We start from the raw sequence: 57,671 nt of genomic DNA, 5'->3' as shown, positions 1-57,671 counted from the left end.
CATGCCGTCGATCATATTGGCTTTGCGGTCAGCTCATTGGAAGAAGCCATTCGCTTCTGGACAATCGGACTTGGGTTCACTCTTGAACGTCAGTCGGAAATGGGCGGGAAGTTCCTTCTGCAAGTCACCGGCACCGCCGATCCGAGCGTGCGAACGGCGATAGTCAAAGGTCCAGATGGCAGTCGAATCGAGTTGCTGGAATATTCGCAGGGCGACCGCCACGGCATCACCCCAGCTACGGCATCGGCGATTGGCTCAGCGCATTTGGCATTGAGAGTGCAAGACATGCACGCCGTACTTGGACGCATTGAGCAAGCGGGCTGGCAAGCAAGAGGTGAGCCCCAACCGATTCCCGCAGGACCGCGCAAAGGTACTCTGGTTGTGTATGTAACCGGGCCGGACCATATCACTTTGGAGTTGATGCAGGCCGATCCAGGCTGATGAGTAGCTTCTTGCTGACCGCCCCCATTTCCATGTCATGAGCGCTGCCGTTGCAGCGGACAACTCAGGCTTACAAGAACAAGATGCCTGGCGGACTGCGGAGCGGATTGATGCCACCAGCGAACGAGAGCGGTGGCAGGCGGTGCACGGGTGATAGCGCCTTGCAGGCCGCCGGGCGCGGGCAGCGCCAAGCACCGATCTGACGGCAAACAGGAGCCGGCTCGCGCGGCCATCGCATCGGCTGGCGTATGCTGCGCCGCCTTCCTCGCCGTTGCCGAGTCCGCATGAGTGTCGCCATCGTCTGGTTCCGTCGTGATCTGCGCCTGCAAGACAATCCGGCGCTGCGTGCTGCGTTGGACGCGGGCCATCGCCCGATCCCGCTGTATATCGATGCCCCGCACGAAGAGGGCGCCTGGGCGCCGGGGGCCGCCTCGCGGGCCTGGCGGCATCGCTCGCTGGCCGCCCTGGACGCCTCGCTGCGCGAACGCGGCAGCGCCCTGGTGATCCGCGCGGGCGATAGCGAACAGGTCTTGCAGCAGCTCATCGCCGAGACCGGCGCAGTCGCGGTGTATTGGAACCGCAAGTATGAGCCGGCCACCCAGCCGCGCGATGCGCGCATCAAACGCGCCCTGCGCGAACAGGGGTTGGAGGTGCTCAGCTGCAATGCCAGCCTGCTGTTCGAGCCCTGGGACCTGGCGACCCAGCAGGGTGGGCCGTACAAGGTGTTCACCCCGTTCTGGCGCAATGCGCTGACGCAGTTGCACCTGCCCGCGCCGGTGTCCGCGCCGACACAGCTGCCGCCGTTGCCGACAGGGCTGGCGACCGGTCCGCTCGACACGCTGGGCTTGCAGCCGGCATTGGCCTGGGACGCCGGGTTCTGGGGCCAGTGGCAGCCGGGCGAGGCGGGCGCGCACGAGGCGCTGGAGGTGTTCGTCGAGGGCGCCCTGGGCGGTTACCGCGAGGGTCGCGACCGCCCCGATCGCGTCGGTACCTCGCAGCTGTCGCCGTACCTGCATTTTGGCGAGATCGCGCCCTGGCGCATTGCGGCCACGCTGCAGTCGCAGCGCAGCGCCAGCAACGGAGCCGATGTCGATGCCTATATCCGCCAGCTGGGCTGGCGCGATTTCGCCTATCACCTGCTGCACCATTTCCCCGAGACGCCCCAGCACAATCTCAATCCGCGCTTCGATCAGTTCGATTGGGCCCAGGTCGAGCCGCAGGCGCTGGCAGCGTGGCAGCGCGGACGTACCGGCATCCCGATCATCGATGCAGGCATGCGTCAGCTCTGGCACACCGGCTGGATGCACAACCGTGTGCGCATGCTGGTGGCCAGCCTGTTGTGCAAGCATCTGCGCGTGCACTGGAGCGAAGGTGCGCGTTGGTTCTGGGACACGCTGGTCGACGCGGACCTGGCCAACAACACCTTGGGCTGGCAATGGGTGGCCGGGACCGGCGCCGATGCTGCGCCGTATTTCCGCGTGTTCAATCCGGTAACGCAGGCAGAGAAATTCGATCCGCAGGCGCGCTACATCACCCGCTGGGTTCCGGAGTTGGAGGGCTTGCCGCTCAAGCAACGCTTCGCGCCCTGGCAGTCGCCGCAGGCGCTGGCGCGGTGTGCGCCGCACTATCCGCGCGTTCCCATCGTGGATCTGGCGCAGGGCCGGGACGGCGCATTGGCCGCCTATGCCAAGACGCGCGGCTAAGCAGGCGCGGTATTGCTGAATGAAAGACCCGTCGCGAGCGCATGGCGCGGGGTTTCATCATGTGGCAGTCGCGTTGCGCTGTTTATCCTGCGCGACACGATTGAGCGCCGGATGGTCCGGCCGGAGGAAAACGCCATGTCCCCAGCAGCCAGCAAGAGCCTTGCCGTCGCGCTGGTCAGCGCAATTGCGCTGTCCGCCTGCGCTACCGGTGGGTCGTACGTTCAACGCGACCAATACGGTGACCAGACCCAACAGCAGAACCGTACCGGGCGCAACGCTCTGATCGGGACTGCGATTGGCGTGGCTGCCGGCCTGTTGACCGGCGACAGCGCTACCGAGCGCCGCCAGCACGCGATGATCGGCGCCGGTATCGGCGCGCTCAGTGGTGCGGCAGTGGGTCAGTACCAGGATCGCCAGGAGCGTGCGTTGCGCGAGCGCACCGCCAATACCGGCATCGACGTGCAGCGGCAGGGCGATAACATCACCTTGAACCTGCCGGACGGCATCACCTTCGACTTCGGTAAGTCTGCGCTCAAGCCGCAGTTCTATACCGCCCTCAACGGCGTCGCCTCGACCCTGCGCGAGTACAACCAGACGATGGTGGAAGTGGTCGGCCACACCGATAGCGTCGGCAGCGATGCGGTCAACCAGCGCCTGTCGGAAGAGCGCGCCGGCGCCGTGGCGCAATACCTTACCGCGCAAGGCGTGCAGCGCGAACGCATGGAGACAATGGGGGCAGGCAAGCGCTACCCGATCGCCGACAACGGCACCGAGGCAGGCCGCGCGCAGAATCGCCGCGTTGAGATCCGCCTGATTCCGTTGCGCGAGGATCGGACGACTAGCAGCACCGGCATGCGCTGATCTGCAACCACCGCACGCCGGCCGCCACGGCGGTCCGGCGTGCGGCGTGGCCTGTCGCTGCGCGAGAGCCGAGTCCCTACGACGGCGATGCGGCTGGTCTGCGGCCGGTGCCGACCACGGCTATCTCACGGCGGCGTTGCTGGCCGAGCGGCAATCGCCACGCTCACCGCCCGGCGTGTTGTTGGAGGTGCGACACGCGAGCGGATTGCGTAACGGCGATCCGCCAACGTTTAAGCTCAAGCTGTCGCGTGTTCCAGGATGCGTTTGCCTTCGGCACGCAGTTCCGCATCGGCTTCCACTTCCAGCTCCGCCTCCTGACCGGCTTTTTGCGCTGCCAGCCGTGCCGGGCACTGCGCCATCATGTAGTCGGCGTCGAAGTTCAATCGCGTCACCAGGAAATCGACAAAGGCGCGTACCTTGGGCGAGACCAGGCGTCCGCCGGCAAACACCGCGTTGAAATCCACTTCCGGCCCGGTCCAGCCGGCGAGGACGCGCCGCACCATGCCCGATTGCACAAACGGCTTGGCCATCACATCGCCGGTCAGCAACAAGCCTTCGCCGCACAGTACCGCGCCGTTGAGCGCTGCGGGGTCGTTGGCCACCATCAGTGGATTGACCGGGAATTCGCGCACTTCGCTGCCGTCGCTGAGCGACCAGAAGAAGCGATTGTTGTGCACGTTGCGGTTCTTGCGCAGCGCCAGCGTGCGGTGGAACTGCAGTTCATCCGGATGCAGCGGTTCGCCATAGCGTTCGATGTAAGACGGACTGGCGAACACCTGGGTGCGCAGGCTGCCCAGCTTGCGCGCAACCAGATTCGAATCGGGCAGGGTACCGACACGTAGCGCCAGATCGGCTTCGCCGCCGATCAAGTCGAGCTTCTCGTTACCCAGATGCATGTCCAACTGGATCTCCGGGTACTGCGCGTGGAACTCGCCCAGCAACGGTGCGATCCAGGTGATGCCCAGCGAATAGGGCACGGTGAAGCGCAACCAGCCACGCGGGCCGGATTGCAGTTGTCCGACTGCGCTTTCGGCTTCTTCCAGCTCGCGCGCGATCCGCTGGCAGTGTTCGTGATAGACCGAACCGGCTTCGGTCAGACCGATGCGCCGCGTCGTCCGGTGCAGCAGGCGCGCGCCGAGCCGTGTTTCCAGTTCCTGCACCTTGCGGCTGACGGTGGTCTTGGGCAAGCCAAGCGCATTGGCCGCGGCGATGAAGCTGCCTTGCTCGACCACCTTGACGAAGATCAGGGTGTCGTTGAGATCGTGGGTCATGGGAGTACCTTCCGGGGGCTGGAGGGATTGGACCGCTTGCGGGACGATTATTCCCCTAAATCCGGACTAATCAAGTGCGGCTTTGCGGCTTAACTTATGCGGCATCCCCTTGATGCAGGAGCGCCGCCATGTGGTTGCGCCGACTTTTTGGTTGTCCGATCAGCGATCGTAGCGCGCTCGAAAGTGCATTCGACCCGGTCGTTTCGCCTAATAATCAAACACATAGCCGTCCTCGGGGCGGCTACGCCGCGCCCCGCCGCTCCCAGATCGGCGGGGCGCCGACAAAACGGACTGGACTGTCCGCACGGCTGCTGCAGAGTGGCATTGTCCCGATCTTGGGAGGAAAAGTCCCATGAGCGGGATGGTCCAATCCGAGACGGTCGTCATCGGCGGCAGTGGTCGCGTTGGTGCCGGCGTGGTCGCTGCGTTACTGGAGGCGCAGCTGCCGGTGCTGGCCGTCGGTCGCGATGCGGCCAGGCTGGAAGCCTTGCGTACCCGGCATGGCGACTCGCCGCTGCTGGACACATTGCAGGCATCGGTCGCCGATGATGTTCGCGCGCAGGCGTTGGCCGCCGCGCTGGCTCAGCGCGCGCGCCCGCTGGGAGCGGTGGTCGCCAGCCTGGGGAGCCCACGCACCCCGGGGCGCGTGCTCGATCGGCCGGTCGCCGCCCTGCGTCGTCGCCTGGAGCGCGATCTGCTGCCGCACCTGGCCGCTGCTCGCCATCTGATGCCGTTGCTGGCCGAGGCCGATCGTGGCGGGCGCTACCTGCTGGTCGGCAACCCCTGCGCGCTGCGGGCATGGTCGGCATTGGGCGACGTGTCGGTCGCCGCTGCGGCCACCCGCATGCTTGCGCAGGTGCTGCACGAAGAAGCCAAGCCGCTGGGCGTGCGTCTGCACCTGCTGTCGGTCGAGCAGCCAGTGTGTACGACGAGCCAGGACGCCTGCCCGGAATGGATCCGCGCAGTGGACGTCGGTCGCGCCGCGGTGTCGCTGCTCACCGGGACTGGCCAGCCCGGACAAGCCATCGTGACCGTCAGCCGGCCTTCGGCCTCCGCACCTTCGGCCGGCCGTCTTGCCGGTCTGCAATTCCCCCTCACCACCCGAGAGATCTCCCCATGACGAACGCCACCCCGTTCCCTATTTCCTTGCGTACTGCCGTGGCCGGCGCCGTGCTGGCGATCGTGCTGGCCGGTTGCGGCAGTCAGGCTGCCGAAACCGCTGCGCCGCCGCCGCCCAGCGTCAGTGCCGCGCCGGTATTGCTGAAGCAGGTCAGCCAGTGGGACGAATTCAGCGGCCGCATCGAGCCGGTGGAAAGCGTCGAATTGCGCCCGCGCGTATCCGGCTACATCGACCAGGTCAATTACGATGAAGGTCAGGAAGTGAAGAAGGGCGATGTGCTCTTCAGCATCGACGACCGCAGCTATCGTGCCGAACTGGCACGCGCCAATGCCAGCCTGGCCCGTGCCCGCACCCAGGCGACCTTGGCCCGTAGCGAGGCGGCGCGCGCACGCAAGCTGTCCGAGCAACAGGCCATCTCCACCGAGGCCTGGGAGCAGCGTCGCGCGGCCGCCGAACAAGCCGATGCCGAGGTGTTGGCCGCCCAGGCGGCGGTGGACACCGCAAAGCTCAACCTGGACTGGACACGCGTGCGTGCGCCGATCGACGGCCGTGCCGGACGTGCGATGGTGACCGCCGGCAATCTGGTGAGCGCTGGCGACAGCGCCAGCGTGCTGACCACGCTGGTGTCGCTGGACAAGGTGTTCGTGTATTTCGATGCCGACGAGGCCACCTTCCTGCGCTATTCGCAGATGGCCCGCAACGGCGAACGTCCGGACGGGCGTAACGGTGAGTTGCCGGTGCGCATCGGTCTGGTCGGTGAGCAGGGATTCCCGCATGCCGGCCGGGTCGATTTCCTCGACAACCAGCTTGCGCGCAGCACCGGCACCATCCGCGTACGCGCGGTGCTGGATAACGCGCAGCGGCAGTTCACTCCCGGGCTCTACGCCCATGTGCAGTTGCTTGGTAGCGGCCAGTTCCAGGCCATGTTGATCGACGACAAAGCCGTGTTGACCGACCAGGACCGCAAGTACGTCTATGTCGTCGACAAGCTGGGCAAGGCGCAGCGTCGCGATGTGGAGCTTGGACGCACTGCCGAGGGCTTGCGCATCGTGCATAAGGGCCTTGAAGCCGGCGACCGCGTGGTGGTCGATGGCGTGCAGAAGATCTTCATGCCCGGTATGCCGGTCGATGCCAAGGCCGTGGCCATGGCGCGACCCGTCGACAAGCGCACCGCCGCGAACTGATCCATCGCCGCAGCGCTCTCCGTGACCGGTTCGCATTGGCGGACCGGCACGGGCGAGTGATGCCGCACCGCCACTGGCGGTACTTACACAGGACCATTCCCCATGGACTTTTCCCGTTTTTTCATCGACCGACCGATCTTCGCGGCGGTGCTGTCGATCATCATCTTCGCTGCCGGCCTGATCGCCATGCCGTTGTTGCCGATCAGCGAATATCCGGAAGTGGTACCGCCGAGCGTGCAGGTGCGCGCGGTGTACCCCGGCGCCAATCCCAAGGTCATCGCCGAAACCGTCGCCACGCCGCTGGAAGAAGCCATCAACGGCGTGGAAAACATGATGTACATGAAGTCTGTCGCCGGCTCCGATGGCGTGCTGGTGGTCACCGTGACCTTCAAGCCGGGCACCGATCCGGATCAGGCCCAGGTGCAGGTGCAGAACCGCGTCAGCCAGGCACAGGCGCGCCTGCCCGAGGACGTGCGCCGACAAGGTGTGACGACCCAGAAGCAGTCACCGACGCTGACGATGGTCGTGCACCTGACCTCGCCCAAGGGCAAGTACGACTCCTTGTACCTGAGCAACTACGCCACTTTGAAGGTCAAGGACGAGTTGTCGCGCCTGCCTGGCGTTGGCCAGATCCAGATCTTCGGTGCCGGCGACTACGCCATGCGGATCTGGCTGGATCCGGACAAGGTGGCTGCGCGCGGCTTGACCGCCAGCGACGTGGTGGCGGCGATCCGCGAGCAGAACGTGCAGGTGTCTGCCGGCCAACTGGGCGCCGAGCCGATGCCCAACGCCAGCGATTTTCTGCTGTCGATCAATGCGCAGGGCCGGCTGACCACCGAAGAGGAGTTCGGCAAGATCGTCATCCGCAGCGGCGGTGCCGGCGAGATCGTGCACCTGTCGGACGTGGCGCGGCTGGAACTGGGCGCGGGCAACTACACACTGCGCTCGCAGCTGGACAACCAGAACGCGGTCGGCATGGGCGTGTTCCAGGCGCCAGGCGCCAATGCGATCGAATTGTCGGACGCAGTGCGCGCCAAGATGGCGGAGCTGGAAAAGCAGTTCCCGCAGGACGTGGCCTGGTCGGCCGCGTATGACCCGACGGTGTTCGTGCGCGACTCGATCAGCGCGGTAGTGCACACCCTGCTGGAAGCGGTGCTGCTGGTGGTGTTGGTGGTGATCCTGTTCCTGCAGACCTGGCGTGCGTCGATCATCCCGTTGCTGGCGGTGCCGGTGTCGGTGGTGGGGACTTTCGCGGCGCTGTACCTGCTGGGCTTTTCGATCAATACGCTGAGCCTGTTCGGCCTGGTGTTGGCCATCGGCATCGTGGTCGACGACGCCATCGTGGTGGTGGAAAACGTCGAGCGCAATATCGAAGAAGGCCTGACTCCGCTCGCGGCGGCCCACCAGGCCATGCGCGAGGTGTCCGGGCCGATCATTGCGATTGCCCTGGTGCTGTGCGCGGTGTTCGTACCGATGGCATTTCTGTCGGGCGTGACCGGGCAGTTCTATAAGCAGTTCGCGGTGACCATCGCCATTTCCACGGTGATCTCGGCGATCAACTCACTGACGCTGTCGCCGGCGTTGGCGGCGATGCTGCTGAAGTCGCACGACGCGCCCAAGGACGGCCCGTCGCGTCTGATCGATCGTCTGTTCGGCTGGCTGTTCCGTCCGTTCAATCGCTTCTTCCATACCAGCTCGGACAAGTATCAGCGGGCGGTGTCGCGCACGCTGGGCAAGCGTGGTGTGGTGTTCGTGGTCTATCTGTTGCTGTTGGTCGGCACCGGCTTGATGTTCAAGGCGGTACCGGGCGGCTTCATCCCGACCCAGGACAAGCTCTACCTGATCGCCGGTACCAAGTTGCCGGAAGGTGCCTCGCTGGAGCGCACCAACGCGGTGATCCGGCAGATCACCCAGATTGCGCTGCAGACCGAGGGCGTCGATCATGCGATCGCCTTCCCGGGACTGAATCCGCTTCAGTTCACCAACACGCCCAATACCGGCACGGTGTTCCTGACTCTCAAGCCGTTCGGCGAACGTAAGCGCAGTGCGGCGGAGATCAACGCGGAAATCAACGCACGCATCGGGCAGATCCAGCAGGGCTTCGCGTTCGCGTTCATGCCGCCGCCGATCCTGGGTCTGGGGCAGGGCTCGGGCTATTCGTTGTACATCCAGGACCGTGCGGGCCTGGGCTATGGCCAGCTGCAGCAGGCGGTGACGGCGATGTCCGGGGCGATCTCGCAGACGCCGGGCATGCAGTTCCCGATCGGCACCTATCAGGCCAATGTGCCGCAGCTCGATGCCAAGGTCGATCGCGAGAAGGCCAAGGCGCAAGGCGTGCCGTTGACCAACCTGTTCGATACGCTGCAGACCTATCTGGGCTCGTCGTATGTCAACGACTTCAATCGCTTCGGTCGCACCTACCAAGTGATCGCCCAGGCCGATGGCCCGTTCCGCGACAGCGTGGAAGACATCGCCAACCTGCGGACCCGCAACGAGCGCGGCGAGATGGTGCCGATCGGCAGCATGATCACCCTGGGCCAGACCTATGGACCGGATCCGGTGATCCGCTACAACGGCTACCCGGCTGCCGATCTGATCGGCGAGGCCGATCCGCGCGTGCTGTCCTCCACCGAAGCAATGCAGACGCTGTCCGGCATGGCACCCAAGGTGTTGCCCAACGGCATGAACATCGAATGGACCGATCTCAGCTATCAGCAGTCCACGCAGGGCAATTCGGCGCTGATCGTGTTTCCGATGGCGGTGCTATTGGCCTTCCTGGTGCTGGCGGCGTTGTACGAGAGCTGGACGCTGCCATTGGCTGTGATCCTGATCGTGCCGATGACGCTGCTGTCGGCGCTGTTCGGAGTCTGGTTGACCGGTGGCGACAACAACGTATTCGTGCAGGTCGGCCTGGTGGTGTTGATGGGATTGGCCTGCAAGAACGCCATCCTGATCGTGGAGTTCGCCCGTGAGCTGGAAATGCATGGCCGCGGCATCGTCGAGGCAGCGCTGGAGGCTTGTCGCCTGCGTCTGCGCCCGATCGTGATGACCTCCATCGCCTTCATCGCCGGCACCGTGCCGTTGGTGCTGGGCCAGGGGGCTGGCGCCGAGGTGCGCTCGGTCACCGGCATTACGGTGTTCGCCGGCATGTTGGGCGTCACCCTGTTCGGCCTGTTCCTGACCCCTGTGTTCTACGTGGCGCTGCGCAAGTGGGTGACCCGTCGTGGGCCCGCTGCACAGGCGGCCGTTCCGCATGACGCCGTCAAGGCGTGATGCCATCCATCCCCCATCTTGAAGGACTGACACATGAGCACGACCAAAATCGCCCTGGTCACCGGCGCCACTCGCGGGATCGGCCTGGAGACCGTTCGACAACTGGCCGAGGCCGGCGTGCATACGCTGCTGGCCGGCCGCAGGCGCGACGATGCCATTGCCGCTGCGCTCAAACTGCAGGTCGAAGGCCTGCCGGTGGAAGCTATCCAGCTCGACGTCACCGATGACATCAGCATCGCCGCGGCGGTCGGTACGGTGGAACAGCGCCACGGCCACCTCGACATCCTGGTCAACAACGCCGGCATCATGATCGACGATGTCCAACGCAAGCCGTCCGAGCAGAGCATGGCGACCTGGGAGCGGACCTTCGACACCAACCTGTTTGCGGTGGTGGCGGTGACCAAGGCCTTGTTGCCGCTGCTGCGGCGTTCGCTGGCTGGGCGCATCGTCAATGTGTCGAGCATCCTCGGTTCGCTGACCCTGCACAGCCAGCCCGGTTCGCCGATTTACGACTTCAAACTGGCGGCCTACGACGCGTCCAAGAGCGCGCTCAATAGCTGGACCGTGCACTTGGCCCACGAACTGCGCGACACCGCCATCAAGGTCAATACCGTGCATCCGGGCTACGTGAAAACCGACATGAACAACGGCGTGGGCGAACTGGAGATCGCCGACGGCGCGCGCAGCAGTGTGCTGATGGCATTGCTGGATGCGCATGGCGCCAGCGGCAGCTTCACCCACCTGGGGGAGGTGCTGCCATGGTGAAGTCCATCCTTGCCGGCGCGCTGGCCGCGGTGGTGCTGAGTGGTTGCGCGGTCGGGCCGGACTACCGGCCCGAGCCGCCGGCGTCGGTGCAGTTGCAGGGCGCGCAGGATGCCGCCTTCAGCGCGGCGGCACCGATCGGCAACTGGTGGTCGCAGTTCGACGACCCGGTGCTGGAGCAGCTGGTGCGCGATGCCTTGTTCGCCAATCACGATCTGCGCATCGCCGTGGCGCGTGTCAAGCAGGCCCGCGCAGTGTTTGTCGAACGCCGGCTCGACCAGGCGCCGCATGTCACCGCGCAGGGCAGCTTCGATCGCCGCGAGCAGCAACAGGTGATCGCCGGCAACCAGCGTTTTCTGACCGAAACCACCACGCTGGGACTGGACGCGGCCTGGGAACTGGATCTGTTCGGTCGGCAGCGACGCGCCGCCGAAGCCGCGCGTGCCGACCTGGAGGCCGAGCAGGCGGGCCTGCAGGACGTACAGGTCACCGTCGCCGCCGAGGTGGCGCGCAACTATTTTCAATTGCGTGGTACCCAGAAGCAGGTGGAGGTGGCGCAGCGCACCCTGGTGAATCTGCGCGAGACGCAGCGGTTGACCCAAGCCCGCCTGGACTTGGGCGCCGGCAGCGAGCTGGACGTGCAGAGCAGCCTGGCGCGACTGAAGGCGATCGAGGCGGATATTCCGCAACTGGAAGCGGTGCAGGCGCAGTATCGTCATCGCCTGGCGGTGCTGCTCGGGCAGCCGCCCACGGCACTGGACGCGACGCTGGCGCCGCGCCCGATGCCACCGTTCGCGCGTGCATTGCCGCTGGGCGACACCGCCGGCTTGTTGCGGCAACGTCCGGACGTGCGCAGCGCCGAGCGCCGGCTGGCTGCGGCCACCGCCCAGGTCGGCGTTGCCACGGCCGATCTGTTTCCGCGCATCAGCGTGAGTGGCTTCGTCGGCTTTCTGTCCGGCGATGCGGCGCGGTTGACCAATAGCGGAAGCAAGGCCTGGTCGATCACCCCGTCGATCAGCTGGGCCGCGTTTGACTTCGGTAGCGTGCGGGCGCGCTTGCGCGCCAGCCAGGCCGAAGCCGAGGGCGCGCTGGCGCAGTACCAGCAGAGCGTGTTGCTGGCGCTGGAGGACACCGAAAACGCGTTGACCAGCTACGGCCGGCAACAGGCGCGGTTGGCGATCGTGGTCGAACAGGCCAGCGCCGCCCGGCGTGCCGAGGAGCTGGCGCAGATCCGTTATCGCGAAGGGTCGCAGGACTTTTTGACCCTGCTCGATGCCCAGCGCACTCAGCTGGCGGCCGACGATGCGCTGGCCCAGGCCGAGGCGGCCGTCAACGTGGGCGTGGTCGGGGTCTACAAGGCGCTGGGCGGTTGGAAGCAGGAGCCGACCACGGCCGAGACCCCGGTGGCGGTGGTGCAGCGCTGACCTCTGTGGTGGATCGACCGACCATCGCCTCGCGGCGGCAGGCCGAGCGCGCGGATCACTCGGCGATCCGCGCGCTGTCGCGGCCACCGTTCTTGGCCAGATAGAGGGCAGCGTCGGCACGCGAGAACCAATCCTGCCAGTGGGTTTCGCCAGCGTGGCGCGCGGCACCCAGCGAAACGGTGATGCGTCCGCCGGGGCCACGCAGGCTGTTGCGGATCACCTTGCGCAGGCGTTCGGTGGCCGCTTCCAGTTCAGGCGAAGAGCCGGCGCGCAGCAGCACGACGAATTCCTCGCCGCCAAAGCGGAAGACCTGGTGCGGGTCGCGGACCTCGAAGCGCAGGATGGTGGCCAAGTCGGCCAGCGCGGCATCGCCGGCGGCATGCCCGTAGAGGTCGTTGACCTCCTTGAAATGGTCCAGATCCAGGATGATCAGGCTGTTGAGCCGCTCGTGCGGATGCCGGTGGTCGATCTGCTGGGTGAGCGCGCGCTCAAGCATGCGCCGGTTCGGCAAGCCGGTGAGCGCGTCGAGCGAGGCCAGTTCCTCCAGATGCACACGGTCGTCCTGCAGCCGCAACGAGAACGCATAGCCCACCGCCAGCGTGACCAGGCTGACGACTACCGTGGAGATGCCCTGGCCGGGACTGACGGTCAGGAAGGGCAGAAACAACAACGCCGCCAGCAAGGGCAGGCTCAACAGCACGGCGCGCTGCGGATCGCACAACAAATAGTTGGTCGCCAATACCGGAAACAGCCACGGCAGGGCGCTGTCGCCGCCGGCCCAGCAAGCCAGCAGGCAGCCCGCCACGTTGATGGCCGCCAGCCAGAAACCGCCTCGGCCGGTCTGCTCGGCCCCGCGCATGCGCCAGCCGCGCCAGACTGCCAGCGCACCGAGCGGCGCGGCGAGCAGACAGGCGCGTTCGTCACCAATCACGGCCAGGTAAAGCGCATAGAGGCACAACAACAGCGCAGTGATCGGCCCCAACATCTTGACGATGCCAAGGCGGAAATCCCGCCGCAAATGGAGAATCACGATAGTGAGACACTCGAAGGATCGGAAGCAGTATCGGCCATTGGCCGTACAAGTTGAGCGAACGGCAGCATGGGCAACGCCCGCGACGCGCAGTCAGGTTGTCGGCTTCGCATGGACTTGACGGTGGCTGGCCCACGGTGGGGCAGGCCTCGGAGGACCCCAACCATGCCCACGCGCCAAGAACTCGATGCGCAGCTGGACGCCTTGCAGGAGGCATTGCCGCAGCTGGCCACCGATGAAGATGCCGATTTCGACTATCTGGATTTCCAGGCCCGCGCGGAGGCGCTGCTGCATTGCGCCACGTCGGCCGACCAGGAGCATGTCCGCGCCCGGGTCGACGGCATGCTGAACGCGGCCGGGTTGGTGCCCGGGGTTCCTCGGCAGCGCTGATGCCGTGACCTAAGAGCAGCTAAGGCGACGTCGTGCCGCCGATCGGCGCTGGCGACCGGAGCGGCACGTTGCGCCAGGATGTCCCGACAGCGCGGTTCGCAGCCTGGGAGGGCTGCCTGAAGCGCCCGCTTCACGTGTTCGCTTACCGCCGGTCCCAGCCTGAGAACACAAGCATTCACTCTGCGGCCACGACCCGGTTGCGCCCGGCCTGCTTGGCCCGGTAGAGCGCCTGGTCGGCGTGCCGCAGCAGCTCCGGGACGGTACCGGCCTGGGTCGGGAAGGTGGCGACGCCGAACGAGGCGGTGACCTTGGGTAACGATGCTCCATCGGCGGAGACCTGCAGCGCCTCGATGGACGCCCGCAGCTTCTCGGCCATCGTGCACGCGGTCTCCAGATCGGCCTCCGGCAGAATCACCGTCAGTTCCTCGCCGCCGTAGCGACAGCAGATATCCTCACCGCGTGTTTGTGCCAACAGCAGTTCGCCGATTGCGGCGAGCACGCGATCGCCACCGCCATGGCCGTGCAGGTCGTTGAAGCATTTGAAGTGATCCACATCCAGCATCAGCACCGACAGCGGCAGCTGGCGTCGCGTGCAGCGTGCCAGTTCGTGATTGAGCGCCTCCTCGAGGTAGCGGCGGTTGTACAGACCGGTGAGGGGGTCGCGGATCGACTGCTGGCGCAACGTCTCGCGCAGGCGCAGGTTATGCAAGGCCAGCGAGAGTTGCTCGGCGGCGGCTTCGGCGATCCTTATGACATCGGGGGCATGCGGATGTTCGCCGCGCAGGGTCAGCATGCCCAGCTGGATTCCCTGGGCCGAGAGCGGGATGCAGGCGGTGCTGCCGTGCGGCGGAAGATTGACGGTCGCGTGCTCGCAGAGCACCGAGCGACTGGCGTCGTCCACCACGTAGGTGCGATCGCGCCGTAGCGCCCAGCACTGTTCCGGGGTGATGCCATCGGTGCCGCCATCGGCCAGTTCCCCCCAGCTGACGACCTGCTCGGCCCGGTCGCGCGATGCCCGCAGCAGATACACCGCGCCGGAGGCACCAGGGATGAGCGGGGCAATGGTGCGTGCGGTGATTTTCAGCGCTTCCTCGGCATCGCGGCAGTTCTGCAGCAGCCCGGAATAGCGAGACAGCGCCTCCAGTCCGGCCGAGGTGCGTTCGAGGGTGGAGAACGAGTCGATCAGGCGGTCGTTGCTGCGGCTGGCCTCGCCCTCGGCACGCAGACGGCGCGCCAATTCGCGCGAGAGCAGCCGGTAGGCCAGTGCCATCACCAGCAGGCCGCTGATGATCCCGATCACCGTGATCCGCGCCACCCATTGCGCGCTGGTTTGGTTGGCCTGAGCCCGGGTCACCAGCATGCTGCGCTCCAGCGCGGTCATCGTCTGAACCTGGCGGCGTAGCGCCGTCGATGCCTTGAAGACGCCCTTGGCGATCGAGGTGCGTGCGCCGTCGATACCTGTGCTGCGGTAGCTGCCCAGCAAATCGTCCAGCTGGAGCCTGCGCTGTTCGATGAGCTGTTGTAGCGTCGCCACGTTGCGCTGTTGCAGCGGATTGTCCTGCACCAGCAGGTTCAGCCGGGTCAGCCGCTCGGGAAGACCGCCGATCGCGTCGGTGTAGACCCCCAGGAATGCCTCATCGTCGCTCAGCACGTAGCCGCGTGCGGACGACTCGGCCGACAACACCGTGGCCTGGATCTCGTCGATGCTGGCAATCACTTGCTGGGTATGGCTCACCCACGCGGCCGCGGACAGCGATCGCTGCGTCGCCGCGTAGCTGCCGACGCCGATCAGCACGAAGATCAGGCACCCCAGCAGCAGGGCGCTGGCCGCCTGGCGCTTGGCATTGGTACGCGGCATCGAGGTCTCCCAACTCACTGTTATGGTCGAGCTCGATGCAAGTGGCGTGCCTAGGATGGGCTCGCTACTGCGTCAGCCGTCGGTATTCTCACGACACGTCGCCGAGCAAGCGCCTGAGGTCATCTCCTCGGGGGTTATCAATTGATCGGTAAGACCAGCTTGGCAACGCCGCCCGGCCGGGGTTGGGTGGGTGGCTGGAGCATCCAGCAGGTCGGTCCGACTCGTGAGTGTGAGGTGGCGCGCGGTCATGTGGCGGTCGATTTCGGCGACCATCGAGCGGCGATCGCCGGCGCGCGGGCTGCCGGCATGCCGGTACTGGAAGCGATGCATGCCAAGACCTAGCGTCAGCGAGAGACCGAGGTCGAGATCGGGATCTCGCGGCTTGGCCGCTGGCCAAAGCCCAAGCGCATTGGAGGCTGGCGGCTGGTGTGCCTGTCGATCTCGCGCCCACCGCTGCCGATGCGGACTTGGCGCAGGATCATGTCCAGGCCGTCAATGGCACGCGATATGCTGCTTACCGGGCTAAGGCACCAGGAGTGCCATCCCCGAGGACGCCATGGAACACGCCACACTGCAGGCCTTCACCACCTTGCGCCAGGAAGCGACCGCCTTACGGGCCATGTTCGACCGCTTGCGCAGTGACTGCGATGTTGCCGCGTGGGCTAGCGGAGGCGCTCTATTGCCCAGGGCTGTTGCCGACCTTGATGGACCAGAAGCGTCACAACTTGACTCGAATGGGGGGTCTTAGACGTGAATGCCATGGAAAGGCCTAGGCCCCGACAGGGGCGGCTTGTATCACCTCCTGGTTGCATTTGCTTGGTTGGTTTGTTTGAGACCGAGTCCGGCGATCGGCCCCAATTAGATTGATGCTTGCCTCACAACGTTATTGATCTGATGCCGCGCTCACCAAGCTTGCTTGCGTTGGCTCGATGCCTAGTGAGTCGTCGTGAATCGCGTGTTCAATAGCTCGAATGAATCACCCCCATGGCCCGAACGAGCGGAGAAACGCTTGCTCAGGTAGCATCTGGGGATCGAGTCAAGATTGCGACTTCAGCCCACCTGTCCACGCATGTAGCATCTGACACTTAAGAAAGTGGCTCGAACATAAGTGACGGTGGTGATTGCCAGCTCTGGTTCGGTTGATGATAAGGGGCGTAACTACAAAAGCTCCGACTAAAATCCGTCCGTTACTCTTTGGGGTCTTTCGCCTAGCCGTTTCCCTGGCTCGATTCTTGGTGCCGTTTTACATTCGCATGTCGGCGTAATACGAAGTGGGCGCTACTGCTGGAGTGAATTTGTCGGTCGCGGACTCATGCGTAAGTGCGGATGTGCAGGTAATATCATCCCCGCGCTGTGCAACAGCCATCTCGCACATGGCTAGGTTATGAAGGGCGAATATAAAGAATGGCGCAGAAGAAATGGATGCCATGCCGGCTGCCGGCCGTCTTGCCTTGGCGTTCTTGAAGCTATGTCGATCCCGCTGAAAGAAATGGGGTATCGTTGACGGCGCGCGTCGCGATGGCGTCACGCAACATAGCACCAAGTGCGTGTCAAGAATTGCCCTCTATGCACAAAGGCGTTAGCGGAGATCCACGGTATGAACAGGAGTCCATTCTCGATCAGTGTTTTGGCCGCATCCGCTTAATTAAGTCGCAAGTGTGTCGCAGGTTTTGCGGCGTTAAGGTATCATGTATTCGGACTCTGGAACCTTTATCGCAATGTTTGCCTCGACTAAAGTAGCGATAAAATATGCCATTTTTGCATTAATCGCGACAGTTGCAAACATAGGTGCGCAGGACATGCTGGTCCGTGCATACGCTGGATCATTTGCAATTCCGGTATCTGTCATCATCGGGACCGGAGTCGGACTGGTTGTTAAATATCTTCTTGACAAGCGGTATATTTTCAGATTCATCGCTAAAAATACTGTTCACGATGCTCAGACGTTCGCGCTTTACGCGATCATGGGGGTGGTGACAACGGCCATCTTTTGGGGTATTGAATTTGGATTCCAGCAGGTATTTGGAACACGAGAAATGCGTTACCTGGGCGGGGTGATTGGCCTAGCGGTAGGCTATATCACCAAATATAATCTCGATAAGCGTTATGTTTTTAGAGAGGCCTCGCAGTGAGAGGGCGCCGAGAAGACGAGGATTGTGACCTCCTTCTCGCGTTAGGCTCTGGCAGAACTGGAAAATTCGGCTTCGGGTGGGTGAGTGAATTGGGCGGCAAACTTGGTCGGCGGGACGTCGCCGATCGAGAGTCTGCAAATTGAACCGTGTAACGGCCCTTTGAGAAGATGCGGCGTTGAGCCGGGAGGAGCTGTCGCATGAAGTTATCGAAAGAGCGCTTGGACGAGTGACCGCAGGTTTGTACGACGCTGGAGCAAATGGAGTCGTGCTGTATTCGCAGATGCTCCAGCACATGATCAACCGCTCGCTGGAAGCGGAGATGCCGGCGCATCTGGGACACGAACGGCATGGACGCAACGTGGCAGGCAACGTTCGCCATGGCGAGACCTGCGCGGCGGTGCAGAGCTAGATGGGCGAACTGGCGAACTGCAGGTGGAGACGCCGCGGGATGGTGAGGGCACCTTTGAGCCGCAACTGGTCCAGAAACGGCAAGTGCGCCTGGGCGGGACGGAGCCGAAGATCTTGGCCTTGTACGCCAAGGGCATGACCACCTGGGACATCGAGTCGGTACTGGTGGACTTGTACGGTCTGACGATCTCGCACACGTTAATCACGCGGGTGACCGATGCGGTGTTGGACCAAGCCCGCACTTGCCAGAGCCGGCCATTGGAAGCGATCTATCCGCTGATGTGTCTGGATGGGATCGTGGTGAAGGTGCAGCGGAACAAGCGGGTCTTCAACACATCGGCACATGTGGTGCTGGCAGTGAATTTGCCGCGGAGAAGAAGAAGTGTTGGGCCTTTCGCTGGCAGAGAGCCAAGCGTAAGCTCCCCCTATCCGCAGACGCCGCATAGGTAGATCTTTCTGGCATTGTTCCAAAGCCAGGAGGTTCCATTGGCTACAGCACGTGTCACGCATCAGGCAACAGCTTGAGCTACTGCGAAGCTGTCTTCTAACATACGAAAACGGGTGATTTCGTTGTCTTCAACGGTGAAGTCCAGGCAGAACTCGGACTCGATCAGCTTGCCGGTACGGATGACGCGTGACTTCAGTCTCCCGAGAGCGACAACGCGATTACCTTGCGCAAGAATGTCGTCGACGGTCAGCGACTCGGCTGCGGTCTGCTCCCTGAGTTGCGCATAGAATGACGCTGCACCGGCCTTGCCCACCTTGCGTCCGATCCAGGGAACAGTGCGGGTATCGCCCGCAACGAACCAATCGACCTGATCGCTGACCAGCTCTGCAATTTTCTCGGCAGATTCGCCGGTGCCGATGCGGTGTAAAAATTCTTGGACAATGGCGATGGAAGACGTAGACATGGGGTACCTGTTGATTGCAGGGCGCCTCAAGTTGCCTGCACCGATCTAAATTTTCGGTGGTGAAGCGATGAAGCATGACCTAACGAAATCGTGGCCGGAACCTCCATCGCGGTGTGGCCGATAGTTGTTTCGCAGATGGGTTTCAGTGCATGAGGCGCTGTGCCCGGGTTTGTTGTGCCAGGCCTTGGGCGTTGGTCTGCAAATGCAGATCAATGACGTTGCGATCGTAGCGTTTACTCCGATTGCCAGTCTGGCCATGGCGCCCGTGGGACGCTTAGACCCTTAGTAGTGATGGGTGCGAGTAGAGGTGATGACGTTCGTCCAGCCCACGTTCGGCGCGTTCATTCTTCAATCTATCGACAGCCCTGCGCCCGGCAGCAACTCAGCGCGAGGGGGCATTGGTGCCCTAGTAGTACCCCGACGTCGCATGGCTTGATACGTTCACCTACGCACTGCGTTGCACATGAAAAAGGCCGAGAACCCTGGTTTTACGGGGATTCCCGGCCTTCTGTGGACCTGCTCGGTCCGGTCATTGGTGGAGGTGGGCGGAATCGAACCGCCGTCCGGAAGCACTCCATCCCCAGCACTACATGCTTATCCCTCCGTTAGATCTCGTTCCCAGGCAGCACGGCGGGCAAAGCGCACCTGGAAACCAGCCTGCTTGATTTAACCGACGGCTGACAGGCAGCCACCATCGGCGGTTCCGTGATGATGACCCTACGTCGCGAGCACGGACACAAGCGATTTCGGGGCTTAGGCCTTAAGCGGCCAGTGCGTAGTTGTCGTCGTTGGCAACTAGAGTTTTGCGGCTGGATTAACGAGGAAAGCTGCCCCCTCGGCATGCGCCAAGCGACTTCGCGACCCCCGTCGAAACCAGTGCACCCCCGGGGAAAGCATCACACGCTGACCCAACCAGTGTAGGGATCAGCGCGGGCTGTCACAAGTGCTGAGACCTGCAGCGCTTACAGTGGCTTCAGTCCGGTACCGAACGCAACAGAATAATTCGATCACGAAGGAGCGTAGCGATGGCGACGAGCAAGCCCCCCCGTCCACGGCGAGGACGATCGGCACCGCCGGCGCGGCGGGTGGCCAAGGCGCGTCCGGCGGCGGCAAGCGCGCCCGCCACGGCTTCCGGCCAGGAATCATCCGGCGTGCTGGCGCGGGCGCAAGGCAGGGCGCGCACGGTGATCTACATCCATGGCATCGGCAACAAGCCGCCGGCGGATGTGCTGCGCTGCCAGTGGGACAAGGCCTTGTTTGGACGGCCGATGGGAGAGCGCACGCGGCTGGCCTACTGGGTCAATCGCGATCGCTATCCGGTCCCCGAGCCGGGGACCTGCGATGGGCAAGACATCGGGCCGGCGTTGGCGCCGGGGGTGCAACGTGCATTGAGCACGCTCGGCATGACCACCGGGGGGCAGGACCTGCGTCTGCTGGCCGATGCGCTGGCGCAGAACGCGCAGGAACGCGAGGATCTGCACCGGCTGCTTGATCAACTGCAGGCTGGCGCTGCGGTCGATGGCCTGCATGCGATGGGCCCGATCGATGCGATCAACCGCGTGCTGCTGCGCCTGGTGTCGGCCGCGTTCCTGCAGGACGCGCATGATTTTTTCTTCGTGCCTGAGCGCGCTGCGCTGATGCGCGAGAGCCTGGCACAGCGCATCAGCGCGGGAGGAGGTCCGTTCGTGGTGGTCGCCCACAGCCAGGGGTCGATGATCGCCTACGACGTCTTGCGGCAATTGTCTGCCGATGGCTGCGAGGTCAGCCTGTTCCTGACGCTGGGCTCGCCGCTGGGGCTGCCGCAGGTCCGCAGCATGTTCAAGCGCTGGACCGGTACCCGCAAGCTGCCGTTTCCGGCCTGCGTGCGGCGTTGGGTCAACGTCGCCGACACTGGCGACCCGGTCGCGCTGGATGCCGATCTCAGTGACGACATCGCCAATGCCAAGGGGCGCTTCGCCAATGTGGCGGCGGCACGGTTGAATGCCGATTGGCGCGACAACCCGCACTCTGCATCCGGTTACCTGTCGATCCCGCAGGTGCGGGCGGAGGTGCGACAAGCGGTGGGGGTGGGCTTCGATCAACCGGTGGCCGACGCCGTTCTGGTCAAGGATCTCAGCGAGCAGTTGGAAGCACACGATGCAGCCCATCGGCATGAGGTGCTGATCGAGCTGGATCGGCGTCTGCTCGGCAGCGATCCGGTCGCTGCGCGGGCATTGCTGCTGGCGCAGCTGCGCGAGATCGCTGGCCGCAGCACTGGCCTGAGTGGAGATGCATTGGACGCGGCGATCGAGCTGGAGGACAGCCTGCAACGCTTCATTTCGGCGCGGTTGACGCGTTTTGAGCTGGAGTCGCTGCAGGATCGTTATCGCAGTTCGGGCTTCCGCCGCGTCTGGCGCGATGCGGGCAAGCGCGCCTTGATCCATGTGTCCGGCACCGTCATGCATGTGGATGCGGCACGCATCGCCTACCGCGCACGCGGGCAGCAGATCGGCTGGGCGGTACTGGATACCGGCATCGCCGCTGACCATCCGCATTTCCATGTGCCGGGCGAACGTGACACGGTGGCGGCGCAATGGGATTGCACGCGGCGCGGTCCTGCAAAGAAGCTGACGCGCAAGGATGGGGAGGCATTTGCGCGGCTCGACCGACACGGCCACGGCACCCATATTGCCGGCATCATTGCCGGCCACTGCCAGGCCGCGATGCCCGACATTAGCGGGGCCCGCGGACCCCTGCTCGACTTTTCCGGGATGGCGCCGGAGACGCGTCTGTATGGCTTCAAGGTGCTTGATGATGACGGCAACGGTCGCGACTCATGGATGATCAAGGCGATCCAGCACGTCGCCGAGATCAACGAGCGCGCTGGCGAACTGGTAATCCATGGAGTCAATCTGAGCCTGGGGGGCTGTTTCGATCCGGAAAGCTACGGCTGCGGCTTCACGCCGCTGTGCAATGAACTGCGGCGCCTGTGGCGTCAGGGAGTGCTGGTGGTGATCGCCGCGGGCAATGAAGGCCTGGCGTGGTTGATGCGCAACGATGGCGATGCGTATCCGACCAACATGGATCTGTCGATCAGCGATCCCGGCAATCTGGAGGAGGCGATCGTGGTCGGCTCGGTGCACAAGAGCAGCCCGCATAGCTATGGCGTCTCGTACTTTTCATCGCGCGGGCCCACCGCCGATGGCCGCCACAAGCCGGATGTGGTCGCGCCGGGCGAAAAGATCCTGTCGGCATACTACGACTACGATCCGCGCGATCCAGCCAGTCTAATGGTGGAAATGAGCGGGACCAGCATGGCGGCTCCGCATGTGTCCGGAGTGCTGGCCGGGTTCCTGTCGATGCGGCGCGAGTTCATCGGCGCGCCGGATCGGGTCAAGCAGCTGTTGATGGAGACCTGCACCGATCTGCAGCGCGATCGCTACGTGCAGGGCAGGGGGGTACCCAACTTGATGCGCATGCTGGGAGCCACCTGATCGCTGCAGCGCATCGGCGACGATGCGCTGCAGTCCATCGATGATCGCGGTCGCATGGAGGCCGATTGCGTTTCTAATGACAGTGCGTAGCCCAGCGACGTCAGGCGTCGCGGTTGTGCCGACGCATGACCCGTTGTTTGTCGCGTTGCCAATCGCGGTCCTTGGCGGCCTCGCGCTTGTCGTGGGTCTTCTTGCCCTTGGCCAGCGCGATCTCCAGCTTGACCTTGTTGTTCTTCCAGTACAGCGCGGTGGGTACCAGCGTATAGCCGTCGCGTTCGACGCGGCCCAGCATCTTGTCGATCTCGCTTCGGTGCAGCAGCAGCTTGCGAGTGCGCCGCTCCTCGGCCACGACATGGCTGGAGGCCTGGATCAATGGGGTGATCTGGGCGCCGATCAGGAAGATTTCCCCCGAGCGGACGTAGGCATAGCCATCGATGATGTTGGCGCGGCCGGCGCGGATCGCCTTGACCTCCCAGCCCTGCAGCGCCAGGCCGGCCTCGTAGCGGTCCTCGAGCTGGTACTCGTGGCGCGCGCGCTTGTTCAGGGCGATGGTTTTCGTGGCCGTCGCGCCGTTTGCTTTATCCTTGACCGGTTTCTTGCTCATCCCGCTATTGTCGCCGATTCGGCGTCGCCACACGATCGTCCGTCTTTCACAGCCACAACGAATGCCTACCATCCGCCGCAGCGCCCTGGTCGAACACAGCGCGACCCGCATGTTCGATCTGGTCAATGATGTTGCCGCCTATCCGCGCCGCTTCAGCTGGTGCGATGCCGCCCAAGTGCTCGAACAGGAGCCTGAGCGCATCGTTGCACGGCTGGACCTGGGGTTGGGGTCGTTCCGCACTTGGTTTACCACCGAAAACGTGCTGTCGCGGCCGGACAGTATTGCCATGCACCTGCGCGATGGCCCGTTCCGCCGGCTGGAAGGGCGGTGGGAGTTCCAGGCGCTGGGCGAAAACGCCTGCAAGGTCAGCCTGACGCTGGAGTTCGAAACCAGCTCGCGCCTGCTTGGTCCTGCGCTGGCGCTGGGGTTCCAGGGGCTGGCCGACCGCATGGTCAACGACTTCGTGCGGGTGGCCGAGCGCGGAGAGGATTGATGCCACGGGTGGAGGTGGTGCTGGCCTGGCCGGATCGGTACACCTCGGTCCAGTTGGAGCTGGCGCAGGGCGCCACGGTGGGTGAGGCGATCGCCCGTTCTGGTCTGACGCAGCCACAACCGGCGGCACAGGCGGTTTTTGGCGTACTGGCCGCGCCGGAGCAGGTGTTGCACGAGGGCGACCGGGTCGAGTTGCTCAGGCCGTTATTGATCGATCCCAAGCAGGCACGGCGCCGCCGTGCCGGACAGCCTGGCGCGACCAGGCGCTAGGATCGTTCGCGCCGGAGCGGATGCGCCGACGTGGCGTGCGGCCATCGCGGCACCAGCCATCCGATGACGAATGTGCAGCGGCTTAGCGACCGCGCTGCTTCTTCTTGTCGCGTGCCAGATTGCGGCCGAACTGCTTGGGAGCCGACTTGGCGAGCTGCTCGTCCTGCGACGGAAAATAGTCGCCTTCCCAGCGCACCACTTGGTCATTTTCGAAGAACACGGTGAAGTTCTTGATTTCCGTACGCGCCAGGCGGTCCACCCGCTCGGTAGAGGTATAGTCCCAGCGCTGGGCGTGGAACGGATCGGGAATGGACGGTGTTCCCAGCAACGCATTGACCTGCTGCTTGCTCTGGCCTACTTGCAGTTGCTCTACGGCGCTCTGCTTGATCAGATTGCCTTGGTAGATCGGCTGCTTGTAGATGATGCCGCAGCCGGCAGTGGAAACGGCAACGGCGGCGACCAGCAGGAGATTGCGCATCGGTTAGTCAGTGCTGAGGGGAAATCACGCCGATGATACACTCCCGGCGGTCGCCGCGACCCGTCTCAGGCAGCTGGCGCTAAATCGCCTATGAACGGAGTACGAATGGAAACCCACGACCTGCGCAAAGTCGGGCTCAAGGTGACCCATCCGCGTATGCGGATCCTCGAGCTGCTCGAGCAGAAGAGCAACCAGCATCATCTCAGCGCCGAAGACATCTATCGCCAGTTGCTCGAACACGGTGACGAGATCGGCCTGGCCACGGTTTACCGCGTGCTGACCCAGTTCGAAGCCGCTGGCCTGGTGCTCAAGCACAACTTTGAAGGCGGCCAGGCCGTCTACGAGCTGGACCGTGGCGGCCACCATGACCATATGGTCGATGTGGATACCGGTCAGGTCATCGAGTTCGAGAGCGAGGAGATCGAAGCGCTGCAGCGCCAGATCGCCGCCAAGCACGGCTACGAACTAGAAGAGCATTCGCTGGTGTTGTACGTGCGCAAGAAGCGCAGCCGCTGAGTCCCCCGCGGACGGTGTCCGCCTTGGCGGCGGTGCTGCTGTCACGACGAGCCGACGCAGCCATCATGCGCTCGCGGACGGGTGCCCAGCACCAGCTGCTTGGCCGTCTTGTCCTTCCAGTCCAGCGTGTAGGTGGCGGTGCCGCCGATCTGCATGGCGCAGGCAGGTCTCGCTGGCAGGTCCCGCTCCGTCACGCCGCTGGCCTGCGCACACGGCGCCGGCGCTGCCTGATCTCCGGGCCCTGCGCGCTCCAGGCGCTAGGCGCTCTGCAACAGCTTGCGGGCGGCGGCGCGTGCCTCCTTGCTGACTTCCACTCCGCCCAGCATGCGTGCCAGCTCTTCCTGGCGTGCCTGCGGTCCCAGCAGTTCGACCGCGCTTTGGGTCATGCCGTCCACCGGCGCCTTGCTGACCCGGTAATGCGCATGGCCCTTGGCGGCGACCTGCGGTAGGTGGGTCACGCAGAGCACCTGGCGTTCCTCGCCGAGCGCGCGCAGTTTCTGCCCAACGATGTCGGCCACCGCGCCGCCGATTCCTGAATCCACTTCGTCGAACACCATGGTCGGTACGCTGTCCAGGCCAAGCGCGGCCACCTCGATGGCCAGCGAAATGCGCGATAGCTCGCCACCGGAGGCGACCTTGCGCAGCGCACGCGGCGGCTGGCCGGCGTTGGCGGCGACCAGAAACTCGACCCGCTCAGCGCCATTGGGATCCGGGCGGGCGCTTTCGTGCGGCTGCAGCTGGATCAGGAACTGCCCGCCGCCCATGCCCAGTTCGCCGATCAGCGCGGTGGTGGCGCTGGACAGCGCCTCGGCGGCGGCCTGGCGGCTGGCAGTGAGGGTGTCTGCCGCCTCGCGCCAGGCGGTCGCGGCGGTGGCGATGTGCTTGTCCAGCTGCTGTAGCCGCTCATCGGCGCCGCGCAGGCTATCGACCTCGGCGGCCAGGCGGTCGCGATGGCCGGCCAATTCGTCCGGCGCCACCCGGTGCTTGCGCGCCAGGTCGTGCAGGCGACCGAGCCGCCGTTCCATCGCCTCGAACTGGGCTGGATCGGCGTCCAGGTCGTCGCGGATGCGGTCCAGTACGGCCAAGGCTTCCTCGATCTGGATGGCGGCGCTGTCGAGCAAGGCATCCACCTCACCCAGGCGCGGTTCGTGCTCGGCCACCCGCGCCAGCAGGTGGCGACTGTCCTGCAACAGGCCTAGCGCGCTGGTGCCGTCCTCGCCGTTGAGTTGGTGCGCGCTGCCGTCGCAGGCGCCGATCAGCGCAGTGGCATGCGCCTGGCGGCGATGGCTGGCGTCGAGCGCGGCGATCGCCGTCGGGTCCAGGTCCTCGCGTTCCAGCTCGGCGAGCTGGTGTTCCAGAAAACCGATGCGGTCGGAAACATCGCCCTGGGCCGAGAGGGCGTCGCGCTCGTCCAGCAGCGCCTGCCAGCGCTGGCTGGCCTGGCGCACCTGCTCGCGCTCGGCCTGGTTGCGTGCGTAGGCGTCCAGCAGCGCCAGCTGGCTGTGGCGGGCCATCAGGGCCTGGTGCTCGTGCTGGCCGTGGATCTCCACCAGCCGCGCGGCCAGCTCGGCCAGTTGCGAGGAGGTGACCGGGCGGCCGTTGATCCAGGCGCGCGACCCGCCATCGGCGCGGATGATGCGTCGCAGCTGGCATTGCGCCTCGTCGTCCAGCTCGTTGTCGGCCAGCCAGGTCAGGCCGGGGTGACCGGCCGGCAGCTGAAATTCGGCCGACAGTTCGGCGCGCTCGGCGCCATGGCGGACCACGCCGCTATCGGCGCGCAGGCCCGACAGGAAGCCGAGCGCATCGACCATCAGTGACTTGCCGGCGCCGGTCTCGCCCGAGACGACGGTCATGCCGGGCCCGAATTCGAGCTCGGTGGCGCGGACGACGGCGAAATCCTTGATGGACAGGTGTCTGAGCATGGGCAGAAAGTGAATGCGTTTGGGGAAGCGTAGGGTGGAGGAGACCGGCCGGGAATCAGACGCTTGCCAACCCGGGGGCCAGACATTATCTATGGCCAGTCTCACCGGATGATCCCATGCGCGCGTCTCAGTCTCCCACGCTCGATCCCCGTGCGCGCCAGTTGCTGCGGACGCTGATCGCGCGCTACATCCGCGACGGCGAGCCGGTCGGGTCCAAGACGTTGGCCCAGCACGCTGGCCTGGACGTCAGTCCGGCCACCATCCGTAACATCCTGGCCGACCTGGAGGACATCGGTCTGCTCAGCTCTCCGCACACATCGGCCGGCCGGGTGCCGACCGCACATGGCTACCGGGTGTTCGTCGACAGCCTGGTGCAGATGCAGCCGCCCGGCGAGGAGGAGGTGCGCCGCCTGCGCGCCGAGCTGGCCAGCGGCAACGGCACCCAGTCATTGCTGGGGAGCGCCTCGCAGATGCTGTCGGCGATGAGCCACTTCGTCGGCGTGGTCAGCGCGCCGCGGCGCGCGCAGTTCGCCTTTCGCCATATCGACTTCGTCCCACTGGACGCGCGGCGGGTGCTGGCGATCCTGGTGTTCGCCGACAACGAAGTGCAGAACCGGGTGATCGAGCCGCGCCGCGTCTACGAGCCGGCCGAGCTGGAGCGGGTGGCCAACTACCTCAATAGCCAGTTTGCCGGGCGTCCGCTGGCGGAGATCCGCAGCGCCCTGCTGCGCGAGATGCGCCTGGCCAAGGATGCAATGGAGCAGCTGCTGGCGCATAGCGTGGACCTGGCCAGCGAGGCGCTGGTGCCGGTGGAGCCCGAGGACATGGTCGTGGCGGGGCAGACCCGCCTGATGGGGGTGCAGGACCTCTCGGACCTGGACCGCCTGCGCGAGCTGTTCGAGGCCTTCGCCAGCAAGCGCGAGATCCTGCAGTTGCTCGAACGTACGATCCAGGCGCCTGGGGTGCGCATCTTCATTGGCGAGGAGACCGGCATGGTGTCGCTGGAGGATGTCTCGCTGGTCACCGCCCCGTACGCGGCCAATGGGCAGGTACTGGGGGTACTGGGAGTGATCGGTCCCAAGCGAATGGCCTACGAGCGGGTGATCCCGTTGGTGCAGACCGCCGCCCAGGTGCTGGGTGCGGCGATGGAGCCGCCTGGCGGGCGATAAGCTGGCTCGATCCGTGCGATCGACTGCTTGAAACCGGCAGCGACGCCCACATACGGGTGGACGTTGGGGCGGGCGTTCCGCTTGCCCGGGAACTGCACATGAACCAAGACCACCCCGAATTCGACTCCGAAGACCTGTCCCAGAACCCGCCCGAGACCGATCCGCTGAAGGCCGAGATCGAGGCGTTGCGCAGCGAGATCGCCCTGGTCAAGGCCGACGCCCTGCGCGAGCGCGCCGACCTGGAAAACCAGCGCAAGCGGATCGCGCGCGATGTGGAGAATGCGCGCAAGTTCGCCAACGAAAAGTTGCTGGGCGAGCTGCTGCCGGTGTTCGACAGTCTGGATGCGGGTCTGACGGCGGCCGGCAGCGAGCCGAGCCCGCTGCGCGATGGTCTGGATCTGACCTACAAGCAGTTGCTGAAGGTGGCTGCCGACAATGGCCTGACCTTGCTGGACCCGGTCGGCCAGCCGTTCAATCCCGACCAGCACCAGGCGATCAGCCAGGCCGAAGCCGCGGACGTGGCCCCGGGCCACGTGGTGCAGGTCTTCCAGAAGGGCTATCTGCTCAATGACCGCCTGCTGCGTCCGGCCTTGGTGGTGGTCGCCAAGCACGATTGAGGGCTCGCCGGCGGCTGAACATGCCGGCGCAGCCACGGAACACAGATTCGCATGGGCGGCTTGAACGCGCCCGCAGCATCCCCACATTTCAGCCAGACCCGGCGCAGCCGGACACAGCTAAAGACTCAGCAGGAGCATCTCCATGGGCAAGATCATTGGTATTGACCTCGGCACCACGAACTCGTGCGTGGCGATCATGGACGGCGGCAAGGCCCGCGTCATCGAAAATTCCGAGGGCGACCGCACCACGCCTTCGATCGTCGCCTACACCAAGGACGGCGAAGTGCTGGTGGGCGCCTCGGCCAAGCGCCAGGCCGTCACCAACCCGAAGAACACCTTCTACGCGGTGAAGCGCCTGATCGGCCGTAAGTTCACCGATGGCGAGGTGCAGAAGGATATCTCCCACGTGCCGTACGGCATCCTGGCGCACGACAACGGCGACGCCTGGGTGCAGACCAGCGACAGCAAGAAGATGGCGCCGCAGGAAATCTCCGCGCGCGTGCTGGAAAAGATGAAGAAGACCGCCGAGGACTTCCTGGGCGAGAAGGTCACCGAGGCGGTGATCACCGTGCCGGCGTACTTCAACGACAGCCAGCGCCAGGCCACAAAGGACGCTGGCCGAATCGCCGGTCTGGACGTCAAGCGCATCATCAACGAGCCGACCGCCGCAGCGCTGGCCTATGGCCTGGACAAGAACGGCGGCGACCGCAAGATTGCCGTGTACGACCTCGGCGGCGGTACCTTCGACGTCTCGATCATCGAGATCGCCGAAGTGGACGGCGAGAAGCAGTTCGAGGTGCTGGCCACCAACGGTGACACCTTCCTGGGCGGCGAAGACTTCGACAACCGCGTCATCGAGTATTTGGTCGACGAGTTCAACAAGGATCAGGGCATCGACCTGCGCAAGGATCCGCTGGCGCTGCAGCGCCTGAAGGACGCCGCAGAGCGCGCCAAGATCGAGCTGTCGTCTTCGCAGCAGACCGAAGTGAACCTGCCGTACGTCACTGCTGATGCGTCCGGTCCGAAGCATCTGAACATCAAGCTGACCCGGGCCAAGCTCGAGGCGCTGGTGGAAGACTTGGTCAAGAAGTCGATCGAGCCGTGCCGCACCGCGCTCAATGACGCCGGCCTGCGTGCCAGCGACATCAACGAGGTGATCCTGGTCGGCGGCCAGACCCGCATGCCGAAGGTGCAGCAGGCGGTGGCCGAGTTCTTCGGCAAGGATCCGCGCAAGGACGTCAATCCCGACGAGGCAGTGGCGCTGGGTGCGGCGATCCAGGGCGGCGTGCTGGCTGGCGACGTCAAGGACGTGCTGCTGCTGGACGTGACCCCGCTGTCGCTGGGTATCGAAACCATGGGCGGCGTGTTCACCAAGATCATCGAGAAGAACACCACGATCCCGACCAAGGCCTCGCAGACCTTCTCCACTGCCGAGGACAACCAGTCGGCCGTGACGGTGCACGTGTTGCAGGGTGAGCGCGAGCAGGCCCGCTTCAACAAGTCGCTGGCCAAGTTCGACCTGTCCGGCATCGAGCCGGCGCCGCGCGGCATGCCGCAGGTGGAGGTGTCCTTCGACATCGACGCCAACGGCATCCTGCACGTCTCGGCCAAGGACAAGAAGACCAACAAGGAACAGAAGGTCGAGATCAAGGCCGGTTCGGGTCTGTCGGACGAAGAGATCCAGCGGATGGTCGCCGACGCGGAAGCCAACCGCGAGGAAGACAAGAAGTTCCAGGAGCTGGTGCAGGCGCGCAACCAGGCTGATGGCCTGATCCATGCGACCCGCAGCGCGATCACCGAGCATGGCAGCAAGGTCGGTGGCGATGTGATCGGCAAGGTCGAAGCGGCGCTGTCCGACTTGGAGACCGCGATGAAGGGCGATGACAAGGCCCAGATCGAGGCACGCACCAAGACGCTGGAAGAAGCTGGTCAGTCGCTGTACGCAGCGGCAGCCGCCGCCGAGCAGGGCGGTGCGGCCGACGCCAGCGGCAGCGCGCAGGCCTCCAAGGCAGCCGACGATGTGGTCGACGCCGAGTTCACCGAGGTCAAGGACGACAAGAAGTAAGTAGAACCGGGACCCGGGACCCGGGACTCTCGGGACCCGGCAAAGCGACTTGCCGGGTCCCGATGTTGTCTCGCCCCACATTCCCGCAAACGTGTCTGGAGCGACCACCTTGAATTCCCTTTCCGCCATGCCGGGTCCCGAGTCCCGAGTCCCGAGTCCCGATCGATGAGCAAACGCGATTACTACGAAGTCCTGGGCGTGGCCCGTGGCGCCAGCGATGAAGAGCTGAAGAAGGCTTACCGCCGCTGTGCCATGAAGTACCACCCGGACCGCAACCCAGGTGATGCCGCGGCCGAAGCGTCGTTCAAGGAATGCAAGGAAGCTTACGAGGTGCTGTCGGACGGCAACAAACGCCGCGCCTACGATGCACACGGCCATGCCGCCTTCGAACACGGCATGGGCGGCGGCGGTCCCGGTGGCCCCGACATGGGGGACATCTTCGGCGACATTTTCGGAAATATCTTCGGCGGCGGCGCCGCCGGTCCGCGCGCGGCGCGGCGTGGCGCCGACGTCGGCTACGTGTTGGAACTGGATCTGGAAGAAGCCGTCGCCGGCATCGAGCGGCGCATCGAGATCCCCACCCTGGTCGAATGCGGTCCCTGCAACGGCAGCGGATCGGAAGACGGCAAGGTGGACGTCTGTGGCACCTGCCATGGTCGCGGCCAGGTGCGCATCCAGCGCGGCATCTTCGCCATGCAGCAGAGCTGCCCGCATTGCGACGGTCGCGGCACGCTGATCAAGAATCCCTGCAAGACCTGCCACGGTGCTGGTCGGGTGGAAGAGGACAAGGTCCTGTCGATCAAGGTACCCGCAGGCGTGGATACCGGCGACCGCATCCGCCTGGCGGGCGAGGGCGAGGCTGGGCCGGCGGGCACGCCTCCGGGCGACTTGTATGTGGAAGTGCGGGTGCGCGAGCACGCGATCTTCCAGCGCGACGGCGACGACCTACACTGCGAAGTGCCGATTCGCATCTCGCAGGCGGCGCTCGGCGATACCGTGCGGGTTGCCACCCTGGGCGGCGAAGCGGAGATCCGCATCCCGGCCGAGACCCAGACCGGCAAGCTGTTCCGTTTGCGCGGCAAGGGCGTGCGTTCGGTACGCAGCCGCAGCGAAGGGGATTTGTATTGCCGCGTGGTGGTGGAAACGCCCGTGAATCTCACCGCCGAACAGCGCGAACTGCTTCAGCAGTTCGAGGCCACGTTCACCGGCGAAGATGCGCGCAAGCATTCGCCCAAGTCAGCGACCTTCATCGACGGCGTCAAGGGTTTCTGGGATCGCATGACCTCCTGAGGGAGGGTTAGGTGGCGATGCCGTCGCGGCGTCGCCACGCAGCGGAGAGCAACGCGCGGGTGCTGCAACGCATCGATGCGTACTCTCTGGCCGTCGCATCGGTCGCTTGCGCGGATAATGACGTCTTTCCCTTCGCAGACGAACGCGCATGAGCGATACAGCCGACAGCCATCTCGTCCACGGACGCCGTCAGCGTCCCGATGGGCCCGCGCCGGTGGATGTGATCTCGGTGCAGTCGCAGTTGGTCTATGGCCATGCCGGCAACAGCGCCGCGATTCCGCCACTGCGCGCGCTGGGAGTGCGGGTGGCCGAGGTGCCGACCACGCTGCTGAGCAATGCGCCGTTCTATCCCAGCTTGCGTGGGCGCATCCTGCCGGCCGACTGGCTGGCCGATCTGTTGCTGGGGGCGAGCGAGCGAGGCTTGCCGCAGCGCGCCCGCATGCTGATCTCTGGTTATCTCGGCAGCCTGGCCAACGGCGAGGCCTTTGCCGACTGGCTGGCGCAAACACTGCCGCAGGCGCCGCAACTGCGCTACTGCCTGGACCCGGTGATCGGCGACACCCATACCGGCCCCTACGTCGAGCCCGGCCTGGAACGCGTGTTTGCCGAACGCTTGCTGCCGCATGCCTGGCTGGTGACCCCCAATGCCTTCGAGCTGGAGCGTCTGACTGGGTTGCCGAGCCTGGCGCAGGACGATGCCATCGTCGCTGCACAGGCTTTGCTGGCCCGTGGCCCGCACTGGGTGCTTGCCCATAGCGTGGCCGGCGGTAACGGCGAGTTGGTGACCTTGGCAGTCAGCGCCGAGGCGGTCTACCGCTGGTCCACCCCGCATCTGCCGGTGGACGTCGCCGGCACTGGCGACGTGCTGATGGCCTTGCTGGTCGGCCTGTTGTTGCGCGATGTGCCGTTCGAGCAGGCGGTCGGCCAAGCCTTGGCAGGCGTGCACGGCGCGCTGGAAGCGACCTTGCAGGCGGGCGTCGAGGAATTCGACGTGCTGGCGGCGGCACCGGCTGCATTGGCGGCCGTCCCGCGCTTTGCGTTCGAGCGGCTGGCATGATCGTGCAGCCGGTGGTCGGGATCGTCGGCATCGGCGGCGCCTACGGCCGTTGGCTGGCGCAGTTCCTGCGTGCGCGCATGGGGTTGCAGGTGATCGGCCACGATCCGGCACTGCCCGATACGCTCGAGGAGGCCAGCGTGGCCCAGCAGGCCGACGTGTTGATCTTCGCCGCGCCGATCCGCCACACCGCGGCCTTGATCGAACGCTACGTCAGCCTGACCGGCGCACGTGCCGCCAGCCAGTTATGGTTGGACATCACCTCGATCAAGCAGGCGCCGGTGGCGGCGATGCTGGCTTCGTCGGCGGAGGTGGTCGGCCTGCACCCGATGACCGCACCGCCGAAGGCACCGACCTTGAAGGGGCGCGTGCTGGTGGTGTGCCGCGCGCGTCTGCAACGTTGGAGCGGCTGGGTCGATGCGCTGTGCGCTGCTCTGCAGGCCGAATGCGTGCACGCCACCCCCGAGCATCATGACCGGGTCATGGCATTGGTGCAGGCGATGGTGCACGCGACCCACCTGGCGCAGGCCGGCACCCTGCGCGATTACGCGCCGCTGCTGGGCGACCTGCGTGCCTTGATGCCTTATCGGTCGGCGTCGTTCGAGTTGGATACCGCGGTGATCGCGCGCATCCTGTCGCTCAACCCCGCGATTTACGAAGATATCCAGTTCGGCAATCCCTATGTTGGCGAGATGCTCGATCGGGTGCTGGCGCAGCTGCAGGAACTGCGCGGCCTGGTGGCCAGGGGGGACGATGCCGCGCGCGCGCAGTTTCGTGCGCGGTTCCTGCACGACAACGCACAGGCCTTGCGGTCGGAGGCGCTGGCCGAGGGCAATTACACCTACGAGCGGGTGGGTTACCTGTTGGCCGATTTGACCGAACCGGTGAACCTGAGCGTCTATCTGCCGGAGGATCAGCCTGGTTCGTTGCGTGCGCTGTTGCATGTGTTCGAGCAGTACCAGGTCAATCTGGCCTCGATCCATTCATCACGCACGCCAGGCGGCGAACTGCATTTCCGTATTGGCTTCGATGCCAATAGCGCGACCGAGGCGTTGCAGCGTGCTGCCCTGGAGATCGACGCACTCGGAATAGGGCGGGTGCTGGAGCGCAGCGATCGACGCCAGTAGCCTGCTATTGGCCAGTACGATGCCTGCGTTATCCGAGCAGCGCATGGTCGATGCTGTGAGGATCAGCTAGACCCCTTCCATCGGCCGTCGGCCTGAGAGCGCTGAGCATGCTTGCTAGCGCGCACCTTGCACAGATGAGCGAACGCAACAAGCGCCACACGCCGAGGCAGTTCATCCACACCGGGTGTGGATGAACGCTGCACAATCACGTGGATAACTGAGCGCAGCCCTTGCGGTGCAAGCACGCACGGCGCCTTGGTGAAAAAACCGCCAGGCCGCTGCTACGGCATGGACAAGGTCAGTTCGCCGCCTTCGGTGACGAAACGCTGCCCCTGTCGTCGCAGATGGCGTCCATCCGGCAACTCGTAACGCGGGGTGGCCTCGGTATCGGCCTGGCGTCCTGCGCTATCGCGGAATTCGATGATGACGTAGGACTCACCGTCGGCGTCGACCGCCGGGAACTGACGAAATGACATCGTGCACCTCCGAGTCTCAAGATTGCGGTCGCGTCTGTCTGGAGCGCGCCGCCGGCTTGCACCGGCAGGGCGAGCATGCGCAGCGTGGTGTTACCAGGGTGTCATCGTGCGCCCGTGCGCCCTGCGCTCGGGCCGCAGTGGCCGGATCTACACAGCAGGCGCGACCTTACTGCAGCCGCAAGGCATCGCGATCGGCAGTGGCGGCGGCGAGTTCGGCACGTGCCGAGGCGATGCGCGCCTGCGCATCGATCAGTCGCACTCGTGCATCGTTGGCAGTCTCTTCGCGTTGGTTGACCAGGAAGAAATCGCCCGACCCCAGTTCGAAGCGGCGCCGCTCTGCGGTTGCCAGACGATCGGCCAGGTCGCGCTCTTCCTGCGCAATGCTCGCCAGGCGCTCGGCGGCATTGATCGCGATGACTACCGATTCCACCTCCACCGCGATCTGGTCGCGGAGGTAGCGGCTGCGCTCGTTCAGCGCTTCGACTTCGGCACGCGCCTCGGCAACGCGCCCTTTGGCGGCGCGATTTTCCAGCGGCACGCTGAAGCGAAAGCCGATGATCGCGTCGGTCTGCGAGCGGTTGGGTCCACCCACGCCCGGTGGGCCAAGATCCTTGCTGACCTCGAAGCGCAGATCCAGCCGCGGCGACAAGTCGTTCTGCGCCAGCATCAGACGGGCAGTGGCCTGGTCGATGCGCGACAGTACCGCGCGGTAATCCGGTCGCTGTACCGGCGTGGTGGCGATCCTGGCAGCGCCTGCCAGTCCATCGAGCGCCGATGCGTCGGCGGGCAAGCGTTCGGCCGACACCATCAGTGGTGCGCCGTCGGCATCGCGCAGATACAGCGAGAGCGTATTGGCGGCGCTGGCGAGCTCCTGTTCGGCGCGCACCACCAGCGCCCGGCGACGGACCAGGTTCTGCTCGTTCTCGGTCAGCAGGATGGTCGGTCGCGCGCCCAGGGAGACCTGGCGGGTGATGGCGCTGCGACGGCGCTCGGCCAGTTGCAACAGCTCCTGGTAGGCGCGATAGCGCAGACCGGCGGCCACCCAGGCCTGATAGGCATCGATGGCGCGCCGCTGCACGCCGACCGCGACCATCTGCGCTTCGTAGCGGGCCACGTCGATGTCGTCGCTGGCCACGCTGCGGCGGGTACGGCGCTCGTCCACCACGCGATCGCGCAACAAGGCGAACAGCGCGCCGACTTTCACTTCGCCGCCGCGGTCGGTGTAGGCCTGGTCCTCGTAGACCGGGAAGCCACCGCGCGAATTGCGGTAGGCACCATAGAAATAGCCGCCGTTGTTTTCGAACGGTCGGGTCGCACGACTGTCGATCACGCTGCCATCGTAATAACCGGCCGCCCGCGAGCGCCCATCGACGTCGAACACGGTATCGAACGCGCCATCGGCTTGCAGGCCCTTGCCCTCGGCCTGGCGGACCTTGGCCAGTGCTTCGATGATCTGCGGGGCCGAACGCGCCGATGCCTGCAGCACTTCTTCCAGCGTCAACGGTGCCGCAGCGACCGCGCCGGGCGGCTGCTGCGTCGACGACGGCCGTGCCGCGGCCGGCATGGCCTGGGCATGCAGCAGGGCAGGGCAGAGCGCCAACAGCGCCAGCACGGTGCAGCGAATCATTTCTTGCTCGTCTCGTCTTCGTCGGTCTTGACGGGTTTGGCCTTGCTGTCCGGCGTCGTGGTCGCCGCCGGCCGTTGGCCGAACTCCAGCGGGAAGTTGTTCAACTGGCGCCACAACTCATAGCCGACGCGCACCGTCTCGCCCTGTACCCAGCCGCGGACCCGACCGCCAGGGCGGACGAATTCACGACCCGGCCAGGACGGCTTGCCCGGCTGCGGTTCGACCAGGATGCGGAACAAGCCGTCGGGCGCGCCGTTGGGGTCGATCATGCGCACGCGGCCATCGAACATGCCATGCGCCACCGACGGCCAGCCGCTGAACTGGATCGCCGGCCAGCCCTCGAATTCCAGCCGCACCGGACGGCCGGCACGGATCAACGGCACGTCGCGGCCGTCGATGTAGAGCTCCACCGCACGCTCCACACGCTCCGGTGCGATCACTGCCAGCACGGTGCCGGGCGATACCAGCGCGCTGCCGCCGGTGGTGTTCAATTGCTGCACCCGGCCATCGCGCGGGGCGCGCACCACCTGCGCGGACTGCCGATTCAACTGCACGTCGATACGGGTCAGCTTGGCGCGCGATTCGGCCAGCTTGGCATCGGCTTCGGCAACCTTGATCTGGGTGAGCTCGAAGTCACGCCGTCCGGCCAGACCCTCGGCCAGCAACTGGCGGGTGCGCTCGACATCGATGGCGGCAACGGTGCGGGACTGACGGATGGCGGCAATCTCGGCTTCGACCTGGGCGCGTTCGCTGGCAAGACGCGACAGCAAATCCGGATCGAGATCGGTGACGCGTGCGATTGGTGCGCCCGCCTCCACGTGCTGACCATCGTGCACATACCAGCGCTCCACCCGCCCCGGCACCAGCGCAGTCACCTGCTGCTGACGATCGTCCGGATCCAGGGCGATGACCTGGCCCTTGCCGCTGGCAGTCTGCACCCAGGGCACGAAGGCAAGGATCGCACCGGCAATGAGCACGCCGATGGCGAGCATCCAGGCCAGCACCCGGGCGGCGCTGGGTACGCGCATCGCCGCCAGCGTCGGGAACTGCGCCAGGCGATCAGTCGCGTGCGGCATGACCGGCCTCCTGCTGGGTGAGGGTGACCAGCGCGTCGCGCGAGGCGAAGCGCTGTTGTTGCTGCGGTGCCAGGCGGAACCAGCCGTCCAGGGTGATGTCCTCGGGTCTGCCGGTGCAGAGCAAGGTGGTGGTGCCTGCGTGCTTGAGGCGCTGCAGGACAGCGACCAGGCGATCGGTCGGGATCAGATCGTAGAGCTGCGAAAGCATCAACACGCGCGGGCGGACCAGCAAGGCATTGGCCAGCTTCAGCGCCATCACTTCGCCGATCGAGAGCGGATAACCCGAGGCGGCCAGGCGGGTGTCCAGCGTCTGCGGCAGGCTGGCCACGCGTTCGCGCAGGCCGACGGCTTCCAACGCACCGAGCATGGCACCGGAGTTCACCTCCGAGGAGGCCATGGCCAGGTACTGGCGGATGCTCACCTCCACGATGGAGGGGCGGTCGAGCACCATGACCTCCGAGCGCAGCAGGTACATGTCGAAGGTGGCCAGGTCCGCGCCGCCAACCATCACCAGGCCACGCTCGGGCATGACGTGGCGCTTGAGCACCATCGCCAGCAGGCGCTCGGCGCCGCCATCGGCCAGGGTGACCAACTGCTCGCCGGCCTCCAAGGCGAAGTCGAAGCGCGCGCCTTCGATTTCCACCCCTTCCAGTCGCACTTCGCTGGAGCGTGGCGCCTGGCCGGGCGCGTTGACGCTGCGTTCCTGCGGAATCGCGAACAGGCCGGACAACTCCTCGCAACTGGCGATCAGGTCGTAGAGCGTGTCCAGATACCAGCCCAGCTGCGAGATGCCGTAGAACACCGCGCTGAGGATCAGTTCGGCGGCGACCAGCTGGCCGATCGACAACTCGCCGCGCAGGATCAAATTGCCGCCCAGTGCCAGCAGCGCCGCACTGGCGATGGCGTACAGCAACAGGAAGGCGACCGTCTGGGTGAAGCTGTAGCGAAAATAGCGCCGATGCCGCTCGACGTAAGTCGCGGTGACCGCTTCCGAGCGCTGCATGGCGAACGCGAGATGGCGGCTGGACTTGTAGAAGCCATTCGAGCCGCCGACGCTTTCCAGCCAGTGCGCCGCCTCGTGCTTGGCCTGGCTCAGGCCCACCGCCGCGCGAATCGATCCACGCGACCAGATCATCCAGATCGCGAAGATGGTCAGCAGCAGCAAGGCATTGAAGCCCAGGAAGAACGGGTGATAGAAGCTGGTGACGATCAGGCCGACAGCCGACTGCAGCAGGATGGTAAAGGCACCGATGCTCAGACTGGGCACCGCTTTCTGCACCACCACCACATCGAAGTAGCGGTTGAACAGGTCGCCGCGGCTATGGTCGGCGAAGAACGGGTTCTGCGCGTGCACGGCGCGCACGGTGATCTCGGCGACTACGCGCGCGAACAGCCGCCGCTCGAACAACGCCATCATCCAGAAGCGCATGGCGCTCAGCCCGGCCACCAGCAGCAGCAATCCCAGCAGCAGAGCCGACAGCGTCCACAGCGGTGCCGGCAGGGCGGTATTGGTGACGCTGTTGATCAGCAGTTGCACCGAGATCGGCGTCGCCAGCGACAGCAGGCTGACGGCGACGCCATAGACGATGGCTAACCGCACATAGGGAATATCCGGGCCGATGATCTCGGCCAACCATCCCGCGGCCTCGCGCCAACCGATTCGCTGTCCTGCCATTGCCTTCCCACCGATGAGCCTGAATGCGCATTGTGCCTGCGGATGGAGCAGGAACAAGCGAGCGATGCTTATTCAGCCGATAGGATTTACCTATGCAGCCGCATCCCGCAGCAAGGCGGCGATTAGCTGGAAGGCGGGAGCGCGGCCGGCGCCCTGCCGCCAGACCAGTCCTATCTCGCGATAGTAGGGGCCTCCCTGGACCGGCCGCGCCACCACGTCGTCACCGGCGCGGATCTCCTGGCGGACGTAAAGCTCCGGCAGCAGCGCCAGTCCCATGCCCATGCCGGCCATCTGCCGGATCGCATCCAGACTGGTGCCTTCGTAATCACGCAGCACGCTGGCACCCACCTCGGCGGAGATTGCCGCGACCTGTTCGGCCAGACGGTATTCCGGCATCAGGGTCAGCAGGTTGGCGCCGTGCAGGTCGGCCGGCGTCAGCACGGTCCTATCGCGCAAGGGGTGGTCGCTGGCCATGGTCACGTACAGCGGTTCGCGGAACAGGCGCTCGCTGTGCAGGTTGCGCCCGCTGATCGGCAATTGCGCCAGGATCAGATCGTGCACGCCGTCGACCAGGCCAGCGCTCAGTGCGGTGGGCAGGCCTTCGCGGACATGCACGCGCAGTGCCGGGTGATCGCGGTGCAGGCGTGCGACCAGGCTGGGCAGCAGATAGGCGCCCAGGGTTGGCGAGACCCCGAGCCGGATCGTGCCGACCAGGGTGTCGGCGGCAGTAGCGCGTAGGTCTTCGAGGTCGCGGACCTCCAGCAGGATGCGTCGTGCGCGCTCCAGCAGGTCGCGCCCCAGCGGCGTCAATACGACCGGGCCGCCGCGCTCGAGCAATGGGGCGCCGATGATCGCCTCCAGCGCGCGGATCTGTTGCGACAGCGAGGGTTGCGACACGCCCATCTGCTCGGCGGCACGGGTGAAGCTGCCGCTGTCGGCCAGGGCGATGAAATAGCTGAGCTGACGCAGGGTGGTGCGCGGCCGGGCCATGCTGGTCAGCGCTCGTCGTGGTGTCTGGGCAGCGCGAAGCACACCCTACGGCGAGGCCGGCATGGGCACTGGCGCAGCGCGCAGTCGCGGTTCATTGGTCGATGAACTGCAGGCGTGCGAGCTCGGCGTACAGGCCGCCCTCGGCGAGCAACTGCGCATGCGTGCCTTGCGCGACGATACGACCCGCGTCCATCACCACGATGCGGTCGGCCTTGAGCACGGTGGCCAGGCGATGGGCGATGACCAAGGTGGTGCGTCCCTGGACCAGCCGGTCCAGCGCCTGCTGGACCGCGCGCTCGCTCTGTGCATCGAGTGCGCTCGTGGCCTCGTCCAGCAACAGGATCGGCGCATCCTTGAGCAGGGCGCGGGCGATCGCCACCCGTTGCTGCTGTCCGCCGGACAGACGCGCACCGCGTTCGCCCAGTTCGCTGGCATAGCTCTCCGGCAGTGCGCGAATGAATCCATCGGCCTCGGCGGCCGTGGCTGCGGCCACGACCTGCGCGTCGCTTGCATCCAGCCGGCCGTAGCGGATGTTGTCGGCGGCGGTGGCGGCGAACAGGGTCGGCTGCTGCGGTACCAGCGCAATGTGCTCACGCAATTGCGGTGGGTCGAGCGTGCGCAGATCCGCCGCATCGATGCGGACGCTGCCACTCTGCGGATCGTGAAAGCGCAACAGCAGCGACAGCACCGTGCTCTTGCCGGCTCCCGACGGGCCGACCAGCGCCACGGTTTCGCCAGGCTGCACATGCAGGTCGAAGCGATCCAGCGCGGGCGTTCCCGGACGCTGCGGATAATGGAAGCTGACCTGGTCGAAGTGGATCTCGCCACGCACGGGGATCGGCAGCGATTGCGGCTGGGCTGGGGCGACGATGGCCGAGCGTTCCTCCAGCAGCTCGCTGATCCGGCCCATGCCGCCGCCCGCGCGTTGCAGCTCGTTCCACACTTCGGCCAGCGCGCCGACCGACCCGCCACCGATCAACGCGTACAGCACGAACTGGCCCAGCGTGCCTGGCGTCATGCGTCCGTCGATCACATCGTGCGCGCCCAGCCACAGCACCGCCACGATCGCGCCGAACACCAGCATGATCGCCACCGCGGTCACCGCCGCCTGGGTGCGGATGCGCCTGCGCGCGGTCTTGACCGCCGCCGCCAGCGCCTGCCCGAAGCGACCGCTCTCATAGCCCTCGCGTCCATGCGCCTGCACCGTGCGCACGGCGCCCAGGGTTTCGGCCGCCAGCGTATTGGCATCGGCGACGCGGTCCTGGCTGGCGCGGGAGATCTTCTGCAATCGCCGCGCGCCGAGCACGATCGGCAGCACCGCCAACGGAATGCCGATCAGGGTGAATCCGGCCAGACGTGGGCTGGTGACGAACAGCATCACCAGGCTGCCGACCACGGTCACCGAGCTGCGGACGGCCACCGACATGGTCGAGCCGATGACCCCGCGCAGCAGTTCGCTGTCGGCCGACAACCGCGAGACCAGTTCGCCGCTGCGGCTGCGGTCGTGGAAGCCGGGATCCAGGCTAATCAGATGGGCATACAGGCGCTCGCGCAGATCGGCCACGACTTTTTCGCCCAGCAAGGCGACGAAATAGAACCGCGCGGCGGTGGCCAGCGCGAGCACCACCGCGACCGCGAACAGCAGGACGAAGGCCTGGTTGATCTGTGCGCCACCACTGAAGCCGTGGTCGATCATCTGCTTGACCGCCGCCGGCATGCTCAAGGTGGCGGCCGACGACACCGCCAACGCGACCAACCAGGCCACGAACAGATTGCGTTGCCGCTGCACGAAGGGCCACAGGGTGCGCAACTGGCCGAGCTTGCGCAACGGATTGGTCCGATTGGTGCTCTGGTTCATGCAGCTTCCGCAGGGGAGAGATGGATACGGTTGCGAGTTGCGTCGCACAGGCGGGTTTTCAAGCCATCGAGGCGGTCGGCAGGCAGGCGCAGCTGCAGGCTGGCGCCGTCGGCATCGAAGGATTCGTGCAGCTTTTCGGCATCGAAGGCTAGCAGGGCAGCATGCACCGCGCCCAAGTCGTCGAAGCGACAGCGTAGCTGCAGCGACGCCAGCGCAAGCAGCGGTCGCCGCTGGGCCAGCCGCAGGCACTCCGCCGCCGCACCGCCATAGGCGCGTACCAAGCCGCCGGCGCCGAGCTTGACGCCGCCGTACCAGCGCGTCACCACCACCACGATGCGGTCGTAGCCCTGGCCGTCGATGGCCGCCAGGATCGGGCGACCCGCGGTGCCGGCGGGTTCGCCGTCGTCGCTGGAGCGATAGTCCTGGCCAAAGCGATAGGCCCAACAGTTATGGGTAGCCTCGGCGACGGCCAGCCGCTGCACCGCCTCCAAGGCCTGTGCCGGGTGGTTCAGCGCGCAGGCATGGGCAAGAAAGCGGCTGTGCTTGATGTCCAAGCTGTGGTGGGCGTCAGCGGCGAGGGTGTCAGGCATCGCCGGCATTGTACGCGTGGCTGCCGGGGACGCTGTTCTGGCTGGTATGGAACACACGCCAATTGGGGCCAGGACCCTGGCGCCGGTGCCCGCAACCGTCGGCGCCACCGCTGCGGTAGGCCCGCAGCGGCGTGGCTGCGGCGTCGGCGTCCAGCATGCAGCGGGACGACGATCCCTGCGACGAGCGCTAGGGCGCGACCTGCACGGCGCCGCGTTTCTCGTCGATCCACTTGGAGGCTCGCGCGGGCGTGTACTCCTGCATCCACCCCAGCATCTGTTCGATATCGGCGCCGTACCACAGGTCGGCGCGCTGGTCCGGATGCAGGAAGCGCTCTTCCACCATGCGATCGATCATGCCGATCAACGGCGCGTAGAAGCCTGCGATATCCAGGAATGCGCAGGGCTTGTTGCCGATGCCCAGCTGGCGCCAGGTCAACATCTCGAAGATCTCTTCCATGGTGCCGAAGCCGCCAGGCAGGGCAACGAAGGCGTCGGACAGTTCGAACATGCGCATCTTGCGCTCATGCATCGAGCCGACAATCTCAAGCTCAGTCAGGCCGCGGTGCGCCACTTCCCAGTCCGCCAGTTGCTTGGGGATGACGCCCGTGACCTGGCCGCCGGCAGCGAGGACGGCATTGGCGACCGTGCCCATCAGGCCGACGTTGCCGCCGCCGTAGACCAGTCGCAGGCCTTGTTCGGCGATGCGCGTGCCCAAGGCAGTCGCGCGTTCGGCATAGACCGGTTTGTTACCGGCGTTGGAACCGCAATAGACGCAGAGTGATTTCATTGTACGTTTTCCATCGATACGACCGACAAGTCGGTCACTCAGTTGGTGTCCGTTCTTTTCTTCTTTGGATCTTGGCGCTTAGCAACCATGATGCGCCGATCGCGACGAACATCAGGCCGCAGCCGGCAAACGCCAGTTGCTGGCCGATCACGGCCGCGACGAAGAACATCAGGCCAGCGGCGACGAACAGGATGCCGCTCAGCGAGCTGCGGGGTGGAACTGCCACAACGGGTTCCTTGACTGGGAACGAAGAAGGCTTCGTCGTGAGACGAAGCCTTCCGCGGCAATCGAGCACCGAAGTGGCTCAGTTCGCCTTGTGGATCGCTCGCTTGCTCACCGCCATGGCCGCGTCGTGGATCGCCTCCGACAGGGTCGGGTGAGCGTGGCAGATACGCGCCAGGTCGTCGGCCGAGCCGTTGAACTCCATCGTCAGCACGCCTTCGTGCACCAGCTCGGATACGCCCACGCCCACCAGGTGCATACCCAGCACGCGGTCGGTTTCGGCATCGGCGATCACCTTGACGAAGCCGGCCGGCTCGCCCATCGCCACCGCGCGGCCAATCGCTGCGAACGGGAAGCTGCCGGCCTTGTAGGCAACGCCTTCGGCCTTGAGCTGCTGCTCGGTCTTGCCGACCCAGGCAATCTCCGGCTCGGTGTAGATGACCCATGGAATGGTGTCGAAGTTGACGTGACCCGGCAGGCCGGCGATCAGCTCAGCCACCGCAATGCCTTCTTCGAAACCCTTGTGCGCCAGCATCGGGCCGCGCACGCAGTCGCCGATCGCCCACACGCCATCCACGCCGGTATGGCAATGCCCGTCGACCTCGATCTGGCCACGGTCGGTGACCTTGACGCCAGTGCCCTCGGCCAGCAGGTTCTTGGTCGCGGCCTTGCGGCCCACGGCCACCAGCAGCTTGTCCACGGTCAGGGTCTGCTCGCCAGCAGCGTCGGTGTAGCTGAGCACCACCTGCTTGGCGTCGCCGCTGCCGGTGATCTCGGTCTTGCTGACCTTGGCGCCCAGCTTGATGTCCAGGCCCTGCTTCTTGAATTCCTTCAGCGCAGCCTTGGACACTTCGGCATCGGCCAGCGCCAGGAAATCGGGCAGCGCTTCAAGGATGGTGACCTCGGCGCCCAGGCGCTTCCACACGCTGCCCAGCTCCAGGCCGATCACGCCGGCGCCGATGACGGCCAGACGCTTGGGCACGGCGGTGAAGTCCAGTCCGCCGACGTTGTCGACGATGGTGTCGCCGTCGAACTTGGCGAACGGCAGTTCGATCGATTCCGAACCGGCTGCCAGAATCACGTTGGTGCCCTTGAGCTCGATCTCGCCGCCCTCATGCTGGGTGACCTTGACGATATTGCCCGGCTGCAATTGACCGAAGCCGTAGTACGGGGTGATCTTGTTGGCCTTGAACAGCATCGCGATGCCGCCGGTGAACTGCTTCACGATCTTGTCCTTGCGGCCAATCATCGTGGGCACGTCCATCTTGGCGTCGTTGAAGCTGATGCCGTGGTCGCCGAATAGGTGGCCCATGTTCCAGAACTGGCGCGAGGAATCCAGCAGCGCCTTGGACGGAATGCAGCCCACGCGCAGGCAGGTGCCGCCCAACGCCGGCTTGCCGTCCTTGCCCAGTGCCGCGTCGATGCAGGCGACCTTCATGCCCAGCTGCGCGGCACGGATGGCCGCGTGATAACCGGCCGGGCCGGCACCGATGACGACGACGTCGTAGTTTTCAGCCATTTCAGCAATTCCTTGATGCGTTCTCCTCCTCCCAGAAGCGGGAGAAGGTGGCGCGAAGCGCCGGATGAGGGAGGGCTATGACCGCTTTTACGGCATTCCCAATTTCAAGCGAGCCACTGCGAAATGGAGGGCTTGAACAGCCAGCAGTTCGCCTTCGTGGCTCGTGGCGGCTCGTTCCTCGTTGTTGCGCCGGACACAGGTGCCTGGCGCCCCAACCCTCTCCCGCAGGCGGGAGAGGGAGCGATGGCTCACAGACCGAACAACATCCGGCCCGGGTTTTCCAGCTGATTCTTGATGTCCACCAGGAACTGCACCGAGTCCTTGCCGTCGATGATGCGGTGGTCGTAGGACAGTGCCAGGTACATCATCGGCGCGATCACGACCTGGCCGTTTTCGGCGATCGGGCGCTCCTTGATGGCATGCATGCCCAGGATCGCGCTCTGCGGCGGGTTGATGATCGGGGTCGACAGCAGCGAGCCGAAGGTGCCGCCATTGGTCACAGTGAAGGTGCCACCCTGCAGTTCTTCCAGGCTCAGCTTGCCGTCGCGGGCCTTCTTGGCGTAGTCGGCGATGCCCTGTTCGATGTCGGCGAAGGACTGCCGCTCGACGTTGCGCAGCACCGGCGTGACCAGGCCCTTGTCGGTGGACACGGCAATGGAGATGTCGCTGTAGCCGTGATAGATGATGTCGTCGCCGTCGATCGAGGCGTTGACCAGCGGGAAGCGCTGCAGTGCATTGGCCGCGGCCTTGACGAAGAAGCTCATGAAGCCGAGCTTGATGCCATGGGCCTTCTGGAACTCGTCCTGCAGTTCCTTGCGCGCAGCCGACACCTTGGCCAGGTTGACCTCGTTGAAGGTGGTCAGCATCGCGGTCGAGTTCTTCGACTGCATCAGGCGCTCGGCGATGCGCTTGCGCACGCGGGTCATCGCCACGCGCTCTTCCGGACGCGCACCACCAGACTTGCCGACGCCGCCGTTCTTGGCGAAGTTGACGATGTCTTCCTTGGTCACCGCGCCGCGACGGCCGGTGCCCTCGACCTGGGCCGGATCCACGCCCTGGGTGATGGCCGAGAAGCGCGCGCCCGGGGGCAGGGCATCGGCAGCGGACTTGGACGGTGCCGCTGCAGCGGCAGCAGCCGTTGCCGGCGCAGGTGCCGGAGCGGCAGCGGCCGGCGTGGCGGCCTTCTTCTCTTCGGCCGGAGCAGCGGCGGCGGTGGCACCTTCCTCGATGATCGCCAGCACCTGATTGCTGGTCACCGTGCTGCCGGCCTCGAACTTGATTTCCTTCAACACGCCATCGACCGGCGACGGCACTTCCAACACGACCTTGTCGGTTTCCAGGTCGACCAGATTCTCGTCGCGCTTGACCGCTTCACCGGCCTTCTTGTGCCAGCTGGCGATGGTGGCATCGGAAACGGATTCGGGCAGTACCGGAACTTTGACTTCGGTGGCCATTCGGGAGCGTCCTAGGGTTTTCGTTCTTTGAGGGTAGAGAGTTATTCAGCGACTTGGTCGTTGAACGGATTGAGTAGCGCATCGGCGACCAGCTTCTGCTGTTCGGCGATGTGGTCGGCCATGTGGCCGGCGGCCGGCGACGGCGAGCGGGCGCGACCGGCGTAATGCAGGGTCTGGCCATTGCCCAGGCAGAAGTTGAGGTGGTGGCGGATCTGGTACCACGCCCCCTGGTTCTGCGGCTCTTCCTGGCACCACACCACGTCGGTGGCATTGGCATAACGCTTGAGCTCGGCGGCCAGCTGCGCACGCGGGAACGGATACAGCTGTTCCACGCGCAGGATGGCGACGTCGTCCTGGCCGCGCTTGGTCTGGTCTTCGAGCAGGTCGTAATAGACCTTGCCCGAGCACAGCACCACGCGCTTGACCTTCTTCGCATCGGCCTTGGCGTCCGGGATCAGGTGCTGGAATTCGCCATCGGCGAGTTCTTCCAGGCTCGACACCGCCAGCTTGTGGCGCAGCAGCGACTTGGGCGTCATCACCACCAGCGGCTTGCGGGTGGTCATGCGCATCTGCCGGCGGATCATGTGGAACGCCTGCGCCGGGGTGGTCGGCACGCAGACCAGCATGTTCTCCAGCGCGCACAGCTGCAGGAAGCGCTCCAGACGCGCGGAGCTATGCTCCGGACCCTGGCCCTCGTAGCCGTGCGGCAGGAACAGCGACAGCCCTGCGATCCGGCCCCACTTGGCCTCGCCGGCAGCGATGAACTGGTCGATCACCACCTGCGCGCCGTTGGCGAAGTCGCCGAACTGCGCTTCCCAGATGCACAGCGCATTGGGGTCGGTGGTGGAGTAGCCGTATTCGAAGCCCATCACCGCTTCTTCGCTCAGCAGCGAGTCGATGACGGTGGCGTCTTCGGGGTTTTGCACCAGCTGGCGCAGCGGCAGGTAATAGCTGTCGGTCTTCTGGTCATGCAGGATCGCGTGACGGTGGAAGAACGTCCCGCGACCTGCGTCCTGGCCGACCAGGCGGAGCTTGTGGCCTTCGGCCAGCAAGGTCGCGTAGGCGAGGTTTTCGGCAAAGCCCCAGTCGCCGAGCTGCTCGCCGGCGGCCATCTTGACGCGGTCTTCGTAGATCTTGGCCACGCGTGCATGCAACTCCACCCCGGCCGGGATGGTGGTGATCAGCTTGGCCAGACGGTCGAGCTCGGCACGCTTGACGCGGGTGTCGACGTTGTCGGCGAGCTTGCCGGACAGGTACTTGGACCAATCGATGGCGAATTCGTCCGGCTTGCGCTTGGCAAGCTCGGTGGTGTATTCGCCCGAGTCCAGCTTGCCGCGGTAGCCGTCCACCAGCGCCTTGGCAGCGTCGGCGCTGAGCACGCCCTCGGCTTCCAGCTTGGCGGCATACAGTTCACGCGTGGTCTTGTGCTTGCGGATGGTCTGGTACATCACCGGCTGGGTCGCGGCGGGCTCGTCGGCCTCGTTGTGACCCCAGCGGCGGTAGCACACCAGATCGATCACCACGTCCTTCTTGAAGGTCTGGCGGAACTCGTAAGCCAGCTTGGTGATGAAGATGACCGCGTCCGGGTCGTCGCCGTTCACGTGGAAGACCGGCGCGGCGATCATCTTGGCCGCGTCGGTGCAGTACAGCGTGGAGCGGGCGTCATCGCGCGCGCTGGTGGTGAAGCCGATCTGGTTGTTGACCACGATGTGGACGGTGCCGCCGACCGCGAAACCGCGGGCCTGCGACATCTGGAACAGCTCCATCACCACGCCCTGGCCGGCAAAGGCGGCGTCGCCGTGGATCAGGATGGGCAGCACGGCCTTGCGCTCGGCGTCGCCGAAGCGCTCCTGGCGCGAGCGCACGCTGCCGACCACGACCGGGTCGACGATTTCCAGGTGCGACGGATTGAAGGCCAGTGCCAGATGCACTTGCTTGTCGCCGCCGACCGCGATGTCGGCGGAGAAGCCCATGTGGTACTTCACGTCGCCGGTGTGCGCACGGTCGTCATGGGCGTGCTCGAACTTGCCCTCGAATTCGTCGAACAGCTTGCGCGGGTTCTTGCCGAGGGTGTTGACCAGCACATTGAGGCGGCCGCGGTGGGCCATGCCGATCACGATGTCCTTGACCTGGTCGTTGCCGGCCTGGCGGATGATGGTGTCCATCATCGGGATCAACGAGTCGCCGCCTTCCAGCGAGAAGCGCTTCTGGCCGACATACTTGGTGTGCAGATAGCGCTCCAGGCCCTCGGCGGCGGTGAGCCGCTCCAGCGTGCGCTTGCGGCTGTCGGCATCGGCGGCGATGCGGCCGCCGGCGTCTTCCAGGCGCTTGTAGATCCACTGGCGCTGCTCGAATTCGGGGATGTGCATGAACTCGGCGCCGATGGTGCTGGCGTAGGTCGCCTTCAGGCGTGCCAGCAGGTCCTTGAGTTTCATGCGCGGCTGGCCGCCGACACCGCCGGTGCTGAACTCGCTGTCCAGGTCGGACTGCGACAGGCTATGGAACGGCAGATCCAGATCCGGCGGATTCACGGCCGGGGTCAGACCCAGCGGATCCAGCTGCGCGCCCAGGTGGCCGCGCGAGCGATAGGCCGTGATCAGGCGACCGACATTGCGTTCGCGCTCGTCGCTGGTCCCACCACCGACACCGGCATTGGCGGCCTGCTTGGCCGCGCTGGTGATGTGGGCGATGGCGGCCGAGTGCGGCACGTCACCGGCGTCGCGGCCATTGAAGCCGTCGAAATAGCTTTTCCACTTGGGATCGACGCTGTCGGGAGCGACCAGGTACTGCTCGTACAGGTCCTCGATGTAGGCGGCATTGCCGCCGGCGAGTTGCGATGACTGCGCAAACTGCTTTAGGAGATTATCCACGATGGTAAGTCGGGTCTGCTGTGGGGATGACTGGCGGAGTGGCGGGGCACATGGCCCTGACGGCGGTATCAATCGCAAAAAATTATACCCCCTTGCGACAGCGAGGGGGCGTTTGCCAGCTGACCGGGGGCGCCCTGGGCGGGCGATGGACGCTGCCTGCGGGCCTTATCGGCCGTTACAAGCCAAGCGCGCGCGGCTCGTTCCAGAGTGCACTGCGCTCCCAGATCTGGGCGAATTCGCGCTCCAGTTGGCGACTGCGTGCCGGCCCACTCATCCAGGTTTCGCCATCGTCGTAGCGGTGACCGCTTGGACGAAAGTAGTAGGCATCGTCGGCGACCAGATAGGCCGAGGGATAGGTGGTGTCGATCGGATCGGTGATGCTGCGGAAGCGGAACACGCTGGGGAGCCGTTGCGCCAACCGTAGCAGTCCGCTGCCGCTGGCCAGCGCGGCATTGCCATCCTGCACGAGGACGCGCACCTGCTTGTCGTGGCGTGCCGTCGCGAAGCGGCGCGTCGCGGCCAGCACGCCGGCATCGTCCAGCAGCGGTGGGTCGAGAGCGCGGGTATAGATCAGCAGCTGGCGGCGTGCGGCACTGACCAGGCCGGTGACCGCGGCGACGGCGGCGGGCAGGTCGGTGACCGCCATCGGCCCGTCCAGCCGGCGTTGCAGCAGCACGCCGGCAGGGTCGTGAGCGGCATCGGGCACGGGCAGGAAGCCTGCCCGCGCGAACACCGGTTGCGCGGCGGTTGGCGCCAGCGCCAGCAGCCGCGGCCACCCCCACTGATGCGCCTGCTCGGCCGCGGCTGCCAGGACATGGTCAGACAGGCCGCGGCGACGCCAGGCCGGCAACACGGTCAGTCGCTCCACTCGCCGATCCGGCGTCAGGCACACCGCTGCCATCAGGGCGCCGGTGTCGTCGCAGGCGCCCAGATGGCGACCGAGTGCGTCCACTGCATCCCATTGCGCCTCGCTGGGAGCCAGGTGGCTGGCCCGGCGCAGCGCCGGCACCGCGGCGGTGGCCTGGGCCGGGTCCAGCAAGGTCACCATCGGCCAGCTGGAGGAGCTCACGCGTCCGTGTCCTCGTCAGTGTCCTCCTCGCCGTCGTGCTCCGCGTCGTCGTCGTGGTCCGGATCGTCGCGATGCAGGTCGGCGCTGGGCTCGTGCCGACCATTGGTGCTGGCCGCCGCTGGGCGTTCCAGCACGTCTTCCATCGCATCGTCCTCTGCGTCGTCCGCGCCGTCATGGGCCTGTTGGTAATGGCCGTGGGCAAGCAGGTCCAGCACCACCTCGCGTCCGCGTACGGACAGTTGCGCATAGCCGGTGCCGTCGATGTGTTCGGCAGCCGCCAGGCGAGCGGCGTCCTTCAAAGGGACCGCAAATTCCAGGCCGCTGCAGAACAACGTGGCGCCGCGCTTGGCGCGCCGCCAGGCCAGTCGCGACCAAGGATGCCGATGCAGCACCACGCCCTCGGCCAGCGCCTGTTCCACCGATGCGCGCGGGATCGGCTCCGGCGGCGGCACCACCTCGCCAGCGGCGCGGTAGGTGGTCATGAAGCGGCCGAACCAGTCGCCGAGCCGGTCCGGATCGTTCATCCGCAGCGCGTTGAGCGCGGCGACCACGCGGTTCATCGCCGTGGCGTCGATCTCGTACGGGTCGGCGGGGACGCTGAGATCCTCGTCGTGGTAGCGAACCGCTTCGTCGGCATCGGCGATCAAGGTGTCCAGGTAGTCGCCAATCAGCTCGGCCGACGAGGGCGCGCGCATGCCGATCGAAAAGGTCAGGCAGGGATCTTCGGCCACGCCATGGTGCGGCACCAGCGGCGGCAGGTAGAGCATGTCGCCGGGCGCCAGTACCCACTCGTGGGTCGGGGTGAACTGGCGCAGCAGCTTGAGGTCGACATCGTCACGGAAGTCCAGTGCCGGTGCCTTGCGGCCCAGCGCAGTGCGGGCATCGATCTGCCAGCGACGATGGCCCTGGCCTTGCAGCAGGAACACATCGTAGTGATCGACGTGCGCGCCGACCGAGCCGCCGGTGGCGGCGAAGCTGATCATGATGTCGTCGATCCGCCAGCGCGGCAGGAAGCGGAACTTTTCCAGCAGGGCGCGCACATCCGGATCCCACTTGTCCACGTCCTGCACCAGCAGGGTCCAGTCGTGGTCAGGCAGGCCGGGGAAATCGCTCTCCTGGAACGGGCCGGTCCGCACCTGCCAGTCGTCGCGCGTGCGGTCGTGGCGGATCAGTCGCGCCAGTACGCCATCTTCGCAAGCCAGGCCGGCCAGGTCCTCCGGCTGCAGCGGCGACTGGAAGTCGGAGAAGGCGTTGCGGATCAGCAGCGGATGTTTGTGCCAGTAGGTGCGCAGAAACCGTTCGGGCGGCATACCCAAGGGCAGGCCCGGGCGTGCCTGGACTTCGAACAGGGGAGGGGCAGGCTTGCGTGCGGCCATTGCGAATTCCTTGCAGAGAGCGTCGGGGCGCGCACGGATGGCGGCGCGTTCGCGCTATTGTCCGCCGACCGCCGCGTCGTTGCATCTGTTGCGGTCCCGTCCGCAGGTCGCACCAGGCGCGAGGCGCGCGCGTGCGGCTTGCATGCAGTCAGCGCAGCACGCCGGGCGGCGCTCAGGTCGCGATCTCGTCGTAGCCGCGGCCAACGAACTGCAGCAGGCACCAGCCGTGCCCCCACGGGTCGGCCAATCCGACGATGCGGCCCCAGCGTTTTTCGCGAATCGGGGTCTCCTGGCGCAGGCCGGCCTCCACGGCGCGTTGCAGCGCCGGTTCCAGCTGGTCGACCACGATGTCCAGGTGCAGCGGCGTCCAGTGGCGCGCATAGTCGCGCGGGGATGCTGCCGCGCCCATGCTCCCTGTCGGCTCGGCCAGCAGGTAGATCGGCACCGGCGCGCCCAGCAGTTCGAGCGCGCCGGCGCCGAAACGGCGCCCGGCCGTCCATCCGAAGGCGGCGCCATACAGCGCCTCGGCCGCCGCCAGGTCGGGGACATCGAGATTGACCAGCATCTGCATGGCAAGCCTTCCCGTGGTCGCGTCGGCGATGGTCCGGGCCACGCGAGGCGGCTGGCCCGCGGTGTCGGTCAGATCGCCTTGGCCAGCCGTTCCGCCAGCCCGGTGTAGCCGCCCGGCGTCAGCGCACGCAGGCGCTGCTTGGCCTCCTCAGGCAGCTCCAGGGTCTCGACGAAGGCACGCATCGAATCGGCGGTGATGCCCTGGCCGCGGGTCAGGGCCTTGAGCTGTTCGTACGGATTGGGCAGGCCATGCCGGCGCATCACCGTCTGCACGGCCTCGGCCAGCACTTCCCAGGCCGCATCCAGGTCCGCATCCAGTCGCTCGGGATTGACGGTCAGCTTGCCCAGGCCCTTTGCCAGCGAATCCAGTGCCACCTGGGTATGACCGAAGGCGGTACCCAGGGCGCGCAGCACGGTCGAGTCGGTCAGGTCGCGCTGCCAGCGGCTGATCGGCAGCTTCGCCGAGAAGTGCTCGAACAAGGCATTGGCAATGCCGAAATTGCCCTCGGCATTCTCGAAATCGATCGGATTGACCTTGTGCGGCATGGTCGAAGAGCCGACTTCGCCGTCCTTGAGTTTCTGCTTGAAGTAGCCCAGCGAGATATAGCCCCAGATGTCGCGCGCCAGATCGATCAGCACGGTATTGGCGCGACGTGCGGCATCGCCGATCTCAGCGACGTTGTCGTGCGGTTCGATCTGCGTGGTATAGGGATTGAACACCAGGCCGAGGCCCTCGACGAAGCGCTGGGCGAAGGCCGGCCAGTCGACGTCCGGGTAGGAGGTCAGATGGGCGTTATAGTTGCCGACTGCACCGTTGATCTTGCCGCTCAATTCCACTGCGGCGATCTGCCGGCGCTGCCGTTCCAGGCGCGCCACGACGTTGGCGATCTCCTTGCCAAGCGTGGTCGGCGACGCGGTCTGGCCATGGGTGCGCGAGAGCATCGGCTGGCCGGCCTGCGCATGCGCCAGCGCACGCAGCGTGGCGATGATGCTGTCCAATGCCGGCAGCAGCACGTCGCCGCGTGCCTGCTCCAGCATCAAGCCGTAGCTGAGGTTGTTGATGTCTTCGCTGGTGCAGGCAAAGTGCACGAATTCCAGCGCAGGCCCGAGTTCGGCATCGTCGCGCAGCTGTTCCTTGATGAAATACTCCACCGCCTTGACGTCGTGGTTGGTGGTGCGCTCGATCTCCTTGACCCGGGCGGCCTGAGCGACGCTGACATCGGCCGCCAGTGCGCGCAGGCGTTGGGTGGCGGCAACCGAGAACGGTGGCAGTTCGCCGATGCCCGGTTCGGCCGCCAGTGCCAGCAGCCACTCGATCTCGACCTTGATGCGGGCGCGGATCAGGCCATATTCGGAAAAGATCGGCCGCAGCGCGTCGACCTTGGAGGCGTAACGGCCATCGAGCGGGGACAGGGCGAGCAGGGTGGAATCCGACATGGGCAGAGAGGCAGCGGTGACGGTGGGGCGAGCATTCTACGCCGCCGGCGCTGCGGTCAGGCCCAGTGGGCCGCAAGGTCGGCCGCCTAGCCGCGCCGGAGTGGGCTGAACGGCGGGCGACCTGTGCAGCAGAAAAGCCCGACACAGCGGGGCTTGCCCCTTATGGTAGAGCCCCCTGCGCTGTTCCGGCCTGCCATGCGCCCGATCTTCGCTCGCCTCGCCATCGCGATCCTGCCTGCCGCGCTTCCGGTCGCTGCGCAGGATGCGGACTTCGCCGCAAAGGCGGCGGCGTTGTATCGCACCCCGCCAGCGATCGCTGGCTGCCGTGCCGGCGAGCTGCAACCGGCGCAGCGACAGCGCGTGCTGGCGCTGATCAACGATATCCGTCGCCTGCACGGACTCGAGCCAGTCGACTATGACCCGGCGGCCGAGCCCGAAGCCACCCAGGCGGCGCTGGTCATTGCCGCCAACGGCCGCCTGAGTCATACGCCGACGCCGGACTGGCGCTGCTATTCGGCCAGCGCGGCCAAGGGCGCGCGCCGAAGCCTGATCTACGGCGGAGTCAGCTCGCCGCTGCTGCGCTTTTCCAGCGTCGATGAAATCGTGATCGAGTGGCTGACCGACGCCAACAATGTCAGTGCCGGTGGACTGGGGCATCGCCGCTGGCTGCTGGATCCGTTTCTGCAGCGTGTCGCCTTCGGCATGGTGGCCGGTCGCGATGGCCCTGCGTTCAGCAGCGGCGCCGCGCTGCGCATCGTTCCTGCCGCCGGCATCGCCGCGCGCACACGCGACGATTTCGTCGCCTGGCCGATCGGCGAGTATCCGCGCCGCTACTATGTCGACGATGCGCTGTTGTCGTTCACTGCGTTACCGGACCGCAACCGGAAGTTCGCCAATCGCGAAGTCGATTATGCCGATGCGCAGGTGCAGATCAGCGAGCGCGGCGGGCGTCAGTTGCAGGTGCGCAACCTCAGCGAAGACCACGAAGGATTCGGAGTGCCCAACAGCCTGCAATTCCGGGTGCCGCGCTTGCAGCCGGGGGCGATCTACGACGTCACCATCCGCGGGGTGCGCTTCGGCGGACAGTCGCGCGATTACCGCTACTGGTTTCGCATCGGCCAATCGCCGCGCGCGTTGGCCGAATGAATCCACCGCGTCAGCTGGTCGCGGTGTCGGCTTCTTCCACCGGTCGCACCGTCACCGCCTGGATGCGATGACCCGCCATCCGCCGCACGGTCAGTGCATGGCCGTCCAGGCGCAGCGTCTCGCCTTCGGTGGGCAAACGCCGTAGCTGGTGCACGATCAATCCGCCCACCGAATTGACATGGTCCGGCGCGCTCAGATCCTGCCCGAGCAGGCGTTCCAGGCGGAAGATCGAGGTGCTGCCGGCTACCAGCAACGAACCGTCCTGGCTGCGGACCGGTGCGTCGCGTACCACGTGCCGATGCTCGTCTTCGATCTCGCCGACCACCACTTCGAGCAGGTCTTCCAGGGTGAAGAACCCCAGGATGCGGCCATGTTCTTCGACGCACAGCGCCAGGTGGGTGGCGCCGCTACGGAATTGCTCCAGGGCGCTGGGAATGGGCGCTTCCAGCGTCAACAAGGTTGCCGGTCGCAGCAGCGGGCGCAACTCCGTCGGCGGTTGGCCGTCGGCCATCGCCACCAGCAGGTCCTTGGTATGGAGGATACCCAGCACCTGTTCGCCGTCGGCATCGAACCACGGATAACGGCTGTAGCGCGATTCGCGGAATTCGGCCAGCACCGTTTGCAACGACATGCCTTCGCGCAGCGAGCGCAGATGCTCGCGCGGGCGCATCAGGTCGCCAGCGACCAGGTCCGGCAGCTCCAGTGCATGGCTCATCAACGCCAGGCCATGGTCGGCCGTCGCTGCGCTCGGATCCTGGCGGCCGACGATCAGCTTCAGTTCCTCGCGCGAGTAGCGATGCGAGGTGTGTTCCACCTCGCCCCAGCCGAGCAGACGGAGCAGGCGGTTGGCGCTGGTGTTGAGCAGCCAGATCGCCGGATACATGGCCCAATAGAACAGATACAGCGGTGCCGCCGTCCACAGCGACATGCGCTCGGGGCGGCGGATCGCCATCGACTTGGGGGCCAGTTCGCCCAGCACGATGTGCAGGAAGGAAATCAGGCTGAAGGCGATGAACAACGCGGTGACCTGCGAGGCCTCCGGCGAGAGTCCGATCAGGTCGAACAGCGGCTGCAGCAGGTGTGCGAATGCGGGCTCGCCAACCCAGCCCAGGCCGAGCGAGGCCAGGGTGATGCCCAGTTGGCAGGCCGACAGGTAGGCATCCAGATGGGCGTGTACGCCAAGCAACAGCCGGCCACGCCAGCCGTTGCGCTCGGCCAAGCCCATCGCCTGGGTGTGACGCAACTTGACCAGGGCGAATTCGGCAGCGACGAAGAAGCCGTTCAATAGCACCAGCAGCATTGCCAGCGCCAACAGCAGGAGATTGCCGATCATGCGGCCGCTCCCGATGGTGCCGCGGGCGAGCAGGCTGCGTGCGGGAGATCCGCAGCCGCGCACGAGTGCGAGGCGGGAAAGAGGGAAGCGGCGCGGTGCGCGGGCCGGCGCATCGTGCGCCGGCGTCTACTGTCTGAATCGTCGCCCATGGCGGCGTGGTGGTTCCGTCAGTGATGCCTCGTCGCAGTCTAGCCCATCGCGGTGCATTGCAGCTGTGCGTGGAGATCGCGCTCCGCGGAGTCGATCACAATCGCGCGCAGACGACACAACCGATCACGCGTGCTGCGACCGTCATCGGCCCGTGCAGTCGACCGCGGCTGTGGTCGGTAGCGCGGCGCGTGCAGGGATGCGCGATACGCATGCGGGGTCATCACGTCATCGACATCGTCGCGTCTGCTAGAATTTTTGTAATCGTTTTCAACAGGGATGTTCCCGCATGAAATCTGCTGTGCGTCTAGCGGCGCTGACCGTTGCTGTGTCCGTTTTTCTGTCCGCCTGTGGTAACAAGCCGCAAGTCGAGTCGTCGTCCGGCACTGCCGGCAACCAGACGCCTGCCGAGTCCGCTACCGCTGACCCGAGCCAGGCGCTGACCCAGAAGCTCAATGCCTATATCGAGTGTTTCAACCGCGTCGATGCCCAGATCCACCAGGGTGCCGAGGGGTATGTGGGCTGGATGAAGGACCCTGCGACCGGCCCGACGGGCCAGGAAACCCGCGTCTATGGGCCTGCGGACATCGACGACTACGATATGAAGGTGTGCGACAAGCCAATGTCGGAGGCAATTGCGGCCAAGCCGGCATTGCAGTCCTTGGATGCTGCGGCCAAGCGTTATCTGACTGCTTTGAAGACGCTGCAGCCGCTCGCTAATCAGGTGCGCGACTACTACGAGCGTGAGGATTACCAGGACGACCAGTTCGCCAAGGGCAAGCAACTGCACGCGCCGCTGATGGCTGCGCTGTCCGAGTTCGACGCGGCCAGCCAGGCCTTCAGTCACGAACTGGACGTGCAGAACGACGCCGCGCAGCGCGAGCAGTTGAAGGCGATGGAGAAAGCCGATGGCCGCACGCGCGAGTACTACCGGCTGTCGATGATGATCGAGGCCAAGGACATCGTCGGCTTGTTGCAGGAAGACCAGTTCGATGTCGCCAAGGCCAATGCCCTGGTCGCCCAGTTCAATGCCGTGTCCGACGAAGCGCACGCCAAGGTCGCCAACCAGGATCCGGGCAAGATGGATTGGAACAACTTCGAGGTCGCTGCGGAGAACTTCCGCAAGGAAGCCAAGGCACGCATCAAGCGGGTGGTCGACAAGACGCCGTATAGCGACATGGAGCGCGGCTGGATGGACAACCCGACGTTGGCGCCCGAGGGCTCGCCGGGGCGGCTGCTGCGTCGTTACAACGACCTGGTGTTCCAGAGCAATCGTCAGTAATCGCGATCGGCGGCGGCGAACGGTGCTGCCGCCCGTCGCCGCGAGGCGCGGACCGACGACGCCTCACCGCATCGTCGGTGCCGCGCGCGGCGTTGTTCGATCGATCCCGCCGGCGGGTGCATCGCCCGCCGGCCTGCAGGCCGCGATGGAGTCTGCACAGGTGCGTTGCCGCGGTCGAGCGCGCGCATCAAGCTGAGCACGGCAGCCCGCGAATGGCATGCCGGCCGGTCTCCAGAGATTGCTAACATCCACAGGCGCACACTCGTTGACGCCGGGCGCTGCGGTGCGGATCATGCGCGCGCTAGCCGCCGTCCTGCCAGCC

At 65.7% G+C, this 57,671-nt stretch carries 45 protein-coding genes, 1 other RNA gene and 2 pseudogenes (1 of these 48 running past the window's edge); 23 read left to right on the top strand and 25 right to left on the bottom strand.

Annotation, left to right across the window (positions count from 1 at the left end; all coding sequences use genetic code 11):
• From CKY51_RS19905 to CKY51_RS19895, 3 genes are all read left to right on the top strand, one after another.
• Window positions 1-441, top strand: partial view of a VOC family protein gene (locus CKY51_RS19905; RefSeq protein WP_152249735.1) — the 3' portion only. The gene continues 21 nt to the left of window position 1, outside the view; only the last 441 of its 462 coding nucleotides appear in the window; the start codon falls outside the window, past its left edge; the stop codon is at window positions 439-441.
• 284 nt (window positions 442-725) lie between these two features.
• Complete coding sequence (locus tag CKY51_RS19900) at window positions 726-2,144, top strand: cryptochrome/photolyase family protein (protein WP_022973478.1); 1,419 nt, start codon at window positions 726-728, stop codon at window positions 2,142-2,144.
• A gap of 135 nt (window positions 2,145-2,279) precedes the next feature.
• The gene (locus CKY51_RS19895; protein WP_031340373.1) at window positions 2,280-3,005 is read left to right on the top strand and encodes a YiaD family glycine zipper/OmpA-like lipoprotein; all 726 of its coding nucleotides are present in this window, start codon (window positions 2,280-2,282) and stop codon (window positions 3,003-3,005) included.
• A 236-nt stretch (window positions 3,006-3,241) separates the two neighbouring features.
• Here the strand turns inward: CKY51_RS19895 and CKY51_RS19890 are convergent, their stop codons facing one another.
• Complete coding sequence (locus CKY51_RS19890; RefSeq protein WP_152249731.1) at window positions 3,242-4,276, bottom strand: XC_2801 family transcriptional regulator; 1,035 nt, start codon at window positions 4,274-4,276, stop codon at window positions 3,242-3,244.
• 352 nt (window positions 4,277-4,628) lie between these two features.
• On the opposite strand from CKY51_RS19890, the gene CKY51_RS19880 reads away from it, so the two are divergent.
• The 5 genes from CKY51_RS19880 to CKY51_RS19860 all read left to right on the top strand — a co-directional run bounded on the left by CKY51_RS19880 (window position 4,629) and on the right by CKY51_RS19860 (window position 12,039).
• Window positions 4,629-5,396 (top strand): SDR family NAD(P)-dependent oxidoreductase, encoded by a 768-nt coding sequence (locus CKY51_RS19880; protein WP_022973475.1) that lies wholly within the window; start codon window positions 4,629-4,631, stop codon window positions 5,394-5,396.
• On the top strand, window positions 5,393-6,580 hold the full coding sequence (locus CKY51_RS19875) for an efflux RND transporter periplasmic adaptor subunit (protein ID WP_022973474.1): 1,188 nt from the start codon (window positions 5,393-5,395) through the stop codon (window positions 6,578-6,580). Before CKY51_RS19880 ends, CKY51_RS19875 begins: the two co-directional genes overlap by 4 nt.
• A 102-nt stretch (window positions 6,581-6,682) precedes the next feature.
• Complete coding sequence (locus tag CKY51_RS19870; RefSeq protein ID WP_152249730.1) at window positions 6,683-9,853, top strand: efflux RND transporter permease subunit; 3,171 nt, start codon at window positions 6,683-6,685, stop codon at window positions 9,851-9,853.
• A 33-nt stretch (window positions 9,854-9,886) separates the two neighbouring features.
• Window positions 9,887-10,618 carry an SDR family oxidoreductase gene (locus CKY51_RS19865; RefSeq protein WP_022973472.1) on the top strand — a complete coding sequence of 244 codons (732 nt, stop codon included), beginning with the start codon at window positions 9,887-9,889 and terminating at the stop codon, window positions 10,616-10,618.
• Window positions 10,612-12,039 (top strand): efflux transporter outer membrane subunit, encoded by a 1,428-nt coding sequence (locus CKY51_RS19860; RefSeq protein ID WP_022973471.1) that lies wholly within the window; start codon window positions 10,612-10,614, stop codon window positions 12,037-12,039. Before CKY51_RS19865 ends, CKY51_RS19860 begins: the two co-directional genes overlap by 7 nt.
• 55 nt (window positions 12,040-12,094) lie before the next feature.
• Here CKY51_RS19860 and CKY51_RS19855 read toward each other — a convergent pair whose 3' ends face one another.
• Window positions 12,095-13,069 (bottom strand): GGDEF domain-containing protein, encoded by a 975-nt coding sequence (locus CKY51_RS19855; protein WP_022973470.1) that lies wholly within the window; start codon window positions 13,067-13,069, stop codon window positions 12,095-12,097.
• A 165-nt stretch (window positions 13,070-13,234) separates the two neighbouring features.
• Between CKY51_RS19855 and CKY51_RS19850 the strand changes: the two genes are divergently transcribed.
• A complete protein-coding gene (locus tag CKY51_RS19850) occupies window positions 13,235-13,459 on the top strand; it encodes a hypothetical protein (protein WP_031340369.1) in 225 nt (74 codons plus the stop codon).
• A 175-nt stretch (window positions 13,460-13,634) separates the two neighbouring features.
• On the opposite strand, the gene CKY51_RS19845 is transcribed toward CKY51_RS19850, so the two are convergent.
• Window positions 13,635-15,317 (bottom strand): GGDEF domain-containing protein, encoded by a 1,683-nt coding sequence (locus CKY51_RS19845; RefSeq protein ID WP_022973469.1) that lies wholly within the window; start codon window positions 15,315-15,317, stop codon window positions 13,635-13,637.
• 1,718 nt (window positions 15,318-17,035) lie between these two features.
• Here CKY51_RS19845 and CKY51_RS19835 point away from each other — a divergent pair.
• Both CKY51_RS19835 and CKY51_RS19830 read left to right on the top strand, forming a co-directional pair.
• Window positions 17,036-17,449: a GtrA family protein gene (locus CKY51_RS19835; RefSeq protein WP_152249728.1), complete on the top strand. Its 414-nt coding sequence runs from the start codon at window positions 17,036-17,038 to the stop codon at window positions 17,447-17,449.
• Window positions 17,450-17,646: 197 nt separating this feature from the next.
• Window positions 17,647-18,269: pseudogene (locus CKY51_RS19830) on the top strand (transposase); the annotation flags it as partial.
• A 97-nt stretch (window positions 18,270-18,366) separates the two neighbouring features.
• On the opposite strand, the gene CKY51_RS19825 reads toward CKY51_RS19830, so the two are convergent.
• The gene (locus tag CKY51_RS19825; RefSeq protein WP_152249726.1) at window positions 18,367-18,768 is read right to left on the bottom strand and encodes a nuclear transport factor 2 family protein; all 402 of its coding nucleotides are present in this window, start codon (window positions 18,766-18,768) and stop codon (window positions 18,367-18,369) included.
• Window positions 18,769-19,301: 533 nt separating this feature from the next.
• Window positions 19,302-19,654, bottom strand: a transfer-messenger RNA (tmRNA) gene (gene ssrA, locus CKY51_RS19820).
• A 139-nt stretch (window positions 19,655-19,793) separates the two neighbouring features.
• On the opposite strand from ssrA, the gene CKY51_RS19815 reads away from it, so the two are divergent.
• Window positions 19,794-22,241, top strand: coding sequence for a S8 family peptidase (locus CKY51_RS19815; protein WP_031340491.1), 2,448 nt, complete (start codon window positions 19,794-19,796; stop codon window positions 22,239-22,241).
• Between the two features lie 100 nt (window positions 22,242-22,341).
• Here CKY51_RS19815 and smpB read toward each other — a convergent pair whose 3' ends face one another.
• A complete protein-coding gene (smpB, locus tag CKY51_RS19810; RefSeq protein ID WP_031340492.1) occupies window positions 22,342-22,845 on the bottom strand; it encodes an SsrA-binding protein SmpB in 504 nt (167 codons plus the stop codon).
• A gap of 61 nt (window positions 22,846-22,906) precedes the next feature.
• On the opposite strand from smpB, the gene CKY51_RS19805 reads away from it, so the two are divergent.
• The gene (locus CKY51_RS19805) at window positions 22,907-23,338 is read left to right on the top strand and encodes a type II toxin-antitoxin system RatA family toxin (protein WP_031340493.1); all 432 of its coding nucleotides are present in this window, start codon (window positions 22,907-22,909) and stop codon (window positions 23,336-23,338) included.
• Window positions 23,338-23,607 (top strand): RnfH family protein, encoded by a 270-nt coding sequence (locus tag CKY51_RS19800; protein ID WP_031340494.1) that lies wholly within the window; start codon window positions 23,338-23,340, stop codon window positions 23,605-23,607. The genes CKY51_RS19805 and CKY51_RS19800 overlap by 1 nt, the downstream gene beginning before the upstream one ends.
• 82 nt (window positions 23,608-23,689) lie before the next feature.
• Here CKY51_RS19800 and CKY51_RS19795 read toward each other — a convergent pair whose 3' ends face one another.
• Window positions 23,690-24,085, bottom strand: coding sequence for an outer membrane protein assembly factor BamE (locus tag CKY51_RS19795; protein WP_152249724.1), 396 nt, complete (start codon window positions 24,083-24,085; stop codon window positions 23,690-23,692).
• A 105-nt stretch (window positions 24,086-24,190) separates the two neighbouring features.
• Between CKY51_RS19795 and fur the strand changes: the two genes are divergently transcribed.
• Window positions 24,191-24,601, top strand: a complete 411-nt coding sequence (fur, locus tag CKY51_RS19790; protein WP_170292357.1) for a ferric iron uptake transcriptional regulator — start codon at window positions 24,191-24,193, stop codon at window positions 24,599-24,601.
• A 257-nt stretch (window positions 24,602-24,858) separates the two neighbouring features.
• On the opposite strand, the gene recN is transcribed toward fur, so the two are convergent.
• Window positions 24,859-26,523 (bottom strand): DNA repair protein RecN, encoded by a 1,665-nt coding sequence (recN, locus tag CKY51_RS19785; protein ID WP_022973746.1) that lies wholly within the window; start codon window positions 26,521-26,523, stop codon window positions 24,859-24,861.
• A gap of 116 nt (window positions 26,524-26,639) precedes the next feature.
• Here recN and hrcA point away from each other — a divergent pair, with 116 nt between their 5' ends.
• From hrcA to CKY51_RS19755, 6 genes are all read left to right on the top strand, one after another.
• Window positions 26,640-27,692: a heat-inducible transcriptional repressor HrcA gene (gene hrcA, locus CKY51_RS19780; RefSeq protein WP_022973747.1), complete on the top strand. Its 1,053-nt coding sequence runs from the start codon at window positions 26,640-26,642 to the stop codon at window positions 27,690-27,692.
• A gap of 98 nt (window positions 27,693-27,790) precedes the next feature.
• The gene (grpE, locus tag CKY51_RS19775; protein WP_170292356.1) at window positions 27,791-28,309 is read left to right on the top strand and encodes a nucleotide exchange factor GrpE; all 519 of its coding nucleotides are present in this window, start codon (window positions 27,791-27,793) and stop codon (window positions 28,307-28,309) included.
• 142 nt (window positions 28,310-28,451) lie between these two features.
• Window positions 28,452-30,374 (top strand): molecular chaperone DnaK, encoded by a 1,923-nt coding sequence (gene dnaK, locus CKY51_RS19770; protein WP_152249718.1) that lies wholly within the window; start codon window positions 28,452-28,454, stop codon window positions 30,372-30,374.
• A 165-nt stretch (window positions 30,375-30,539) separates the two neighbouring features.
• Entirely contained in the window at window positions 30,540-31,664 is a 1,125-nt protein-coding gene (gene dnaJ / locus CKY51_RS19765) for a molecular chaperone DnaJ (RefSeq protein WP_022973751.1), read from the top strand.
• Window positions 31,665-31,812: 148 nt separating this feature from the next.
• Window positions 31,813-32,721 (top strand): pyridoxal kinase, encoded by a 909-nt coding sequence (gene pdxY, locus CKY51_RS19760; RefSeq protein ID WP_022973752.1) that lies wholly within the window; start codon window positions 31,813-31,815, stop codon window positions 32,719-32,721.
• A complete protein-coding gene (locus tag CKY51_RS19755) occupies window positions 32,718-33,845 on the top strand; it encodes a prephenate dehydrogenase (RefSeq protein WP_022973753.1) in 1,128 nt (375 codons plus the stop codon). Before pdxY ends, CKY51_RS19755 begins: the two co-directional genes overlap by 4 nt.
• A 281-nt stretch (window positions 33,846-34,126) precedes the next feature.
• Here the strand turns inward: CKY51_RS19755 and CKY51_RS19750 are convergent, their stop codons facing one another.
• From CKY51_RS19750 to purB, 16 genes and pseudogenes are all read right to left on the bottom strand, one after another.
• Window positions 34,127-34,321 carry a hypothetical protein gene (locus tag CKY51_RS19750; RefSeq protein WP_022973754.1) on the bottom strand — a complete coding sequence of 65 codons (195 nt, stop codon included), beginning with the start codon at window positions 34,319-34,321 and terminating at the stop codon, window positions 34,127-34,129.
• A gap of 166 nt (window positions 34,322-34,487) precedes the next feature.
• Window positions 34,488-35,948: a TolC family protein gene (locus tag CKY51_RS19745; protein WP_031340496.1), complete on the bottom strand. Its 1,461-nt coding sequence runs from the start codon at window positions 35,946-35,948 to the stop codon at window positions 34,488-34,490.
• Window positions 35,945-37,024: an efflux RND transporter periplasmic adaptor subunit gene (locus CKY51_RS19740; protein ID WP_022973756.1), complete on the bottom strand. Its 1,080-nt coding sequence runs from the start codon at window positions 37,022-37,024 to the stop codon at window positions 35,945-35,947. The genes CKY51_RS19745 and CKY51_RS19740 overlap by 4 nt, the downstream gene beginning before the upstream one ends.
• On the bottom strand, window positions 37,008-38,699 hold the full coding sequence (locus tag CKY51_RS19735; protein WP_152249716.1) for an ABC transporter transmembrane domain-containing protein: 1,692 nt from the start codon (window positions 38,697-38,699) through the stop codon (window positions 37,008-37,010). The genes CKY51_RS19740 and CKY51_RS19735 overlap by 17 nt, the downstream gene beginning before the upstream one ends.
• A gap of 90 nt (window positions 38,700-38,789) precedes the next feature.
• Window positions 38,790-39,689, bottom strand: coding sequence for a hydrogen peroxide-inducible genes activator (locus tag CKY51_RS19730; RefSeq protein ID WP_022973758.1), 900 nt, complete (start codon window positions 39,687-39,689; stop codon window positions 38,790-38,792).
• Between the two features lie 91 nt (window positions 39,690-39,780).
• Window positions 39,781-41,547 carry an ABC transporter transmembrane domain-containing protein gene (locus CKY51_RS19725; RefSeq protein WP_022973759.1) on the bottom strand — a complete coding sequence of 589 codons (1,767 nt, stop codon included), beginning with the start codon at window positions 41,545-41,547 and terminating at the stop codon, window positions 39,781-39,783.
• Window positions 41,544-42,146 carry an IMPACT family protein gene (locus CKY51_RS19720; protein ID WP_031340502.1) on the bottom strand — a complete coding sequence of 201 codons (603 nt, stop codon included), beginning with the start codon at window positions 42,144-42,146 and terminating at the stop codon, window positions 41,544-41,546. Before CKY51_RS19720 ends, CKY51_RS19725 begins: the two co-directional genes overlap by 4 nt.
• Window positions 42,147-42,324: 178 nt before the next feature.
• A complete protein-coding gene (locus CKY51_RS19715; RefSeq protein ID WP_031340503.1) occupies window positions 42,325-42,924 on the bottom strand; it encodes an LOG family protein in 600 nt (199 codons plus the stop codon).
• A 34-nt stretch (window positions 42,925-42,958) separates the two neighbouring features.
• Window positions 42,959-43,093: a hypothetical protein gene (locus CKY51_RS22845; protein ID WP_280524717.1), complete on the bottom strand. Its 135-nt coding sequence runs from the start codon at window positions 43,091-43,093 to the stop codon at window positions 42,959-42,961.
• A 135-nt stretch (window positions 43,094-43,228) separates the two neighbouring features.
• Complete coding sequence (gene lpdA, locus CKY51_RS19705) at window positions 43,229-44,665, bottom strand: dihydrolipoyl dehydrogenase (protein ID WP_152249712.1); 1,437 nt, start codon at window positions 44,663-44,665, stop codon at window positions 43,229-43,231.
• A 248-nt stretch (window positions 44,666-44,913) separates the two neighbouring features.
• Window positions 44,914-46,119 (bottom strand): dihydrolipoyllysine-residue succinyltransferase, encoded by a 1,206-nt coding sequence (gene sucB, locus CKY51_RS19700; protein WP_152249710.1) that lies wholly within the window; start codon window positions 46,117-46,119, stop codon window positions 44,914-44,916.
• Window positions 46,120-46,160: 41 nt separating this feature from the next.
• On the bottom strand, window positions 46,161-48,989 hold the full coding sequence (locus tag CKY51_RS19695) for a 2-oxoglutarate dehydrogenase E1 component (RefSeq protein ID WP_022973764.1): 2,829 nt from the start codon (window positions 48,987-48,989) through the stop codon (window positions 46,161-46,163).
• Window positions 48,990-49,164: 175 nt separating this feature from the next.
• Window positions 49,165-50,058, bottom strand: a complete 894-nt coding sequence (locus CKY51_RS19690; RefSeq protein WP_031340509.1) for a GNAT family N-acetyltransferase — start codon at window positions 50,056-50,058, stop codon at window positions 49,165-49,167.
• Between the two features lie 139 nt (window positions 50,059-50,197).
• A pseudogene (locus CKY51_RS19685) lies at window positions 50,198-51,434 on the bottom strand (ribosomal protein uL16 3-hydroxylase); the annotation flags it as partial.
• A gap of 172 nt (window positions 51,435-51,606) precedes the next feature.
• Window positions 51,607-52,005 (bottom strand): VOC family protein, encoded by a 399-nt coding sequence (locus CKY51_RS19680; RefSeq protein WP_022973767.1) that lies wholly within the window; start codon window positions 52,003-52,005, stop codon window positions 51,607-51,609.
• A gap of 68 nt (window positions 52,006-52,073) precedes the next feature.
• Complete coding sequence (gene purB / locus CKY51_RS19675) at window positions 52,074-53,441, bottom strand: adenylosuccinate lyase (protein WP_152249708.1); 1,368 nt, start codon at window positions 53,439-53,441, stop codon at window positions 52,074-52,076.
• Window positions 53,442-53,603: 162 nt separating this feature from the next.
• Here purB and CKY51_RS19670 point away from each other — a divergent pair, with 162 nt between their 5' ends.
• Complete coding sequence (locus CKY51_RS19670) at window positions 53,604-54,587, top strand: CAP domain-containing protein (protein ID WP_031340510.1); 984 nt, start codon at window positions 53,604-53,606, stop codon at window positions 54,585-54,587.
• A 10-nt stretch (window positions 54,588-54,597) separates the two neighbouring features.
• Here CKY51_RS19670 and CKY51_RS19665 read toward each other — a convergent pair whose 3' ends face one another.
• Complete coding sequence (locus CKY51_RS19665; RefSeq protein ID WP_022973771.1) at window positions 54,598-55,920, bottom strand: hemolysin family protein; 1,323 nt, start codon at window positions 55,918-55,920, stop codon at window positions 54,598-54,600.
• Window positions 55,921-56,356: 436 nt separating this feature from the next.
• On the opposite strand from CKY51_RS19665, the gene CKY51_RS19660 reads away from it, so the two are divergent.
• Entirely contained in the window at window positions 56,357-57,349 is a 993-nt protein-coding gene (locus CKY51_RS19660; protein WP_152249706.1) for a YiiG family protein, read from the top strand.
• The last annotated feature ends 322 nt before the right edge of the window (window positions 57,350-57,671 follow it).

Source organism: Xanthomonas maliensis (assembly GCF_009192945.1).
Taxonomy (GTDB): Bacteria; Pseudomonadota; Gammaproteobacteria; order Xanthomonadales; family Xanthomonadaceae; genus Xanthomonas; species Xanthomonas maliensis.
Note: the sequence above shows the minus strand (reverse complement) of the source record. Positions and strands in the feature narration are given on the sequence as shown.

Excerpts from the sequence above, each read along its gene's own strand:
- CKY51_RS19900 (WP_022973478.1), top strand. The coding sequence starts at position 726 with ATGAGTGTCGCCATCGTCTGGTTCCGTCGTGATCTGCGCCTGCAAGAC.
- CKY51_RS19895 (WP_031340373.1), top strand. The coding sequence starts at position 2,280 with ATGTCCCCAGCAGCCAGCAAGAGCCTTGCCGTCGCGCTGGTCAGCGCA.
- CKY51_RS19890 (WP_152249731.1), bottom strand. The coding sequence starts at position 4,276 with ATGACCCACGATCTCAACGACACCCTGATCTTCGTCAAGGTGGTCGAG.
- CKY51_RS19880 (WP_022973475.1), top strand. The coding sequence starts at position 4,629 with ATGAGCGGGATGGTCCAATCCGAGACGGTCGTCATCGGCGGCAGTGGT.
- CKY51_RS19875 (WP_022973474.1), top strand. The coding sequence starts at position 5,393 with ATGACGAACGCCACCCCGTTCCCTATTTCCTTGCGTACTGCCGTGGCC.
- CKY51_RS19870 (WP_152249730.1), top strand. The coding sequence starts at position 6,683 with ATGGACTTTTCCCGTTTTTTCATCGACCGACCGATCTTCGCGGCGGTG.
- CKY51_RS19865 (WP_022973472.1), top strand. The coding sequence starts at position 9,887 with ATGAGCACGACCAAAATCGCCCTGGTCACCGGCGCCACTCGCGGGATC.
- CKY51_RS19860 (WP_022973471.1), top strand. The coding sequence starts at position 10,612 with ATGGTGAAGTCCATCCTTGCCGGCGCGCTGGCCGCGGTGGTGCTGAGT.
- CKY51_RS19850 (WP_031340369.1), top strand. The coding sequence starts at position 13,235 with ATGCCCACGCGCCAAGAACTCGATGCGCAGCTGGACGCCTTGCAGGAG.
- CKY51_RS19845 (WP_022973469.1), bottom strand. The coding sequence starts at position 15,317 with ATGCCGCGTACCAATGCCAAGCGCCAGGCGGCCAGCGCCCTGCTGCTG.
- CKY51_RS19835 (WP_152249728.1), top strand. The coding sequence starts at position 17,036 with ATGTTTGCCTCGACTAAAGTAGCGATAAAATATGCCATTTTTGCATTA.
- CKY51_RS19825 (WP_152249726.1), bottom strand. The coding sequence starts at position 18,768 with ATGTCTACGTCTTCCATCGCCATTGTCCAAGAATTTTTACACCGCATC.
- CKY51_RS19815 (WP_031340491.1), top strand. The coding sequence starts at position 19,794 with ATGGCGACGAGCAAGCCCCCCCGTCCACGGCGAGGACGATCGGCACCG.
- smpB (WP_031340492.1), bottom strand. The coding sequence starts at position 22,845 with ATGAGCAAGAAACCGGTCAAGGATAAAGCAAACGGCGCGACGGCCACG.
- CKY51_RS19805 (WP_031340493.1), top strand. The coding sequence starts at position 22,907 with ATGCCTACCATCCGCCGCAGCGCCCTGGTCGAACACAGCGCGACCCGC.
- CKY51_RS19800 (WP_031340494.1), top strand. The coding sequence starts at position 23,338 with ATGCCACGGGTGGAGGTGGTGCTGGCCTGGCCGGATCGGTACACCTCG.
- CKY51_RS19795 (WP_152249724.1), bottom strand. The coding sequence starts at position 24,085 with ATGCGCAATCTCCTGCTGGTCGCCGCCGTTGCCGTTTCCACTGCCGGC.
- fur (WP_170292357.1), top strand. The coding sequence starts at position 24,191 with ATGGAAACCCACGACCTGCGCAAAGTCGGGCTCAAGGTGACCCATCCG.
- recN (WP_022973746.1), bottom strand. The coding sequence starts at position 26,523 with ATGCTCAGACACCTGTCCATCAAGGATTTCGCCGTCGTCCGCGCCACC.
- hrcA (WP_022973747.1), top strand. The coding sequence starts at position 26,640 with ATGCGCGCGTCTCAGTCTCCCACGCTCGATCCCCGTGCGCGCCAGTTG.
- grpE (WP_170292356.1), top strand. The coding sequence starts at position 27,791 with ATGAACCAAGACCACCCCGAATTCGACTCCGAAGACCTGTCCCAGAAC.
- dnaK (WP_152249718.1), top strand. The coding sequence starts at position 28,452 with ATGGGCAAGATCATTGGTATTGACCTCGGCACCACGAACTCGTGCGTG.
- dnaJ (WP_022973751.1), top strand. The coding sequence starts at position 30,540 with ATGAGCAAACGCGATTACTACGAAGTCCTGGGCGTGGCCCGTGGCGCC.
- pdxY (WP_022973752.1), top strand. The coding sequence starts at position 31,813 with ATGAGCGATACAGCCGACAGCCATCTCGTCCACGGACGCCGTCAGCGT.
- CKY51_RS19755 (WP_022973753.1), top strand. The coding sequence starts at position 32,718 with ATGATCGTGCAGCCGGTGGTCGGGATCGTCGGCATCGGCGGCGCCTAC.
- CKY51_RS19750 (WP_022973754.1), bottom strand. The coding sequence starts at position 34,321 with ATGTCATTTCGTCAGTTCCCGGCGGTCGACGCCGACGGTGAGTCCTAC.
- CKY51_RS19745 (WP_031340496.1), bottom strand. The coding sequence starts at position 35,948 with ATGATTCGCTGCACCGTGCTGGCGCTGTTGGCGCTCTGCCCTGCCCTG.
- CKY51_RS19740 (WP_022973756.1), bottom strand. The coding sequence starts at position 37,024 with ATGCCGCACGCGACTGATCGCCTGGCGCAGTTCCCGACGCTGGCGGCG.
- CKY51_RS19735 (WP_152249716.1), bottom strand. The coding sequence starts at position 38,699 with ATGGCAGGACAGCGAATCGGTTGGCGCGAGGCCGCGGGATGGTTGGCC.
- CKY51_RS19730 (WP_022973758.1), bottom strand. The coding sequence starts at position 39,689 with ATGGCCCGGCCGCGCACCACCCTGCGTCAGCTCAGCTATTTCATCGCC.
- CKY51_RS19725 (WP_022973759.1), bottom strand. The coding sequence starts at position 41,547 with ATGAACCAGAGCACCAATCGGACCAATCCGTTGCGCAAGCTCGGCCAG.
- CKY51_RS19720 (WP_031340502.1), bottom strand. The coding sequence starts at position 42,146 with ATGCCGGCGATGCCTGACACCCTCGCCGCTGACGCCCACCACAGCTTG.
- CKY51_RS19715 (WP_031340503.1), bottom strand. The coding sequence starts at position 42,924 with ATGAAATCACTCTGCGTCTATTGCGGTTCCAACGCCGGTAACAAACCG.
- CKY51_RS22845 (WP_280524717.1), bottom strand. The coding sequence starts at position 43,093 with ATGTTCTTCGTCGCGGCCGTGATCGGCCAGCAACTGGCGTTTGCCGGC.
- lpdA (WP_152249712.1), bottom strand. The coding sequence starts at position 44,665 with ATGGCTGAAAACTACGACGTCGTCGTCATCGGTGCCGGCCCGGCCGGT.
- sucB (WP_152249710.1), bottom strand. The coding sequence starts at position 46,119 with ATGGCCACCGAAGTCAAAGTTCCGGTACTGCCCGAATCCGTTTCCGAT.
- CKY51_RS19680 (WP_022973767.1), bottom strand. The coding sequence starts at position 52,005 with ATGCAGATGCTGGTCAATCTCGATGTCCCCGACCTGGCGGCGGCCGAG.
- purB (WP_152249708.1), bottom strand. The coding sequence starts at position 53,441 with ATGTCGGATTCCACCCTGCTCGCCCTGTCCCCGCTCGATGGCCGTTAC.
- CKY51_RS19670 (WP_031340510.1), top strand. The coding sequence starts at position 53,604 with ATGGTAGAGCCCCCTGCGCTGTTCCGGCCTGCCATGCGCCCGATCTTC.
- CKY51_RS19665 (WP_022973771.1), bottom strand. The coding sequence starts at position 55,920 with ATGATCGGCAATCTCCTGCTGTTGGCGCTGGCAATGCTGCTGGTGCTA.
- CKY51_RS19660 (WP_152249706.1), top strand. The coding sequence starts at position 56,357 with ATGAAATCTGCTGTGCGTCTAGCGGCGCTGACCGTTGCTGTGTCCGTT.